Raw genomic sequence first — 54,502 nt, forward strand, 5'->3', positions numbered from 1 at the left:
CTGACTCGGCGTCGGGTAGACGCGGTAGTTGTAACGGAGCTGCACAACCACAGCGTACCATTGGTTTATGGCTGAACTCGAAGGCATCCGCACTGGCAGGCACTGTGTCTTCACCCTGCACGCCCATTTGGTCTTCGTAACAAAGTTCCGGCACAAGGTGTTCACGGACCGGCACCTCGCCCGAATGGAAGAGATCATGCGGGCCGTGTGCGCCGACTTCGAAACAGAGCTGGTCGAGTTCAACGGCGAGAACAACCACGTCCACCTGCTCGTGAACTTCCCACCCAAAGTCGCCCTGTCGAAGCTGGTCAACTCCCTCAAGGGCGTGTCCAGCCGGCGGATGCGGCAGGAATTCCCCGATCTAGTCCACCACTACTACCGGGCCAACCGGCTCTGGTCAGGCTCGTACTTCGCAGGCTCGGTCGGCGGGGCACCGTTGAATGTCATGCGTCAGTACATCGAGCAGCAGAACCGCCCGGCTTAAGGCACTGCTCGGGCCTCGGCGGCCCTCCCAGCGCGGGCCTTCACCCCCGCCCTGAAGGGCGGAGCACTGGCCCGCATCCCGGTAGCGACCGCCCGGGCGGTCCCCCGCACCCGGCCGTGGTGATCGGCGGCCCCGGCCACACCGGCAGCCTGGCCAGCGCCTGGTCCGACGATGCCGCAGCGCTGGTGGAGGCGGTGGAGCACCTGGTCGCCCTCGGGCACCGGCGGATCGCCCGGGTGGGCGGCCTGCCCTCGCTGCTGCACACCGAGAGCAGCACCGCAACCCAGGCCGGCAGCGTGCCCTGAACGGCACGGTCAGCGGAAGGCGGAGGGGAACTCCTCGAAGTACGCCTCCACCCGCTCCGCCGTGGCCGGCCGGGCCAGCGCGAAGCCCTGGCCGTACCGGCAGCCGGCCCGCTGCGCCCGGTCGACGTCCGCGTCGGACTCCAGCTCCCGCACCACCACCGACAGGCCCAGCCGTTCGCCGAGGCTGACCAGCACGTCGATCAGCGGGCGCTGCGGGTCGTCCGCCGGCCCCACCAGCTGCGGCCCGACCTTGAGCAGGTCGATCGGGAGCCGACGCAGCTGGGCCAGCGAGGCGTGCTCGGCGCGGAAGTCGTCCAGCGCGGTGCGCACCCCCAGTGACCGCAGGCCGGCCAGCCGGGCCACCACGGTGGGCAGCTCCCTGCCGATCCGGGGCTCCCCCACCTCGATCACCAGCCGGCGCGCCGGAACGCCGTGCCCGGCCAGCGTGCCGGCCACCCCGGGCAGGAAGTCCGGCGCCAGCAGCTCCCGGGGCGTGACGTTGACCGCCATCCAGAGCTCGCGGCCCCCGGCCGACCAGCTGGCGAGCTGCCGGCAGGCCCGGTCCAGCACCCAGCGCCCCAGCTCGCCGACGAGGTCGAGGTCCTCGGCGACCGGCAGCAGCTCGGCGGGGAGCACGGTGCCCAGCACCGGGCTGCGCCAGCGCAGCAGCGCCTCCGTGCCGACCGGCTGCCGGTCGGCCAGCCCCAGCACCGGCTGGTAGACCAGGTCCAGCTCGCCCCGGGCCGCCGCGCCGGGCAGCTCCCGCTCCAGGTCCAGCCGGCGGACCAGCTGCTCCTCCAGGTACGCGTCGTACCACTCGACCCGGTCCCGGCCGAGCTGGACGGCCCGCCGTCGGGCCAGGTCCGCCTGGCGCAGCGTGTCCTCCGGCCTCGCCCCGGCCAGCTCCGACAGGCCGATGCTCACCCGCAGCCGCACCATCGAGCCGGGTGTCGGACAGGGCTCACCCAGCGCGGCCAGCAGCCGGCCGCCCAGCGCGTACGCCGGCACCGGACCGGCGTCGGTGACCACGGCGAACTCCTCCCCTGCCACCCGGGCGACCAGGTCGTGCGGGCCCACCACGTCGCGCAGCCGGCGGGCGGCCGTGACCAGCACGGTGTCCGCCACCGACGGCCCCGCCCCCTCGATCACCGCGCCCAGACCCTGCAGCCCCACCAGCAGCAGCGCGCCCCGGCGGTCGCCCCGCGCGCCGAGCGCCCGCATCAGGTCGCGCCGGTGGGCCAGGCCGGTGAGCTGGTCGGCGGCCGTGAGCCGGTGCACTTCCCGTTCCAACCGGCGCCGCTCGCCGATGTCCCGCACGTGCAGCACCACGGCGTCGACCTCGGGCACCCCGCGCTGGTCGCTCACGGTCGACTCGGTCTCCCGCCATCCCCCGTCACCGGTGGCCATCCGGGCCGCCAGCAGCAGTGGCTCCTGGTGGCCCGGGGCCGCGGCGAGCTGGTCGAGCGCGGCCGGCGCGTCGTCGGGGTGCAGCAGCTCGGCCAGGGGCTGGCCGCGCACCTCGTCGTCGCGCAGCCCGAACCAACGCGCGCCGGCCGCGGAGAGCCAGCGCACCCGCAGGTCGTCGTCGAGCAGCAGGATCAGGTCGCGGCCACCGGAGACCAACGCCCGGAAATGCGGCTCGCCGGCGGCCAGCCGGCTGGCGCAGTGCCGGTTGTCGGCGGCGGTGATCAACTCCCGCGCGATCAGCGGCGGGATCACCGCGAGCCCGAGCAGCACGGCGGTCGGCGTGAAGGTGCCGACCACCCAGAGGTGGTGACCGGCGGCGAGGGTGGCCACCGCGGCCGGCGCGGTCACCCAGGGCCAGGCCGATGGCGGACCGGTACCCACGGTCGAATCCCCGGCCGACACCCTCGCCATTCCGGCGGCGGTGAGCAGGGCGCCCGCCAGCAGCGGCGCCACCGCGGTCAGCGTCGCCACGTCCGGCGCCGGGTAGGCCAGCAGCACGACCAGGTCGGCCAGGCCGAGCAGGGCGGCCACCGCGCCGGCCCGGCAGAGCGCCGCGCCCGGCCGGCCCCGCCGCTCGGCCAGCGCGCCCACCAGCAGGGCGGCGAACACACCCGCGCCGAGCACCGTGACGGCGCGGGCGAGCGGCGGGACGTCACCCGGCGGGAGCAGCACCCAACCGGCGAAGAGCAGGGCGGCGCTGAGCCCAAGCAGGTCGACGCTCCGGCGCAGCCGGGCCCGGGGCGCCAGCCGGGAGTGACCGGGGAGCATGAGCAGGCCACCGCCGTACGCCAGGGCCGCGGCGGTGAGCCCGGTGGCCGCGACGCCCGCGCGCTGCGCCGGCACGGCCAGCGGCAGGACGGCCACGGTCAGGCCGACCACCAGCACGCCGGCGTCGAGCAGCGCGGCGGCCCGGCGGCGACGCGGCGCCCGGCGGTCCCGGCCACCGGCGGCCGCCTCCCGGGAGAGCCGGACGCCGGCCAGGGCACAGCCGGCCGCGCCGGCCAGCGCCGTGGCGGCCAACGGCGGCAGCACGCCGGCGAGGGCGGCGGCGGCCAGCAGCGCGGCCACCGCCAGCACGGCGACCACCGCGGGCGGCGGGCGGTGGACGAGGTACGCGTGAGGCACTGCGGTCGCCTTCGTGAGGGGGGCACGGGGCGGTACGGCGATGCGGGCGGACGCGGCACGGACGGATATCCGACACCCACCATCCCCGCAAACGACCGAGCAGAGCCCTGGTTATGCTCCTCGGCAGTGACTCAGATCACTCCCGGATGACACCGGTCACCCTCCGCAGCCCGAGGGGAGCGGGACCTCGCCGGGGTGGGATCATCGGAGGGTGAGTAGCACCGACACCATCCGCTTCCGCTACAACCAGGCCATCCTGGTCGCGGCGATCGTCGCCTGCATCGGCGCCCTGCCGCTGGCCACCGCCGGGTGGTACCTGTTGCCGGTGCTGCTCGTCCCGCTGGCCGTCGCGGTCTGGGCGTGGCGGGCGGGCACCGACGTCGACCAGCGCGAGCTGCGGCTGCGGGCCCTGGCCGGCAGCCGGCGGATCACCTGGGACCGGGTCGTCGAGCTGGCCGCCGACCCGCGCGGTCGCGCCGTCGCCCGCCTCGACGACGGGCAGGAGGTCGTGCTGCCCGCGATACGCGGCACCGACCTGCCCCGGCTGGTCTCCGCCACCGGGCAGCACCTGCCCAGCGACCGCTGAGCCGACTCAGTACCCGTCGGTCACCGTGTTGACCAGCGGCTCCCCCGCGGCGAACCGGCGCACCTGCGCACCCACCAGCCGGTAGGCCCGTGGCAGCAGGCCGTGTACCGAGCCGGCCACGTGCGGGGTGAGCAGCACGTTGGGCAGCTCCCACAGCGGATGGTCGGCGGGCAGCGGCTCGGGGTCGGTGACGTCCAGCGCGGCCCGCAGCCGGCCGCTGGACAGCTCCGCCACCAGCGCCTCCGTCCGGGCCACCGGGCCCCGGGCGGCGTTCACCAGCAGCGCGCCGTCGGGCATCGCGGCGAGGAAGTCGGCGTCCACCATGCCCCGCGTCCGCTCGGTCAGCGGGACCAGCAGCACCACCACGTCCGCCTTCGGCAGCAGCCGGGGCAGTTCGTCCACCCCGTGCACCCCCGCCGCCGGGCGGGCGGTGCGGGCGACCAGCGTGACGGTGACGTCGAACGGGGCCAGCCGGGCGTGGACCGCCGCGCCGATCGAGCCGGCGCCGACGATCAGCACCCGCTTGCCGGTCAGCTCGTCGGTCGGGCTGACCTCGGCGTACGCCCACTCCCGGCGGGCCTGCGCCCGGGCCATCGCGGGGAATTCGCGCAGCTGGGACAGGATCGCGGTGAGCACCCACTCGGCCGTGCCGGCGTCGTGCACGCCCCGCGCGTCGCAGAGGGTCACCCCTTCCGGCACCCGGCCGATCCAGGCGTCCGCCCCGGCGGAGAGGAGCTGGACCACCGCCAGGTTCGGCAGCCGCTCCAGCATCGCGCTGGCGTCCCCGGCGGACAGGAACGGCGGCACCCAGAACCGGACGTCGGTCGGGTCCGACGGCGGACGCCCCGGGTCCGTCCACGGCTCGACGGTGACACCTGCGGGCACCTCGCCGAGCAACCCGGCCCCGGCCTCGTGCGGAATCCATACCTTCACGTCCGCCGACGATAGCGACCCGACCCGGGCCGGCCGACCGGCCCCCTAGAGGCGGGCGGGCGGCGCGGGCCGTGGCCGCCCCGGTCGGGTGCCGGGTATGACCGAGGACCGGAGCGCCGTTCGGCGTCCCGTACGTCCGCGGACAGGTGGCCGATGACCGACCGTTCTCCGGGCCGCGGTGGGCCGGCCGGTGCGGATTCGCGGGCTAGGCTGGGCCGGGTGAGCGCCCGTCCCCCGTACCCCCGCACCGGCCGCCGTCGCGCGGCGCTGGCGGCGTCCTGCGCGGCGCTGCTGCTGGCCACCTCCGGGTGCAGCTTCGGCCCGCCGGAGCCGGACCCGGCCGGCGAGCCGCCCAACCTGCCCACCCCGTCCGCCTCGGCGAGTCCCGACGGTGCCGGGCAGGAGGTGGTCGCCACGGTCCTGGCCAAGGGGCTGCGGGTGCCGTGGGGCATCGCGTTCCTGCCCGACGGCGCCGCGCTGGTCACCGAGCGGGACAGCGGGCGGATCCTGAAGGTCGGCCCCGAGTCCGGCCCGGAGGGGTTGCGGGTCACTCCGGTGCAGACCGTGCCGGACGTGGCGGCCGGCGGCGAGGCGGGGTTGCTCGGCATCGCGGTCTCCCCCTCGTACGCCAAGGACGGAACCGTCTTCGTGTACTACACGACGGAGCGGGACAACCGGGTCGCCAAGCTGAAGCTCGGCGACGCGCCGACGCCGATCCTCACCGGCATCCCCAAGGCGGGCAACCACGACGGCGGCGGGCTGGCCTTCGGCCCGGACGGGCAGCTGTACGTGAGCACCGGTGACGCCGGCAACCGGGGGTCCGCCCAGGACCGCCGCAACCTCGGCGGCAAGATCCTACGGATCACCGCGGCCGGCCGGCCGGCGCCCGGCAACCCGTTCCCCGGCTCGCCGGTCTGGTCGCTGGGGCACCGCAACGTGCAGGGCCTGGCCTGGGACGCCGGCAAGCGGATGTACGCCACCGAGTTCGGCCAGAACACCTGGGACGAGATCAACCGGATCGACAAGGGCGCCAACTACGGCTGGCCCACCGTCGAGGGGCGGGCCGGCGACAAGCGGTACGCCGACCCGATCGCGCAGTGGCGCACCTCGGAAGCGTCCTGCTCCGGCCTGGCTGCGGCGGGTCGGCTGATGGTGACCGCCTGCCTGCGCGGCGAGCGGCTCTGGCTGGTCGAGCTGACCGACACCGGCACCGTGCTCGGGCAGCCCCGCGAGCTGCTCACCGGCCGGTACGGGCGGCTGCGCGCGGTGGCCGCCGCCCCGGACGGCTCGCTCTGGGTCTCCACCTCCAACCACGACGGCCGGGGCGAGCCGGCGCCGGAGGACGACCGGCTGCTGCGGCTGGTCTTCGCCGAGGGCGGCGCCGGACGCAGCTGAGCACCACCCGTGCGGCGGCCACGAGCCGCCGGCAGTTGTGACACACCGGGAGTTTCGGCGCGGAACGCGGTGCCGTCTGCCGGGTTTGCCAAGATCCTCCGATGGGCAGGTCAGAATCTCAGCATGGACGGTGGGGAGAACGAGCAGCGCGGGCCCGGGGCCGAGGACACTCCCCCGGCCCGGCGCGAGCGGCGCTGGCGGCCCGGGAGGGGCCGGGCCGACCGGGCGACCGGGTCGGGGCCGGCCCGGCGGGCCGGCGTGGTGCTCGCCGTCCTGGTGGTGGCACTGGCCGGGGCCGTGATCGGGGTGCTGGCCGGCGGCCGGGTCAACACCGACATCGGTCCGTTCCGGGCCAGCCTGACCCTCGCCCCGGCGGTCGAGGGCGGCACCACGGTCGACATCCCGCCGCTGGGCGCGCTCCAGCTCGACAGTCACGACGGGCCGACCCACCTGACCGTCCGGCTGGGCGCGCTGGACCAGCGCAAGACCGAGGCGCTGATCGACGACCCGGCCAGCATCAGCCGGGCCAGCCAGTCCGCCGTGGAGGACGTCCGCGACGGGGTGATGCGGCTCGGGCTGCGTACCGCCGGCTCGGCCGTGCTGGTCACCCTGCTGCTGGCCGCGCTGATCTTCCGGGACGTCCGCCGCACCGCCTGGTCCACCGGGCTCGCGCTGGCGGTCACCGCCGGCAGCCTCGGACTCGCCGCGGGCACCCTGCGCCCGCAGGCGATCGAGGAGCCACGGTACGAGGGACTGCTGGTCAACGCCCCGGCGATCGTCGGTGACGCCCGACGTATCGCCAACGACTACTCCCGCTACGCCGAGCAGCTGCAACGCCTGGTCGGCAACGTCAGCCAGCTCTACACCACGGTCTCGGCCCTACCGGTGTACGAACCGGCGCCCGGCACCACCCGGGTGCTGCACGTCTCGGACATGCACCTCAACCCGACCGGCTGGCAGCTGATCCGCACGGTCGTGGAGCAGTTCGGCATCGACGTGGTGATCGACACCGGGGACATCACCGACTGGGGCAGCGAGCCGGAGGCTTCCTTCGTCGGCTCGATCGGGCTGCTGAAGAAGCCGTACGTCTACATCCGGGGCAACCACGATTCGGCGCGGACCGCTGCGGCCGTGGCCCGGCAGCCCAACGCGATCGTGCTCAACAACTCGACCACCACGGTGGGCGGGCTGACCATCGCGGGGATCGGCGACCCCCGGTTCACCCCGGACAAGGAGACCTCGCCGGCGGGCAGCGGCCTGACCAAGCAGGTCGCCGAACAGGTGATCGGGGCCGGCGAGCAGCTCGCCGCCACCGTGGCTCGGTCACCCCGACCGGTGGACATCGCCATGGTGCACGACCCGGCCTCCGCGGGCCCGCTCTCCGGCACCTGCCCGCTGGTGCTCGCCGGGCACACGCACGCCCGGCAGGTGTCGAAGCTGCCGCAACCGCCCGGCAAGCCGCCGACCCAGTTGATGGTGGAGGGCTCCACCGGCGGGGCCGGACTGCGCGGCCTGGAGGGCGAGAAGCCGACCCCGCTGTCGATGACCGTGCTCTACTTCGACCCGCAGAAACTGCTCCAGGCGTACGACGACATCACGGTCGGCGGCACCGGGCAGGCGCAGGTCAACCTGGAACGCCACGTGCTCAAGGAGCCGGCGCAGGGCGCCCCGGTCCCCGTCACCCCCACCCCGACCCGCTGACCCGCTGACCCGCTGACCGGCCCGGGTTACGCGGCCCGCCGGGCCCGGGACACGCAGCCCGCCGGGCCCGGGACACGCAGCCAGGCGCGAGCCGGACCACGCGGGCAGGCGCCCGCTTCCCCGGCCCGAGGTGCACCCGGCCGGCCTGGGTTGCGGTCCGGTCCCGTGGCCACCCGCCCGGTGGCCGCGGGACCGGACCGGAGCTCAGCGCAGGGACAGCGCGGCCAGGGCGGCGTTGACGATGCTGCCGGGCAGCAGGTCGTGCAGCTCGTACAGCTCGCGGACGTTGCCGGACTGGCCGAACTCGTCCACCCCCAGCGGCACCCCCGGCACGCCGAGCGCCGAGCCGAGCCAGGCCATCGCGTGCGAGGCGGCGTCGTGCACGGTCACCACCGGGGCCCGGTCGCCGAACGCGGCCCGCAGCGCGCCGGGCACGCTCGGCACGGTCGCCGTCCGCACGCCCTGGCGCAGGGTCCGCTGCCAGGCCCGGTAGAGCCGGTCCAGCGAGGTCACGTCCACCACGTGCGCGGCGATGCCCTCCTCGGCCAGTTCGGCGGCCGCCGCGAGCACCTCCGGCAGCACCGCGCCCGAGCCGGCCAGGGTGACCACCGGGGCATCCGCCAGCTGCGGGTACGCCTGGTGCGCGTCGACCAGCCGGTACGCCCCGGCGAGCACGTGCCGGCGCAGCACCGCGTCCCCGATCCGGGCCCGGGCCGCCTCGAACGGCGCCTGGTCGATCGGGCGGGTGCTCAGCCGGAAGTAGTACGCCCCGTCCTCGGCCGGCGCGGCGGTCGCCGCCGGCGTCGACCCGCCGGCGATCTGCCCGAGCGCGTCGCAGAGCAGCCAGTCCAGGCTCGCCGCGTACGCCGGTTCGAGGAAGGTGACGCCGGGCAGCTCCAGGCCGACCGAGGCGGTGATGGTCGACTGGTGGGCGCCGCCCTCCGGAGCCAGGGTGATGCCCGACGGGGTGCCGGCGACCACGAACCGGGAGCCGGAGTAGGTGCCGTAGAGGAACGCGTCCAGGCCGCGCAGCACGAACGGGTCGTAGACCGTGCCGACCGGCAGCAACGGCTGCCCCGACAGGTCCCACGACAGGCCGAGCTGCCCCAGCAGCAGGAACAGGTTCATCTCCGAGATGCCCAGCTCGATGTGCTGGCCGGCGGGGCTCTCCGTCCAGCGCAGCATCCGGTCCTCGGTCCAGGACCGCTGCTCGGTGGGGGCGAAGACGCCGGTCTTGTTGATGAACCCGGCGAGGTTGGTGGAGGTGGCCACGTCCGGCGCGGTGGTGACCAGATAGGGCGCGACGTTCTCGTCCCGGGCCAGGTCGACCAGCACCCGGCCGAAGACCTCCTGGGTGGAGACGGGCTTGTTGGCGCGTACCCGGGTGGTCTCCGGGACGGCGATCCCCAGCGCCCGCTCGCGGGGCGCGCGGGACAGCGCCTCCCGGCGCTCGCCGGCCCTGATGCCGGCCGTGGACGCCGGGTCGAGGCGGTCCCACTCGGTCTCGGGAGTCAGGCCGTTGGCGGCGCGCAGCGCGCCGACCTGCTCGGTGGTGAGCAGCGCCGAGTGGTTGCGCGGGTTGCCGGCGATCGGCAACCCCCACCCCTTGACCGTGTACGCGAAGACCACGCTGGGCCGGTCGGTGACCGCGTCGCACTGCGCGTACGCGTCGAGCAGTGCCGCCAGGTCGTGCCCGCCCAGGTCGGTCACCAGCGGGCCCAACTCCTCGTCGGGAATGTCCGCGACGAAGGTGCCCACCTCGGCCGGCGCGCCGTCGAGGAACTGCTTGCGCAGCGCCGGGCCGGCCAACCCGAACAGCGACTGGTACTGCTCGTTGGGCATCAGGTCGATCCAGTCGCGCAGCGCCTCGCCACCCGGCCGGGCGTACGCCTCGGCGAGCCGGCGGCCGTACTTGACCTCCACGACGTGCCAGCCGGCGGCCTCGAACTGGCCGCGCCACTGGTTGATCCGGATGCCCGGGACGACCCGGTCCAGCGACTGGCGGTTGAAGTCGACCAGCCACATCACGTTGCCCAGCCCGGTGGTGGCCGGGTCGGCGACCGCCTCCCAGATGTTCCCCTCGTCCAGCTCCGCGTCGCCGATCAGCGCCACGAACCGGGAGTGCGGACGCGCCCCGAAGTGGGCGTCCACGTAGCGGCGGGTGACCGCGGCGAACAGCGGGGCCGCCGCGCCGAGCCCGACCGAGCCGGTGGAGAAGTCCACCTCGTCCGGGTCCTTGGTCCGCGACGGGTACGACTGGAGCCCGCCCCGCGCCCGCAGCTTCGGCAGGTACGACCGGTCCAGGTTGCCCAGCAGGTACTGAATGGCGTGGAACACCGGCGAGGCGTGCGGCTTGACCGCGACCCGGTCCTCGGCGTCCAGGTGGGCGAACCAGAGCGCGGTCATCGCGGTGACCAGCGAGGCGCTGGAGGCCTGGTGGCCGCCGACCTTCACCCCGTCGCCGGTGTCACGGTCGTGGTTGGCCGCGTCCACGATCCGGGTGGCGAGCCAGAGCACCCGCCGCTGGATCTCGTCGAGGACGTCGAGGTCGTGCTGATTCACGATGGCTCCATCCGGGCGTCGCCGTTGACGCCCATGCGAGGGGGTGGCGCGGGTCGCGCGCGTACTCGAAGAAGGCGGGAAGGCCACCGCCGGATCGCGACGGCGGCCTCCCCGGGTGGGACTCAGCCCTGGACGCCGAGGCGCTCCAGGATCAGCTCGCGGAGGGTCTTGGCGTCGGCCTGGCCGCGGGTGGTCTTCATGACCGCACCGACCAGCGCGCCGGCCGCGGCGACCTTGCCGCTGCGGATCTTGTCCGCGACGCCCGGGTTGGCGGCGATCGCCTCGTCCACGGCGGCGGTGAGCGCGCCGGTGTCGGAGACGACCTCCAGGCCCCGGTTGGTCATGATCTCGGTCGGCGAGCCCTCGCCGGCCACCACGCCCTCCAGGACGGTACGGGCCAGCTTGTCGTTGAGCTTGCCGGCGTCGACCAGGCCCTGCAGCTCGGCGACCTGCGCGGGGGTGGCCCCGACGTCGGCCAGCTCCACGCTGGTCTCGTTGGCCCGCCGGGACAGCTCGCCCAGCCACCACTTGCGGGCGGCGGCCGGGGTGGCACCGGCGGCGACGGTGGCCTCGATCAGCTCGACCGCGCCGGCGTTGAGTACCGACTGCATGTCCAGGTCGGACAGGCCCCACTGCTCCTGGAGCCGGCGGCGGTGCAGCCGGGGCAGCTCCGGCAGGGCGGCCTTCAGCTCGGCCACCCAGGCGGTGTCCGGGGCGAGCGGCACCAGGTCCGGCTCCGGGAAGTACCGGTAGTCGGTGGCGGTCTCCTTGGACCGGCCCGGCGTGGTGTCGCCGGTGTCCTCGTGGAAGTGCCGGGTCTCCTGGGTGATCTTCCCGCCGGCGTCGAGCACCGACGCCTGGCGCAGCATTTCCGAACGGACCGCCCGCTCCACCGAACGCAGCGAGTTGACGTTCTTCGTCTCGGTGCGGGTGCCCCACTCCTCGCCCGGCCGGTTCAGCGAGGTGTTGACGTCGCAGCGCAGCGAGCCCTCCTCCATCCGCACGTCGGAGACGCCCAGGGAGCGGAGCACGTCGCGCAGCTCGGTCACGTACGCCCGGGCCACCTCCGGCGCCAGCGCGCCGATGCCGGGAACCGGCCTGGTGACGATCTCGACGAGGGGGATGCCGGCCCGGTTGTAGTCGACCAGCGACTCCGTCGCACCGTGGATGCGGCCGGTGGCGCCGCCGACGTGCAGCGTCTTGCCGGTGTCCTCCTCCAGGTGCACCCGCTCGATGCCGATCCGCACCAGCTCACCGCCGACCTCGACGTCCAGGTAGCCGTCGAAGCACAGCGGCTCGTCGTACTGGCTGATCTGGAAGTCCTTCGGCATGTCCGGGTAGAAGTAGTTCTTCCGGGCGAACCGGCACCACTGCGCGATCGAGCAGTTCAGCGCCAGGCCGATCCGGATGGTCGCCTCGATGGCCGCGGAGTTGGCCACCGGCAGCGAGCCGGGCAGGCCCAGGCAGACCGGGCAGACCCGGGTGTTCGGCTCGCCGCCGAAGTCGGTCGGGCAGCCGCAGAACATCTTGGTGTTCGTGCCCAGCTCGACGTGGGTCTCCAGGCCGATCACCGGCTCATAACGCTCGACAACCTCGTCGTACGACGGCAGGACGATCGTGCTCATCGGCACTCCAGCTCTCGACATCCGGACAGACCCGACCAAGCCTAGTGGCTGGTCCAGCCCGGCTTCGCCCGGGTTTCCATGCACCGCCTCCGGCCCGGGTCGACGGGCGCTCGTGCCCGCCCGGGGCACCGGCCCCGGGCGGGCACCAGGGTCAGCGCTCCCTGACGACGCCGAGGTACATCACCCCGGCGTCGATCGGGTTGAAGGCGACGCTGGTGATGCCGTGGTAGTTGTTGTGCTGCAAGGTCAGCCGATCGGTCGATGCGTCGTACCGGTAGAGGTCGGTGCCGTAGCCGGCGAACGACGTACCGAACTCGAAGTACAGCACGTCCGGGTCGACCGGGCTGGGCCACATCGGGTTGCCGTTGGTCAGCGTCGCCCGATTGCCGTCGAGCATCGACACGAAGTTACGACCCCCGTCGGTCGACCGCCAGATGTGCCGCGCGCCGTTACCGCTCTCGCCTTCGTCGTAGCCTTCCAGCCAGACGATCCGCGGGTCCGCCGGCGAGATCACCACGTTGAAGTTGTTCGACCGTCCGATACTGCTGACCCCGGCCGAGGGTGCCCAACTGCGACCGCCGTCGAACGTCACGAAGCTGCCGTCGCTCATGGTGCCAGTGATCACGTGATCGCGGTCGGCCGGGTCGATCGCGGCCTTGTAGAGGAACTGCTCCTTCCCGCTCAGCATCCCCACAGGTGCCCAGGTCGCGCCGCCGTCGGCGGAGTCATAGAGCTGCCCCGCCTTGCTGACCGCCCGCAGCGACCGCGGGTTGGCCGGGTCCACCGCCAGCCCGACCACGCCGTCGTAGCCGACCGGGCCGGAAAGGATGCTGACCTGGTCGCCCTGCACCCGGTAGATCGGCTGGTCGTTGACGCCGTACGCGTATGCCGTGCCATCCGGGCCGGCGGTGAGGTCGTACGCCGCCAGGTCCTGCTCGGTACTGCCGATCTGCTGCCAACTGCAGCCGGCATCGGTGGAGCGCTGGATCGACGTCTTCGAGATGGCGACCAGTGTGTTGGGCGTACTCAGTGCGATGAGCTTCGGGTATGTCACTGGGGCGAGCGCGGTGCTGGTGCCGGCCAGCACGGCACCGTCGTTGCGGGTGAAGGTCGCCGAGCCGTCGCCCGTCACCACGCCGCACTGGGGGTGCTTCCAGCCGGCGGCCGCCGGGGCGGCGGAGGCGGAGGCGGACAGGCTGACGGCACTGGCGGTCGTGACGGCCAGCAGGAGAGCACCAGCCCTGAGTCGAGGTGAGGTCATGCAGCATGTCTAGACGCGGGCCGGCACCGGTCGCCACCCTTTCCAAGTGACCGAACCCGGCCATGACCTGAATCGGACACGTCACCAAGCGTGAAGGGAGCATCGGATGCTCGAGTCGTTGGGCCTCTCCAAGGTGGAGGAGGCGGTCTACCTCGCCCTGCTTCGGACCCCCCGGTCGACCGTGCCGGAACTCGCCGGACAGGTCGGCGAGAGCCTGCGTTCGGTGCGCGCGGCGACCGACCAACTGGAGGACCTGGGCTTCGTAGGCCGGCTGGTCGGCTCGCACACCCGCCTGGTGGCGACCCGCCCGGACGTCGCCGTGAACGCACTGGTGGTACGGCGCACCGAGGAGTTCAGCAAGGTACGCCGAGCCGCGGAACAGCTGGCGGAGGAGTTCCCACAGGAGATGCTGACCCGGCCGGACCAACTACTTGAGATCGTCACCGGTCAGGCGGCCGTGGAGGCTCACTTCGTCCAGCTCATGCACGGCGTGACGAAGGAGATGCTGGTGCTGGACCGCCCGCCGTACGCGCAGGACGCGACGTCGACGAACGTCTCCGAGGCCGACCTGCTGGGCCGCGACGTCAGCGTGCGCGGGATCTACGCGCCGGAGGCCTTCGAGCTACCCGGCGCCTTCCAACAGGCGATGTCGTCCGTGGCCGCGGGAGAGCAGGCCCGGGTGCACCCCGAGGTGCCACTCAAACTGGCGATCGGCGATCGGTCGGTCGCGCTGCTGCCGCTGGCCAGCGAACGGGCCGTGGACGCCGCGCTGGTGGTGCGGGCGCCGATGGTGGTATCGGCGCTGGCGAAGCTGTTCGAGCTGCTGTGGACGCAGGCCACGCCGCTGCCGGTCTGGGACCCCGAGGAGCCCACGCCGGTCGGCCACGACATCGACCGGCGGCTGCTGGGCCTGCTCGCCACCGGGCTCAAGGACGAGGCCATCGCCCGTGAACTCGGGATCAGCGTGCGGACCCTGGGGCGCCGCTCGTCGGCCCTGCTGGCCGCCCTCGGCGCCCGCACCCGCTTCCAGGCCGGCCTGCAGGCCGCCCGCCGCGGCCTGGGCTGATCGCCGGAGAACTCGGTCACCACACCCAGCCGCACGCGGATCGAGTCGGTCGGGCACTCAGGCATCCCGCCGACGCAGCACCAGGTAGCCGCCGACGAGGGCAGCGACAGCCCAGAGCGCGACGATGCCCAGCCCGGTCCAGGGACCGTAGGCGCGGGCCCAGCGCGGGTCATCCGGCGGCCCGGCCAGGTGCATGATCACCCAGCCCGCCTGATCCGGCAGGAACTGCGCGACGGTCTTCACCTTCGGAATGTTGCCGAGCCCCTGCGAGTTCAGCAGGAGCAGCGGGATCAGGATTCCGAGCGACAGCGCCGAACTGCGCAACATCGCCGCCACCCCCATGGCGAACAGGCAGATCAGCATCAGATAGAGCCAGGCCCCGACCATCGCCTGCGGCACCCCGTCCGCGCCGAGTGAGGTCTTGCGTGGACCGAGCGCCGGCTGCGCCACGACGAAGGTGACCACCACGGTGACCAGCGAGACGACGGACACCACCAGCGCCCCGGCGACCAGCTTGCCGCCGTAGAACAGGCCACGGCGGGGTACCGCCGCCAGTGACGCGCGAATCGTGCCGGAGTGGTACTCGCCACTGACCACGAGCACCGCGAACGCCACCAGGGCGAGCTGACCGAGGGTGAGGCTGTAGAACGTGGCGAAGAGCGGGTCGAAGTATCGCTGCGGGTCCGACGGGCCGTTGCGGAAGCTGAGCCCGACCAGCGCGGCAAAACCGACGCAGACCACGAAGCCCGACGTCAGGGTCCAGCCGGTCGACCGGACAGTCCGGATCTTGGTCAGTTCGGCGGCGAGGACCGCGACGGCCCTCATCGCTGTCCCCCCAGGGCCCGGTACTCGACGGTGTCCCCGGTGAGCCGCATGAACGCCTCCTCCAGCGTGGCCGTCTGGGTGCTGACCTCGTGGACGGTCAGGCCGTTCGCGGCGGCCAGCTCGCCGATCTTCGCGGCTTCCGCCCCGGGGCTCTCCAGTGCGCCGTCCGCCGCCTGCTGCACCGGGATGCCGGCCGCCGTCAGCGCGTCGCGCATCCGCTCCGGCTCCGGCGTCCGGATCCGGACGTACGAGCGGGCGTGAGCCTCGATGAAGTCACGGACCGTGGTGTCGGCGAGCAGCCGACCGCGACCGATCACGATGAGATGTTCCGCGGTGAGCGCCATCTCGCTCATCAGGTGACTGGAGACGAAGACGGTCCGCCCCTCGGCGGCCAACCCCTTCATCAGGTTTCGGATCCACCGCACGCCCTCCGGGTCCAACCCGTTGACCGGCTCGTCGAAGAGCAGCACCGGCGGGTCGCCGAGCAGCGCGGCGGCGATGCCGAGCCGCTGGCCCATGCCGAGCGAGTACCCCTTGACCCGTTTCCTCGCCACGCCGGTCAGACCGACCAGCTCCAGGACCTCCCGCACCCGGGCCTTCGGGATCCGGTTGCTCTGCGCCAGCCACAGCAGATGGTGGTACGCGCTGCGACCGGGGTGCACCGCCCCGGCCTCCAACAGGGCGCCGACCCGGCGTAGCGGTTCGGGCAGCCGCCGGTAGTGCGTGTCGCCGATGAGAACCTGGCCGCCCGAGGGCCTTTCAAGGTCCAGCATCATCCGCATCGTGGTGGACTTCCCGGCGCCGTTCGGCCCGAGAAACCCCGTCACCTGGCCCGGCCGTACGGTGAAGGAGATCCCGTCCACCGCGACCGTGCTCCCGTACCGCTTGCTGAGGTTGTGCACGTGAATCACCGGGACCAGGCTAGGGACCGGACGGAACGCGGGCAGTCCTCGAAGGTTGTCGGTCTCCGTCGCCAAAGTTGATCCGGGTCGCGTAATAGCCTGCTGGACGTGGGCACGTATCTTCTCGCCGCGGTCGTGGTCATCGTGGACACTCGACTCCTGATGGCCGCCCACTCCGACGGCCTGCCCCCGGCCGCCGTCGTGGGCTACGCGCTGACTGTCGCGCTGGTGGTCGCCCTGCGGTATTGGAGCCCCCCGGCCTCGTTCGTGGTCGCGCTGGTGCTGGCCACGCTGACCGGCGGCACGTACGTGCTGTTGCTCTGGGCCGCCTACCAGGCCGGGCGGGCGGTCATCTCCGGAACCGGCACCGCCGTGGTCGTCGGCGCGGCAGTCGGCGGTCTCGGCGCGCAGCTCGTGACCCGGGCCGGGCAACCGCGGGCGATCGCGCCCCTCGCCACCGCGTTCATCGTGTTCGTCGCGCTGCCCCTGGTGGTCGGCAGGTATCTCGCACAGCACGAGCGGCTGGTGTCGGCGCTCGGCCAGAACAACCGGCAGCTCCGCCGGGAACAGGAGATCATCGCCGAACGGGAACGGCTCGACGAACGGCTGCGGATCGCCCGGGACATGCACGATTCGCTCGGCCACCGGCTCAGCCTGGTGTCGGTCCAGGCAGCCGCACTCGAGGTGTCGGAGCTGCCATCGCGACAACAGCAGGCGGTCCGGCAACTGGCGACCGCGACGCGCGGGGCGATGAACGAGCTGTACGAGCTGGTGGGGGCGCTGCGCGAACGGGACGAGGCACTCCCCGGGGCACCGGGTGTGCCGGCGATCGGCCGGCTGGTGGCGGAGTTCCAGGCAGCCGGGGTGTCGGTGACGCTGCGCGAACGCGGCGAACCGCTCCCGCTGTCGACAGCGGCCGGGCAGGCGGCGTACCGGGTGGTCGAGGAAGGGCTGACCAATGCCGTCAAGCATGCCCCGGGTCAGCCGGTCACGGTGAACGTCGGGTGGGAGGATGGCGCGCTGCTGCTCACCATCGCCAATCCGCTGGCCGACCCGCCGACCTCACGGAACACCGTCGGGGCGGGCCACGGTCTGACCGGGTTGAGCGAGCGGGTCCTCCCGGCCGGTGGGTTCCTGGATCACCGGCTGGCCGGGGGGTCGTTCCGGCTCTGCGCGATGCTGCCCTGCGTACCGCCCGGCGTCGCGGAACAGCCGGCCGACGACAGCCATCCGACGACGATCGGCCGCTTCCGCGCGGTCGCTGTCGGGTTCGCCGCCGCGACGCTGATGTTCGTGGTCCTGCCCGCGACCATCCTGGCGGGGGTGGGCTGAGTGATAAGAGTGCTGGTCGCCGACGACGAACCACTGATCCGGGCCGGCATCCGCACCGTATTGGAATCAGCGCCGGACATCACGGTCGTCGCCGAGGCGGAGAACGGCCGGACAGCCGTGGCGGAGGCGGTCCGACACCACGTCGACGTCGCGCTGATCGACCTCAAGATGCCGGTGCTGGACGGACTGGGCGCGATCGAGGAGCTACGTCGACAGGTGCCCGGGCTGCGGGTGGTGGTGCTGACGTCCTTCGGCGCGGAACCGAACGTGCTGCACGCCCTCCAGCACAGCGCGGCGGGATTCGTGCTCAAGAACTGCACCCCCGACGAGCTGGTCCGCGCGGTCCAGGCGGCGTACGTCGGCGACGCCTGGCTCTCCCCCGCCGTGACCCGCCTGGTGCTGGGCATGGTCACGCCGGTGACCGCCCGACGCCGGCAGGATGCCGGCGAACGGCTGCGCGCGTTGACGTCCCGCGAGAGGGAGGTCGTGGGGCTGGTGGCCGAGGGCCTGTCCAATGCCGAGATCGGCCGGCGGCTGCACATGAGCGAGACGACCATCAAGACCTACGTGAGCCGGATCCTCACCAAACTGGACTGTGCGAACCGCGTCCAGGCGGCCCTGCTGGTCCGCGACACCGAGGGCCGTTAGCAGGCTGGCGCTGCGGGCCGCCGCCGGCCCTACAGTGCCGGCCCGGACCCACGGTTCAGGGTCGGGCCGGCACCGTCGGAACGTCGTCGCGGGCTACAGAGCCGGTGGGGTGAACGTGCCGACCGTGGACTCCAGCGCGGCCGCGACCCGGTACATCCGGTCGTCGGCCATCGTCGGGGCCATGATCTGCAGGCCGACCGGGAGCCCGTCGGAGAGCCCGCACGGCACCGAGATGGCCGGTCCGCCGTACAGGTTGGCCGGGATGGTGAACAGGTCGGCCAGGTACATCTGGTACGGGTCCGACGTGCGCGCCCCGATCGGGAAGGCCACGAACGGGGTGGTCGGCGAGATCAGCGCGTCCACCCGCTCGAACGCCGAGGTGAAGTCCCGGGTGATGAGGGTGCGGACCTTCTGCGCCTGCCCGTAGTAGGCGTCGTAGTAGCCCGAGGAGAGGGCGTACGTACCGATCATGATGCGCCGCTTGACCTCGGGGCCGAAGCCGGCCTCCCGGGTCAGCGACATGACCTCCTCCAGCGACCGGTTCCCGTCGTCGCCGACCCGCAGGCCGAACCGGACGCCGTCGAAGCGGGCCAGGTTGGAGGAGCACTCGCTCGGTGCGATCAGGTAGTACGCCGGCAGCGCGTACTTGAAGTGCGGGCAGGAGATCTCGACGATCTCGGCGCCCAGCTTCGCCAGCGCGTCCACCGACTCGCGGAACGCGGCCATCACGCCCGGCTCGGCGCCCTCGCCGGTGAACTCGGTGACCACACCGAGCTTCACCCCGGTCAGGTCGCCGGTCGCGCCGAGCTTCGCCGCGCCCACCACGTCCGGCACCGGCTGTGGAATGGAGGTCGAGTCGCGCGGGTCGTGGCCGCCGATCACCTGGTGCAGCAGCGCGGCGTCCAGAACGGTCCGCGCGCACGGGCCGGGGGTGTCCAGCGACGAGGAGAACGCCACCAGGCCGTACCGGGAGGTACCGCCGTAGGTGGGCTTCGCGCCGACGGTGCCGGTGACCGCGCCGGGCTGGCGGATCGAGCCGCCGGTGTCCGAGCCGATCGACAGCGGCGCCTCGTACGCGGCCAGCGCGGCGGCGCTGCCGCCACCGGAGCCGCCCGGGATCCGGTCGGTGTCCCATGGGTTGCGGGTCGGGCCGTACGCCGAGTATTCGGTGGAGGAGCCCATCGCGAACTCGTCCATGTTGGTCTTGCCGAGCATCACCGTGCCGGCGTCGCGCAGCCGCTGCACGATGGTCGAGTCGTACGGCGGGCGCCAGCCCTCCAGGATCTTCGACCCGACGGTGGTCGGCACGCCCTTGGTGGTGAGCACGTCCTTGACCGCGACCGGCACGCCGGCCAGCGGGCCCAGCTCCTCGCCGGCGGCCCGGCGCTCGTCAACGGTGCGGGCGGCGCTCAGCGCGCCCTCGGTGTCGACGTGCAGGAAGGCGTGCACCCGGTCGTCCACGGCGGCGATCCGGTCCAGGTGGGCCTGGGTGACCTCGACGGCGGAGGTCTCGCCGCTGGCGACCAGCCCGGCGATCTCCGTCGCGGTCATTCTCGTCAGGTCACTCATGAAGCCACATCCTCGTCCAGGATCCGCGGTACGCGGAACCGCTGCTGGTCGACGTCGGGCGCGCCCGACAGCGCCTCCTCCGGGGTCAGACACGGCGTCACCACGTCCTCGCGGAGCACGTTGGTCAGCGGCACCGAGTGGGAGGTCGGCGGGATGTCCGCCGCGGCGACCTCGCCGACCTGGGCCACCGACTGGAGGATCACGTCGAGCTGGCCGGCGAAGACGTCCAACTCCTCCTCGGTGACGGCGAGCCGCGACAGTCGCGCCAGGTGCGCGACCTCCTCGCGGGAGATGGCGGCCATCGGTGCCCCCTTCGTGGCTGTCCTGCTGCGTCTGCGGTCTGCCGGCCGCGCGGTCTCCGGTGAGAGGACGCGCGGTGACCGGAGCGAGTCTATTGTCCTGCGGTCGCGCCGACGCCTCCGACTCCCCCTCCGCCCCGGGCGGACCGGTCGACGCGGCCTCAGCGGGTGGGCCGGTGCGGCACCTCGGCGTCCTGGCCGCCGGCCGGGCGCACCGGCCGGTACCGGGTCAGCCAGGTCGCCAACTCCTCGGCCGGCATCGGCCGGGCGTGGAACCAGCCCTGCGCCACGTCGCAGCCGGCCGCGTGCAGCATCCGCCAGGTCCGCTCGTCCTCCACGCCCTCGGCGACCACCCGCAGGCCGAGCGCGCCGGCCAGCTCGATCATCGACCGGACGATCGCCGCGTCGTCGGCGTCGTCGGCCATCCCGAGGACGAACGACCGGTCCACCTTCACCTCGGCCAGCGGCAGTCGGCGCAGGTGCTGCATCGACGAGTACCCGGTGCCGAAGTCGTCCAGGGAGATGGCCACCCCGATCCGGTGCAGCCGGGAGATGGTGGTGAGCACCCGCCGGGGGTCGGCCATCAGCGCCCCCTCGGTGATCTCCAGTTGCAGGCGCTCGGGGGGCACCCCGAAAGCGGCCAGCCGGTCGGCGATCCGGTCGGCGATCTCGCCGGTGTGCAGGTCGCGGACGCTGACGTTGAGCGCCGCCCGCAGGTGGATGCCGGCCGCCGACCACTTGGCCAGCTGCTCCACCACGTCGTCGACCACCCGCTGGGTGAGCAGCCGCATCACCGCGCTCTGCTCGGCCACCCGGATCAACTCCTCCGGGTCCACCATGCCCCGGCGCGGATGCCGCCAGCGCAGCAGCGCCTCCACCCCGACGACCTCGCCGGTGGCGATGGCGATCTGCGGTTGGTAGTACATCGTGATGGCGCCGACGTCGGCCGCCGCGTCCTCGGCCCGTTCCACCGGGGCGGGGGCGGCCGGCACCTTGGGCCGCTCCGGCCCGGTGGCGGGCTGCCCGGCGCGGCGACGGGTCGGGTCGGCGCCGGTCAGGATCCGGTTCAGCAGCTCGTCGGCGCCGTCCACCGCCACCCGCGCCCGCCTGCGCCGCGGCCACCGCCGCGTCGACCCGCCGGCGCCGTCCGCCCCGGCGGCGAGCCGGGAGGGCAGCGCGGCGCCGTCCCCGCCCCGCACGGTCCGCCCGGCGGGCGGCCCCGCCTCGAGTACGCGGCGCAGGTCGGCCAGGAGCCCCAGACGCTCGGCGGAGTTGTGGTCGGACTCGGCGGCGTAGACGGCGGCGGTGTCGTTGCGCTGCTTGGCGTCGTACATCGCCACGTCGGCGTGGCGCATCAGGGTGGCGAAGTCCTCGCCGTGCTCGGGGAAGAGGGCGATGCCGATCGAGGCGCCCACGTCCAGCGGCAGCCCGTCCAGCGACACCGGTTCGGTGAGCGCCGCGACCACCCGGTCGGCCAGCTCGCGGGCCTCGTCGACGCCGGCGAGCCGGCCGGCGACGATGGCGAACTCGTCCCCGCCGAGCCGGGCCAGCATGTCCCGCCCGCCGACGACGTCGACCAGCCGGGCGCTCACCTCGACCAGCAGCCGGTCCCCGACGGCGTGGCCGAGCGCGTCGTTGACGTTCTTGAACCGGTCCAGGTCGATCAGAAGCAGGGCGAGGTGGGCTTCCGGGTCGCCCTTGGCGACCCGCTCGGCGTGCAGGTGCACCTGCTCGGCCACCTCGGCGAGCAGGGCCTTGCGGTTGGGCAGGCCGGTGAGCGGGTCGAGGGCGGCGAGGTGCTCCTGCTCGGCGGCGAGCCGGGACATCCGGTAGACGGCGAAGAGCGGCACCAGCACCAGCGGGATCAGCGCGGCGCTGGCCCGGGCGGCGGTGACCAGCACCGGGGCGAGCAGCAGCAGCGAACCGGTGGAGAGCAGCTCGTACGGCAGCGCCTGGCGTACGCTCGGCCACCACAGGCCGCCGAAGCGCAGCCGCAGCGCGCTGCTGACCAGGCCGTAGTTGACGGCGAACCAGGTGACCGTCGCGCCGCCGACCGCGGCCACGCCCGTCCAGCCCAGCCGGCCACCGTCGAACAGCCCGCCCGGCCCGAGCCGGAACACCAGGTACGCGGCGCCGAGCGCGCAGGCGTACTGGGCGGCGTTGAAGGTGGTCCGCCAGAGGGCGTGGCGCAGCCGCCAGCCGGAGACGGCGACCGCGACGGCCTGCACCGCCACCGCCGGGCCCAGCCCCCAACCGAGCAGGATCGCGAAGGTGAAGCAGGTGGACGGAAAGACCGCCGAGGTGTGCCGCCGGCCGGGCGGGACGAAGGGGCGCGCGTCGCAGGCGACGGCGAGCGCCGCCATGGTCCAGAACGCCACCGGCAGCCGGGGCAGCCGGTCGGGAAGCCCGGTCAGCGGCAGGGCGGCGACCAGCAGCGCCAGGCCCACCACCGCCGCGACGAAGCCGGCGAACCGCGCCTCCCGTCCGGGTGGGACGGAATTGCGGGGGTCGGCGGTCTCCATCGCACCTCCCGGGCATGCGGGCCGCGGTGCGCGCCGGCCGCACACCGTGCCCCAATGAAACGCCCTGAGCGGCCGGACCCCGACACGACAGTCACGAATCGGTCGTAGTCGTAATTAAGTTGGTATACGACCCCAAGATCCCCCGCCGCCCACCCGGGTCATCCCTCGACGCGGGCGAGCTCCCGGGCCGCGTCCGGGCCCCGATCGAGCAGCACCCGGAAACCGTCCTCGTCGAGGACCGGCACCTTGAGGGCGGCCGCCTTGTCGGCCTTGGAACCGGGGTTGTCGCCGACCACCACGAAGCCGGTCTTCTTGGAGACCGCGCCGCTGACCTTGCCGCCCCGGCTCTGGATCGCCTCGGACGCCTGGTCCCGGCTGAACCCGGCGAGGGTGCCGGTCACCACCACGGCGACCCCCTCCAGCGGGCGCGGCCCCTCGTCGACCGCCTCCTCGGCCATCCGTACGCCCGCCCTGGCCCACTTCTCCACGATCTCGCGGTGCCAGTCGACGGCGAACCACTCCTTGATGCTGGCGGCGATGGTCGGGCCGACACCGTCCACCGAGGAGAGTTCCTCCTCGGTGGCCGCGTCGATGGCCTCGATCGACCGGAAGTGCCGGGCGAGGGCCCGCGCCGCGGTGGGGCCGACGTGCCGGATGGAGAGCGCGGCCAGCACCCGCCACAGGTCGCGTTCCTTGGCGACGGCGAGGTTGTCCAGCAGCTTGGCGGCGTTGCTGCCGAGGCTGCCGTCCTTGTTGACGAAGAACGGCGAGCGGGCGAGCTGCTCGGCGTCGAGGGAGAACAGGTCGCCCTCGTTCGTGATGATCTGCGCGTCCACCAGCGCGGCGGCGGCCTTCTCGCCGAGCGCCTCGATGTCGAGCACCTTGCGGCTCGCCAGGTGGTAGACCCGCTCGCGGATCTGCCCCGGACAGGTACGCGCGTTGGGGCAGCGGATGTCGACGTCGCCCTCCTTGGCCGGCGCCAGCGGGGTGCCACAGGCCGGGCAGGTGGTCGGCATGACGAACGGGCGGGCGTCGGCGGGCCGCAGGTCGACCACCGGGCCGAGCACCTCGGGGATCACGTCGCCGGCCTTGCGCAGCACCACCGTGTCGCCGATCAGCACCCCCTTGCGCTCCACCTCCCGCGCGTTGTGCAGGGTCGCCAGGGCGACCGTGGAGCCGGCCACCCGCACCGGCTCCAGCACGGCGAAGGGGGTGACCCGGCCGGTACGCCCGACCCCGACCTCGATGTCGAGCAGCTTGGTGGTCACCTCCTCGGGCGGGTACTTGAAGGCGATCGCCCAGCGCGGTGCCCGGCTGGTCGAGCCGAGCCGGCCCTGGATGGAGACCGGGTCGACCTTGACCACCACACCGTCGATCTCGTGCTCGACATCGTGCCGGTGCTGGGCGTAGTGGGCGATGTAATCCGCGACGCCGGCCAGGTCGGGCACCACCCGCCAGCGGTCGCTGGTCGGCAGGCCCCACGCCTTCAGCGCCGCGTACGACTCGGACTGGGCGGTCGGCCGGAAGCCGCGCCGGGCGCCGATGCCGTGCACCACCAGGCGCAGCGGCCGGGACGCGGTGATCCGCGGGTCCTTCTGGCGGAGGCTGCCGGCGGCGGCGTTGCGCGGGTTGGCGAAGGGCGCCCGGCCCTGCTCGACCAGGCCGGCGTTGAGGTCGGCGAAGGCGGCCACCGGGAAGTAGATCTCGCCGCGCACCTCCAGCAGCTCGGGCAGCTCGCCGAACTCGGCCGACGGGGTCAGCCGGGCCGGCACGTCCCGGATGCTGCGGACGTTCGCCGTCACGTCCTCGCCGGTGCGCCCGTCGCCGCGGGTGGCCGCGCGGACCAGCCGCCCCCGCTCGTAGGTGAGGTTGATCGCCAGGCCGTCGACCTTGAGCTCGCAGAGGTAGGGCACCGGTCCGCCGGCGTCCCGCTCGACCCGCTCCGCCCAGGCGGCCAACTCCTCGTCGGCGAAGGCGTTGTCGAGGGAGAGCATCCGCTCGGCATGGGTGACCGGGGCGAAGTCGGTGGAGAAGGCACCGCCGACCCGCTGGGTGGGCGAGTCGGGGGTGCGCAGCGCGGGGAACTCCGCCTCCAGCGCCTCCAGCTCGCGCAACCGCTGGTCGAACTCGGCGTCGGAGATGGTGGGCGCGTCGAGGACGTAGTAGCGGTACTGGTGGTCGGTGAGCTCCTGGCTCAGCGTGGCGTGCCGCTCCCGCGCCTCGGGGGTCGGCTCGCCGCCGGCCGCCGCCTCCTGCGCGGGGCTGACCTGCTGAGGGATCGCTTCTTCGGACACCCTGCCGCCTCCGGACACCAGTGGGATCTCCCCGTGATCACGCTACCTCCGCACCGTATCGGGCCGGTCGGACAATCCCCCGCCTCCCCCGCCGCGCCCGATGGGCGGCCAGGCCCGGACCGTGCGAGGATCGCCGCACGTCGGGCGGCCGGGCGACCGCCGGGAGAGGCAGGGGTACGGATGCCCGAGTGGGTGTGGTGGGCGGTACTGGTCGTGCTGGCCGTGGCCGCCGGTTGGGCCTGGAACGAGTGGCGGCGGCGCGGCGGCCGCCCGTCCGGCGGGGGCACCCGCACCCGGCCCGAGCGGGGCACGCCGCTCCGGGACCGGGCCCGCCCGACCGCGCCGCCCCGCCCGCGCACCCCCACGGGTACGCCCCGGCCGGGCGAGATCTGGTGGGCGGACGTCCCGTACCACGACGGCACCGGCTCGAAGGTGCGCCCCTGCCTGGTGCTGCGCGCCGACGACCGGGGCGCCGCGGTACTCAAGATCACCAGTCAGGACAAGAGCAGCCGCGACGACCACGTGCGCATCCCGACCCGCGACTGGGACCCCGACGCCGACCACGACAGCTGGCTCGACCTGGCCGAACCGGTCCACGTCCCGACGAGCGCCTTCACCAACCGCGCCGGCACCTGCGACCCGTCCCTCTGGCAGCGTCTCAGGTCCCTCCCCCACCTCCCCACCTGACCGCGCCCCACCCACCCCGTCCCCTGCGTCGGTCACGAAGTTGACGGCACTGGTCGATCGTCGAACTGTCACCGACTCCATGATCCGGCGGGGGGTCCGACGGGTCCGGGGTCAGTCCCAGGGGGTGGCGAGGGTGGTGAGGTGGTCGGCGTACTCGATGCGGATCCGCCAGGTGTGGGGCCAGGCGGCCATGCCGTGGGCGGCGCCGACGAAGGCCCCGGCCAGCGCGGCGATGGAGTCGGAGTCGCCGGCGGTGGTCGCGCCCCGGGCGATCGCGCCGACCGGGTCGTCGGGGTGGCGCAGCGCGCAGAGCAGGGCGGTGGCCAGCGCCTCCTCCGCGATCCACCCCTCGCCGGTGTCCCGGCACGGGTCGCCGCCGTCGTCCGGTCGGCCCAGCGCGGCGGCGAGCCGCTCCAGCACGCGCCGGCACTCGTCCCACCCGCGGGCGATGAACTCCTCCGGGGACGCCGCGCCGGGCCGCTGCCAGAGGTCGCCGAGCCAGTCGGCGTGGTAGACCCGCCGCTGCTCCCGGGCCCGCGCGGCGAGCAGGTCGGGCAGCTCGGCCAGACCCGCGCCGTCGCGCAGCAGCCGCACCGCGTACGCGGTCAGCTCGCTGGCCGCCAGACCGGTCGGGTGGCCGTGGGTGAGCCCGGCCTGGAGCTGGGCCAGCCCGGCGAGGGTGTCCAGGTCGACGTCGAGCAGCCCGACCGGGGTGACCCGCATGTTCGCGCCGCACCCCTTGGAGTCGGCCACGGTCGCCTCCTGCCAGCGCACCCCCCGGCTGAGCTCCGCGCAGGCCCGCAGGCAGGTCATCCCCGGGGCGCGGTTGTTGTCCGGGCTGACCGCCCAGTCGAGGAAGCGCTGCCGCAGCAGCGGCTCGACCACCTCCGGGGTGTACGCGGACGCGTCGTGCAGCGCCCACGCCACGGCCAGGGCCATCTGCGTGTCGTCGGTGACCAGCGCCGGATCCCCGACCAGCTCACGCGGGCCGCCCGGGCCGTAGCGGCGGGTGATCTCGGCGACGGTCAGGAACTCGGTCGGCTTGCCGAGGGCGTCCCCGTAGGCGAGACCGAAGAGCGAACCGGAGGCACGGCGGGGCGAGGAGTCGATCACGCCCGTGATCATGCCGCCCGGCCGCAACCGTTGCTGATCCCATCGTCGGGTCTCAGCAATCCGTGCGTTTCCGCATGGAAGGTCCGTAACGGTGTCACCGCAATGTGGGGGTCGTGGTGTCCTGATGACGGTCTCTCGCTTCCGTCTGCCGCTGTCGCGACAGGGTTGTGCCACCTGCCCGTCCCGCCCCGGCCATACGGCTGGGGTGGGTGACGCGGGTCTTCTGGTCGGCTCCACGAGGCTTCGGCGCTTTCGCGCCCCGGTCTCCGGCCACTCCGGTACCGGTGGTGCTGGCCGCCGCAAGGGCGGCGAGGTTGCGGGCGGCGTTAGCGTCCCGGTCCATCACCAGGCCGCATACATCGCAGCAGAACGTGCGCGTGTGCAGCGGCAGTTTGGCTTTCACCGCGCCGCACCCGCAGCAGGTCTTCGAGGAAGGGAACCAGCGATCGGCGACGTGGACCTGTCCGCCGTTCCAGCTGGTCTTGTAGGTCAGTTGTCGCCGGGCGCCTGCCCGGTGCGCCGGTCCGGCCCTTGGCGGCGGGAAACCCGCCGCGACAGGCGTGTGAGGGCCTTCAGGGCGGTGTCGTAGTGCGCCGGGTTGGGCACGTGGCGGATCTCGCCTTGACTGTCGGCGAGGACGGCGAGGCATTTCACGCCCAGGTCCACCCCGACCGCGACGTCCGGGCGGGCCGGGGTGCGTTCGGCGCGTTCGACCTCGACTTGGAAGGAGACGAACCAGCGCCCGCGTTCGAACCTCACAGTGGCGCAGAGGCTGCGGGCGCTGCCGCCCGCGATACGGCGCTCAAGCTTGCGGGTGGATTCGTGGGTGCGGATCGTGCCCAGTCTGGGCAGGGTGACATGACGGCGGTCCGGCTCCACACGGATCGTGCCGGTGGTGAATCGGCAAGCCAAGCGCGCCTTGTGTTTCAACTTCCGGCGGGGCACACCCATCCGCCCACCCTTACGCTGCCCACGCTTGGACCTGGCGTAGTTGTCAAACGCCGCGGCGGCGTTGGCGAGGCCGGTGTTGTAGGCCTCCTTGGAGTTCTCCTCCCACCAGCCGGCAAACCGCGGATCGGTGCGCTTGACCTGATTGAACGCCTTACGCAGGGCCGGCAGCGACCACGGCCGCCACTCGGTCAACTCCGGCCCAGCGAGCCCGTAGGACTCTTCGGCGCGGCGCTGCCACCACGACGCCGACACCCAGCCCACCGCCAAGCAGTCTGATAGTGCACACCGTTGCGTGCCGCCCACTCGCCCAACCTCACACGACAATCCTATAAAGAAATTGATAGAAGTTGAAACAACGCGCAACAGCTAGCAACCCCCGCCGGGCGCGACGGGATCAGTCCCAGCAGAGGCAGAACGGGTGGCCGGACGGGTCGGCGTAGACCCGGAAGCCGTCACCCTCGCCCGGCAGTCGGCGCGCGCCGAGGGCGAGCGCCGCCTTGTCCGCCACCTCGATGTCGTCGACCGTGACGTCGAGGTGGAACTGCTGGGGCCGCTCCGGGTCCGGCCAGGCCGGGGCCCGCAGGTCGGGCGCCTGCTGGAAGGCGATCCGGGGCTGGTGCCCCGGCGGGCCACCGAGCACCACCCAGTCGTCGCCGTCGGAGTTGTCCTCAACCAGCGGCAGGCCGAGCAGCTCCGCGTAGAAGCCGGCCAGGGCCCGCGGGTCGGGGCAGTCGATCACCACTGAACGCAGCTGTCCAATCATGACGGCCATCCTGCCCGCCGGGTACGACAGCAAACCTCAGTCCTCGTGCAGGCGCCGGCCGGCGTCCCGGCAGGCGGCCAGCACGGCCCGGGCGTACTCCGGGGTGGCGTTGGCGAGACCGCAGGCGGGGGTGACCACCACCTGCTCGGCGAGCTGCCGGCGCGGGAAGCCGAGACGGTCCCAGAGCGCGCGTACCCGGTCGGCGACCTGGGCCGAGGTCGGCGCGCGACCGGCGGACGGCGGCAGCGTGGGCGCGGCGCCGGCGAACAGCCCGAGCCCGGCGTCGATCGCCTCGCCGAGCGGGTCCAGGTCGGTGACCAGGGCGAGGTCCAGCGCCACGGCGACCGCCCCGGCCGACCGGATCAGCTCAAGCGGCACGTCCGGCGCGCAGCAGTGCACGACGGTCGGCGCCCCCGCCGCCTCGATGACGCCGCGCAGCAGCGCGCGGGCCACCTCGGACTCGACCGGGCGGTGGGTGCCGAAGCCGCTCTCGGTGGGCACCCGCCCGGCGAGCACCGCCGGCAGGGACGGCTCGTCGAGCTGGAGCAGCACCGACGCCCCGGGCAGCCGGCGGGCCACCGCCTCGACGTGCAGCCGCAGCCCTTCGGCGAGGGACCCGGTCAGGTCGCGCACCGCGCCCGGGTCGCGCAGCAGCCGCCCGCCGATCGGCAGCTCCAGCGACGCGGCCAGCGTGAACGGGCCACCCGCCTGGATCTTCACCGGCCCGGCGTACCCCTCGGCCTGTTCGGCGAGCTGGTCCAGGTCGCGCTCCATCAGGTCCCGGGCCCGGCGCAGGTCCCGGCCGGGTCGCGGCGCGATCCGCCAGCGGGCCGCGTAGAGCTCGACCGGCAGCTCCACCAGCAACCCGCCGGTACGCCCGACCAGGTCGGCGCCCGGCCCACGCGCGGGCAGTTCGGGCAGGTGGGGCAGGGCGGGCAGCTCGCCGAGGACGACCCGCTGCGCTTCGGCGATGTCGGTGCCGGGCAGCGAACCGATGCCGGTCGCCGCCCCCACGGGCCAGGGCCAGGGCTGATCAGTCACGGCCGAAGGGTATCCGCTTCGACGCGGACGGCACCCCCGGTCAGCCGGTGATGGTGGCCGAGCCGAGCACCACGTCCCCGACCGGGTCCGGCCGGTACGCGACGATCGCCTGTCCGGCGGCCACCCCGCGCACCGGACGGCGCAGCTCGGCGTGGAGCGTGTCGTCGGCCAGGTCGACGGTGGCGGGAACCACGTCACCGTGGGCCCGCAACTGCACCTCGCACTCGACCGGCGCGGTCGGCCGTTCGCCACCGGTCCAGACGGGACGGGTGGCCCGTACCCGCGAGACGTCCAGCGCCTCGGCCGGGCCGACGGTCACCGTGTTGGTCTTCGGGGTGATGGAGAGCACGTAGCGGGGGCGGCCGTCCGGGGCGGGACGGTCCAGGTGCAGGCCGCGCCGCTGCCCGACCGTGTACGCGTACGCGCCGCTGTGGCTGCCCACCACCGTGCCGGTGAGCGCGTCGACCACGTCGCCGGGCGCCTCGCCCAGCCGGCCGGCCAGGAAGCCGCGGGTGTCGCCGTCGGCGATGAAGCAGATGTCGTGCGAGTCCGGCTTGTCGGCCACCGCCAGCCCGCGCCGGGCCGCCTCCTCCCGGACCTGCGTCTTGGTGGAGTCGCCGAGCGGGAAGAGGGACCGGTCCAGCTGCTCGCGGGTCAGCACGGCGAGGACGTACGACTGGTCCTTGGCGAGGTCGACGCTGCGGCGCAGCAGGCCGTCCGCGCCGAGCCGGGCGTGGTGGCCGGTGACCACCGCGTCGAAACCCAGGGCCACCGCCCGGTCCAGCACCGCCGCGAACTTGATCTTCTCGTTGCAGCGCAGGCAGGGGTTCGGGGTACGGCCGGCCGCGTACTCGGCGACGAAGTCGTCCACCACGTCGGCGTGGAACCGCTCGGCCATGTCCCAGACGTAGAACGGGATGCCGATCACGTCGGCGGCCCGCCGGGCGTCCCGGGAGTCTTCCAGCGTGCAGCAGCCGCGCGCCCCGGTGCGGTAGGTCTGCGGGTTGCGGGCCAGCGCCAGGTGCACCCCGGTCACGTCGTGCCCTGCCTCCACGGCGCGCGCCGCCGCGACGGCGGAGTCCACCCCGCCCGACATCGCCGCCAGAATCCTCACCGTGCCACCTCGCTCACCCCACGACCCTATCCGCCGTTGCACCACCGACCCCACCCCCGGCCACCGCCCCCGGGCCCCGTCACCCCCATCCGCGCCAACGGGCACCGACGGTGGGGACGAACCGGACGAGCCGTCCCGGTCGGCCCGCCGGACGGGCCGGTCGCGGGCGGGAGAGGTCAGCGGGGGGTGCGGAGGGCGGCGGCGCGGCGGGCGCGGTCGACGGCCGCCGGGAGGGCCGCGATCAGGGCGTCCACGTCTGCGGGGGTGCTGGTGTGTCCGAGGGTGAAGCGCAGCGAGGAGCGCGCCCGGTCGTGGTCGGCGCCCATCGCGATCAGCACGTGGGAGGGCTGGGCCACCCCGGCCGAGCAGGCGGAGCCGGTGGAGCAGGCGATGCCCTGGGCGTCGAGCAGGAGCAGCAGCGCGTCCCCCTCGCAGCCGGGGAAGGAGAAGTGCGCGTTGCCCGGCAGCCGGTCGGTCGGGTCGCCGTTGAAGACCACCTCGGGCACCGCCTCGCGGACCCGCCGGACCAGGTCGTCGCGGAGCTCGGCGACCCGTACGGCGTACTCCTGCTGGCCCTTCACCGCGGCCTCGACGGCGACCGCGAAGGCCACGATGCCGGCGGCGTCGAGCGTGCCGGAGCGGACGTCGCGCTCCTGGCCGCCGCCGTGCAGCAGCGGGGTGGCCGCCACGTCGCGGGCCAGCAGCAGGGCGCCGACCCCGGTCGGGCCGCCGAGCTTGTGCCCGGTGACGGTGAGCGCCGAGATGCCGCTGGCGGCGAAGTCCACCGGCACCTGCCCGACCGCCTGGATGGCGTCGGTGTGGAACGGCACCCCGTGCGCGGCCGCCACCGCGGCCAGCTCGGCCACCGGCTGGACGGTGCCCACCTCGTTGTTGGCCCACATCGCGGTCACCACGGCGACCCGGTCGGCGTGCGCGGCGAGGTCGGCGCGCAGCCATTCCGGGTCCAGCCGGCCGGCCGCGTCCACCGGCAGCCAGCCCACCTCGGCGCCCTCGTGGGCGGTCAGCCAGTCCACCGCGTCGAGCACCGCGTGGTGCTCGACGGCGCTGGAGACCACCCGGGCCCGGGCCAGGTCGGCGGCGCGGCGGGCCCAGAAGATGCCCTTGACCGCGAGGTTGTCGCTCTCCGTGCCGCCGCCGGTGAAGACGACCTCGGAGGGGCGGGCGCCCAGCGCGGCGGCGACCCGTTCCCGCGACTCCTCCACCCGCCGCCGGGCACGCCGGCCCGCCGCGTGCAGCGACGACGCGTTGCCGACCTCGCGGGCGGTGGCGACGTACGCCTCCAACGCCTCGTCGAGCATCGGGGTCGTCGCCGCGTGATCCAGGTATGCCATCACGTTCAGCCTAACGGCCGAGGGCCGGCCCGCCGGACGCCGGACCACCGGACCCGGGGCCCCTCGTCGGGGCGGGAAGGGCGCCGGAGGGCGCCGCGCGACCCGTCCGGGGGACGCGCTGCTCCCGCTGCCACCAGGTATCGACCTTCGGGCATACTCGGTGGTCGGCGCCTTCGCCGAGGAGCCGACAAGCCCGCCCACTCCGGCGACAGCCTGCCGAGGGGCACCCTGACGGGCTGATCGGCGGGCCGGCTCAGCTCCCCGGCCCGCCGATCAGCTCCCTTCTTCCCCGCCCGCACCTAGAGGCAAGGGGCGCGGGTCCCGCGGGTTCTGCGGGGCGCGCGGGGTGGGTCACTTGCGCTTGCGGATCTCCTCGGCGGCCTGGGGGACGACCTTGAACAGGTCGCCGACCACGCCGAAGTCGGCCAGCTCGAAGATCGGGGCCTCGCCGTCCTTGTTCACGGCGACGATCGTCTTCGAGGTCTGCATGCCGGCCCGGTGCTGGATGGCGCCGGAGATGCCCAGCGCGACGTAGAGCTGCGGGGAGACGGTCTTGCCGGTCTGGCCCACCTGGAACTGGTGCGGGTAGAAGCCGGAGTCGACCGCCGCGCGGGACGCGCCGACGGCGCCGCCGAGCAGGTCGGCCAGCTCCTCGACCAGCTTGAAGTTGTCGGCGTTGCCGATGCCACGACCACCGGAGACCACGATGCCGGCCTCGGTGAGCTCGGGCCGGGAGCCCTTCTGCTCGGCGACCCGGTTGACGACCTTGGCCAGCTTGTCGGCGTCGGTGACGGCGACGGTGAGCTGCTCGATCGCCGGGGTGGCCGGGGCCGTGGTCGGGTTGACCGAGTTCGGCCGGACGGTGACCAGCGGCAGGCCCTTGGTGACCTTGGACTTGACGATGGTGGAGCCGGCGAAGGCGACCTGGGTCGCGGTGCCGTCGGCGGCCAGGCCGACCACGTCGGTCAGGATGCCGTTGTCCAGCTTCACGGCCAGCCGGGCGGCGATCTCCTTGCCCTCCTGCGCGGAGGCGAGCAGCACGGCGGCCGGCTGCACCCGCTTGACCAGCTCGGCCAGCACGGTGGCCTTCGGGGCCACCAGGTAGCCGTCGATCTCCTCGCTCTCAGCGGCGTAGATCTTCTCCGCGCCGTACTCGCCCAGCTTGGCGCTCAGCGCCTCGGCGGCGCCGGCGCCACCGAGCACCACCGCGCTCGGGGTGCCCAGCTCGCGGGCGAGGGTGAGCATCTCCAGGGTGACCTTCTTGACGCCGAATTCCCGGGTGGCTTCGACGACGACGAGAACCTCAGACATGTCCAGACCTCTCACACGAACTTCTCGGTGGCGAGGAACTCGACCAGCTTCACGCCGCCCTCGCCCTCATCGGTGATCTTCGCGCCGCCGGAGCGCGGCGGGCGCTTGGTGTGCTCCAGCACGGTGCTGGTCGCACCGTCGAAGCCCACCTCGGACGGGGCGACGCCGAGGTCACCCAGGGAGAGCGTCTGCACCGGCTTCTTCTTCGCGGCCATGATGCCCTTGAAGGACGGGTAGCGCGGCTCGTTGATGGTGTCCCAGACGGAGACCACGGCCGGGGTCGAGGCGGTGACCACCTCGTAGCCCTCCTCGGTCTGCCGCTCGACGGTCAGCGTGGCGCCGTCGACGGTGAGCTTGCGGGCGCCGGTCAGCGCCGCGACGCCCAGCCGCTCGGCGATCATGTGCGGCATGACCTGGACCCGGCCGTCGGTGGACTCGGCACCGCAGATCACCAGGTCCGCGCCGAGCTGACCGAGGGCGGCGGCGAGGACCTTCGAGGTGGTCACGGCGCAGGAGCCGTGCAGAGCGTCGTCCACCACGTGCACGGCCTTGTCCGGGCCCATGGACAGCGCCTTGCGGATCGACTCGGTCGCCCGGTCCGGACCCATGGTCAGGATCGTGACCTCGCCACCGTGCGCCTCCTTGATCTTCAACGCCTCCTCGATGGCGTACTCGTCCATCTCGTTGATGACGTTGCTCGCCGAACCGCGGTCGACGGTGTTGTCGTCAGGACGCAGGTTGCGGTCCGCGCCCGAATCGGGCACCTGCTTGACGAGTACGACGATGTTCATCGCGTTTCGACGACCCTCCTGTTGGTGTGGCGATCGCTCGCCCGGTCACGGCGCAGCCTCGCGCGTCCGTTGACGCCTGGTCAACCGCGGGCGCTGTGCAGTTGCCCACGACGCAATGTTACCTGTCAGTAGCATTTGCTTCCCGGCCACTCAGAGTGACACAGCTCACCGGAGCCGCGCGCCCGGCTAAACTCATGAACCGGAGGTGTCGTGACATGTCGGGGCAGAATGCGGGCCGTCCGGACGGGGCGGCTCTCGGCGACGACGGCGCACCGGAGCCCTGCGGGCGGCCGGCGGCGCCCGAGGCGTACCGGTGTGCCTGCGGCCGGGTCCGGGACGTCTGCGTCCGCGACACCGTGCACACCGTCTGGGCCGCGCCCGGGAATGACCCGGCCGGCGGGCCGTCCCCCGTCCGTGCGTAGCGGTCACGCCGGCTCGGCGAGCGCTTCCCTGATCCGGTCGATCACGGCCGCCTCGGCCGCTCCGACCCCCCGGTGCGCCCGGGCCACCCGGTCGGCGGCGGCCAGCACCACGTCCCGGTACCCGGCCAGGTCCTCCGGCGCCTTCTGCCGCAGGATGTCGACCGCCCGACCGAGCGCGGGCAGCACCACGGACTCGATCTCCAGCGCCGAGTCCCGGGGCAGCCGGGGCAGCGGGCCGGTGGTGAGCGCCTCCTTCACCACCCCGCTGGCGCCGTTGAGCGCCCCGGACGCGGCGATGCTCTCCCGGATCATGGCGAACATGCCCGGATCGGCGTTCGACACCAGAAAGATCGCGCCGAAGGCGCCGGTCTTGAGGGTGAGCCGCTCGTCGTCCGTCAGCCGCTGCTCCATCATCACGGAGTGTAGACGTACGGGGTGGTCGTGGTGACCGGTACGAAGCCGAGCCGCTCCAGGATCGGCCGGCTGTCCTCCGAGGCGTCCACCTGGAGCAGTGCCTTGCCCCGCTGGTCGGCCAGGCGCGCCCGGTACGCCACCAGCGCCCGGTAGATGCCCCGGTGCCGCCACTGCTCCAACGTCGAGCCGCCCCACAGGCTGGCGAAACCGGTGTTCGCCAGGTATCGGACCCAGCCGGCGCTGACCACCGTGTCGCCGGCCTCGGCCACCACCACGGTGATCGACTGAGGGTCGGCGGCGATCTCCTTCTCCAGCCCGGTCACCAGGTGGCTCCGGTCGGACTGCCACACCTCCTCCTCCATCGCGGCGATCCGCTCCAGGTCCTCCCGGGAGGTGACCTCGCGCAGGCGTACCCCCTCGGACAGGACCGGGACGGCGGCGGCCAGCGGCGCGACCGGCCCGATCAGGACGGTCTCCCGGTCCTCCGGCACGAACCCGGCGGCCCGCAGCCGGTCGGGCAGGTCGGCGGGCTCGTCGTGGGCGTTCAGCTTCCACTCCACCGACTCGCCCCGCTGCCGGAACAGCTCGACCTGCCGGGCGATCAGCGCGTCCAACTCCGCGCCGGCCAACCCGTCCAGCGTCCGGTACGTGAGGAAGCCGCCGTGGTCGAAGCCGAGGATCCGGACCAGCGGGCCGTCCCGTTCGATGGTCACCCCGGTCGGCACCGGGTCGGGAATCTCCGGGCGGATCTGGCTGTCGTACGCGGCGCGCAGCGCGCCAGGCTCAAGATCGGTCATCCGTCCAGGCTATGCCGGGCACAAAGCGGATAATCGATCCCGTGTGGCAGGCGATCAGACGGTGGTTCGACCCGTCAGAGCTCAGGTCGGTCGGTACCACCCCCGACTACCGCTTCTCCCTGGCCAACGAACGCACCTTCCTGGCCTGGCTGCGGACCGCGCTGGCGCTGGTCGCCGGCGGGCTGGGCGCCGCCCAGTTCCTGCCGCCGCTGCCGCTGCGGCACCTGCGGGAGGCGATCGCGGTCGGGCTGCTGCTGCTCGGCGGCGCGGTGGCCGTGCGGGCGGTGGACCACTGGGCGCGTACCGAGCGAGCCATCCGGCTCGGCGAGGAGCTGCCGGCCTCCCGGTTCCCCGCCGTGCTCGCCCTGATCGTCGGGCTGGGCGCGCTGCTGCTGGTGGCCGCGGTGCTGACCAGGGGGGTCGGCGGCCGATGACCGGCGACCCCGGGCTGCAACCGGAGCGCACCCGGCTGGCCTGGCGGCGCACCGCCCTGGCGCTCACCGTGGTGACCGTGCTCGCGATCCGGCTCGCCCTCACCGGGGACGCGGCCGGCGCGCTGCTCGCGGCGGCCGTGGTGCTGGTCTGGGCCGGGGCGCTGACCGTCTGCTGGCGCCGGGCCGCGGGCACCGGGCCGATCCGGGTCGGCTCGCGGGCCCTGCCCTCGGTCGCCCTGGCCACCGCCGCGCTGGCGCTGCTGGCCGTGCCGCTCGTGCTACGCGGGATGTGATGACGGGCGGCGGTGCGTCATCATGAAGGCATGGCCCGGTTGTCCCTTCTGCTCTTCGCGGTCCAGATCGTCCTCGCCGTCTGCGCGCTGATCAGCTGCCTCTCCGCCGACGAGGGGGACATCCGGGCGCTGCCGCGCATCGCGTGGGTGCTGATCATCCTGTTCTTCCCGCTGGTCGGCTCGATCGCCTGGTTCCTCGCCGGCCGCACGGCGACCCCGACCCGGCCCGGCCCGGCCGGCCCCGCCCCCGCCGGACGGGACCGGCCCCGACCCGTCGCCCCCGACGACGACCCGGAGTTCCTCAAATCCATCGCCGAACGCTCCCGACGCGACGACGAGGAGCTGTTCCGTCGCTGGGAGGAGGACCTGCGCCGCCGGGAGGACGACCTGCGCCACCGCGAGGGCGACCCGCCGCGCGAGGAGGACCGCCCGGAGGTGTAGGTGCGGACACGCGCGGCGGCCCGGATGGGAGACCGCCGCGCGAGCCCGTCCGGGTCACACCCGACGCTTGAGCGCCCGCACCGCCAGCGGAGCGAAGAGCACCGCGATGCCGGCGCCCCACAGCAGGGTCCGCAGCGTCGGGCCGGCGACCGGACCGCTGACCAGCAGCCCCCGCAGCGCGTCGGCGACGACGGTGACCGGGTTGACCTCGACCCAGTTCTGCAACCAGCCGGGCATCCGGTCGGTCGGCACGAAGATGTTGCTGGTGAAGGTGAGCGGGAAGATCACCATGAAACCGAAGATCTGCACCTTCTCCGGCTCGCTGACCAGCACCCCGACCAGCACCGAGATCCACGACGCGGCCAGGGTGAACGCCAGCAGCAGGGCGAACGCGGCCAGCACGCCGAGCACGCCGGTGCCGACCCGGAAGCCGAGGATCAACCCGACGCCGAGCAGCAGCGCGATCGACCAGGCCTGCTTGACCGTGTCGGCGAGGATCCGGCCGGCCAGCGGCGCCCAGCGGGCGATCGGCAGCGCCCGGAGCCGGTCGAAGACCCCCTTGGTCAGGTCGTTGTTCAACCCGAACCCGGTGGTCATGGTGGCGAAGAGCGCGTTCTGCACCATGATGCCGGGCAGCATGAAGGTCAGGTACTCGCCGGAGGAGCCGGCGATGGCCGTGCCGAAGACGTACGTGAAGAGCAGCACGAACATCACTGGCTGGATGCTCAGGTCGAGCAGTTCCATCGGGTTGTGCTTGATCTGCACCAGGCTGCGCCAGGCCAGGGTGAGGGTGTGCCGCAGGCCGGCGCCGACGCCGAGCCGGCGGGCCGGGGCGAGCGGGGTAGCGGTCGCGGTGGCGGTGGCGGCGGTCATGCCGGGGTCCCTTCGAGTAGGTCGGCGGGCGCGTCCTGCTCGGCCCGGTGGCCGGTGAGGGAGAGGAAGACCTCGTCCAGGCTGGAACCGCGCAGGGCCAGCTCGGCCACCTGGACCTCGGCGGCGTCGAGGCGGCGGACCACCGCGGGCAGCACGCCCGGGTCGTTCACCGGCACGGTGACGGTGGTCTGGGCGACCTCCGGGGTCGCTCCGGCCACCTCGCCGGCGATGGCCCGCACGGTCGGCAGGTCGGCCGGGTCGACCGGCCGCACAGCGAGCACCTGCCCGCCGGTCTTCGTCTTCAGCTCCTCGGGGGTGCCCTGGGCGATCACCCGCCCGTGGTCGACCACCGCGATCTGGCCGGCGAGCAGGTCGGCCTCCTCCAGGTACTGCGTGGTGAGCAGCACGGTCACCCCGTCGGCGACCAGGGTGCGCACGATGTCCCACAGCTCGTTGCGGCTGCGCGGGTCCAGCCCGGTGGTCGGTTCGTCGAGGAAGAGCAGCTGCGGCCGCCCGACCAGGCTGGCCGCCAGATCCAGGCGGCGGCGCATGCCACCGGAGTAGGTCTTGGCCGGCCGGCCGGCGGCGTCGGTGAGCTGGAAGTCGGCGAGCAGCTCGGCGGCGCGGGCCCGCGCCGCGGCCCGGCTGAGCCCGAGCAGCCGGCCGATGAGCAGCAGGTTCTCGGTGCCGGTGAGGGTCTCGTCGACCGAGGCGTACTGGCCGGTGAGACCGATCAGCTGGCGCACCCGGTGGGCGTCGCGGCGGACGTCGTACCCGCCGACGGTGGCGTGCCCCTCGTCGGCGGCGAGCAGGGTGGCGAGCACCCGTACCGCAGTGGTCTTTCCGGCGCCGTTGGGGCCGAGCAACCCGAAGACCGTCCCCGTGGGAACCTCCAGGTCGACCCCGGCGAGGGCGGTGGTGGCACCAAAGCGGCGCACCAGCCCCTCGGCGCGGATCGCGTATGTCATCAGGCTCTCCGATCGTTATCGCTGGTCACCCAACGATGAGCGAGGGGTCTGACGTTACGGTGACGGCCACCGACATTCCGCTGATTTTGCTGTTGACAGAACGCGACCGCCGCCGCCGGTCAGCCGGCGGCGGCGGTCGCGGCGTCGTGGTCAGGCCAGGTTCGACGAGCGGGGGTACGCGTCGGCCGGGTCGGTGAGCACGTTGACCAGGTACGGCACCCCGGCATCGAAGGCGCGGGCCAGGGCCGGCCCGAGGTCGGCCGCCTTGGCCACCGTCTCGCCGGCCCCGCCGAGCGCCTCGACCACCTTGTCGTAGCGCAGCTCCGGCTGGAGATCGGCGGCGACGTCGTAGCCGTACATGGCCCGCATCGGGTGCTTCTCCAGCCCCCAGATGCCGTTGTTACCGACCACGATGACCACCGGGAGCTTCTGCCGGACCAGGGACTCCACGTCCATCAACGAGAAACCGGCGGCACCGTCGCCCATCAGCACGCAGATCTGCCGGTCCGGGTGGCTGACCCGAGCCCCCATCGCGTAGCCCATGCCGGTGCCGAGGCACCCGTACGGGCCGGGGTCGAGCCAGGTGCCGGGCTGCGCCGGCTCCAGGTAACGGCCGGCGTACGAGACGAAGTCGCCGCCGTCGCCGATGGTGATCGCGTCGGCGGCGAGCACCCGGCGCAGCTCGCCGTAGACCCGGGCGGGCCGGATCGGGTCGGTGTCGGCGGCCATCTCCTCGGCGTCGCGGGCCTTCGCGGCGTCCTCGGCGGCGCGCAGGCCGGCGATCCAGTCGGCGTGGTCGACCCGGTCGCCGGTCTGCCCGGCCACTGCGGAGAGGATCAGCCGCAGGTCGCCGGCGGGGCTGGCGGCGGGCTGGACGTGGGTGGCCCGCTGGCTGGGGGCGTCGACGATGTGCACGACCGCCGCGTCGCCGAAGTCGCCGAAGCTGAGCCGGAAGTCCAGCGGGGTGCCGATGACGACGACCACGTCGGCGCCCTTCAGGGCGACCCGCCGGGCCTTGGCGAAGGCGAGCGGGTGCTCCGGCGGCAGCGCGCCGCGCCCCATGCCGTTGGTGAAGACCGGCACCCCGAGCGCCTCGGCGGCCTCGCGCAGAGCGGCGACGGCGTCCCCGGCGTACACGTCGGAGCCGGCGATGATGACCGGGCGCTGCGCGCCCAGGATCAGGCGACCGGCGGCGGCGACCTCGTCCGGGTCCGGTTCGACCGGCGCGACGGCGGCCGGCGCGGGCAGGTCGGCGTCGCCGACGGAGAAGACCGCCTCCAGCGGGAAGTCGAGGAAGACCGGGCCCCGGTGCGGGGTGAGCGCCGCGGTGAGCGCGGCGGTGACGGCGCGCGGGATGTCGTCGGCGCTGAACACCGTCTCGGCGTGCTTGGTGACCGGGGCGACCAACGGCAGGTGGTCCATCTCCTGGAGGCTGCCCGAGCCCCAGCGGAACTGGGGCGCCCGCCCGCCGAGCACCAGCACCGGGGAGGCATTGAACCACGCGCTGGTCAGCCCGGAGACGCCGTTGGTGACGCCGGGGCCGGCGGTGAGCACGGCCAGGCCGGGGCGGCGCTGGAGCTTGGCCACCGCCTCGGCGGCGAAGACGGCCGACTGCTCGTGCCGGACGTCGTAGATCGGGAACCCGTGCTTGTGCGCGGCGTCGTAGAGCGGGAAGACGTGCCCGCCGGAGAGGGTGAACATCTCCCGTACGCCGTTGGCGCGCAGCGCCGCCAGCGCCAGCTCCCCGCCGTGACCCTCGACCCGTTCCGTCATCGCCGCTCCCCTCGTCTGCTGACCGGGGTCACACGTTACTGGCCGGTACGGAGGATGTGAACACTTCTCGGTTCGGGGCCGGACGACCGGGCGGGTCGCCGGCCCCGACCGGGGCTCAGCGGCCGGTGAAGTCCGGCTTGCGCTTCGCCACGAACGCCGCCATGCCCTCGCGCCGGTCGTCGGTGGCGAAGAGCGCCGCGAAGAGCTGGCTCTCCCAGGCCAGACCGGAGTTCAGGTCCATGTCGAGGCCGCCGTCGACGGCGAGCTTCGCCGCGCGCAACGCCTGCACCGGGCCCGTCAGGTACGGGGTCACCAGCTCGACGGCCGTGTCGTAGACCTGCGCGGCCGGGGCGACCCGGTCGGCCAGGCCGATCCGCAGCGCCTCCTGGGCGTCCACCATCCGGCCGGACATGATCAGGTCCTTGGCGCGGGCCGGGCCGACCAGGCGGGCCAGTCGCTGGGTGCCGCCGGCGCCGGGGATGATGCCAAGCTTGATCTCCGGCTGGCCGAGCTTGGCATCCTCGGCCACCACCCGCCAGTCGCAGGCCAGGGCCAGCTCGCAGCCGCCGCCGAGGGCGTACCCAGTGATCGCGGCGACCACCGGCTTGGGGATCCGGGCGATCGCGCCGAGCGCGCTGGACAGGTCCGCGGCCCGCTCCGCCATGTCCACGTAGGACATGTCGGCCATCTCCTTGATGTCCGCGCCGGCGGCGAAGACCTTCTCCCCGCCGTACACGATGACGGCGCGGACGCTCGCGTCGGCGGTGGCCGCCGCGGCGGCGGCGCGCAACTCCTCCTGCACCTGGGTGTTGAGCGCGTTCATCGGCGGCCGCTCCAGCCGGATGGTGCCGATGCCGTCCCTGGTCTCCAGCCGCACGAACTCGCTCACGCTGCCCTCACTTCCTCGTCGAAGTCGCGTGCCAACCTTACGGCCCGGTCGTTGGGGTACGTAGGCTGGTGTCAGCCCCGCCGCCGGGAGTGCCACGATGATCACGTACTACGACGACAGGTCGGTGCAGGTCACCTCCGCCGCGATCCGGGTGGACGGACGGACCTTCCCGCTCGCCGAAATCGGCATGGTCTGGCACCACCGGGGCAGCCGCTCGTGGCGGGCGCTGGCCGGGCGCGGCGCCCTCGGCGCGGCCCTGGCCGGCCCGCTGGTCGCCGCCGTGCTGGGCGTGGCGCTGGCCGTCTGGCTGCACCACTCGCTGACCGTCACCATCGCCATCGTGGGTGTATCGGTGCTGGTCGGGCTCGCCGTCGGCCCGCTCGCCGACTTCCTCTTCGAGCACCTCGACCGGTCCTACGCCCGGGGCAGCCGGCAGTGGGAGATGTGGGCCCGCTGGCGGGGCCGGCCGGTGCTGCTGCTGCGCACCGGCGACGCGCTGCGCTTCCGGCAGGTCTACCGGGCGGTGCAGCGGGCGATGGAGGCCACCCGGCCCGCGCCCGGCCCTCAGAGGGCATCCCGTTCAGGTACGTGATGGTGTGTCTGTTTCGGGTTGATGGTCGCGTCAGGATGGCGCCCGTCTACGACTGGAACGTTGGCAGCTGAGCTAGTCGACACGCCGGGGCGACTACAGCTGGGCCGCCAACGATCACGGGCTGAATGGGAAGCGATTGCGGCACGGGCGGCGCTGCGGGCGACCAGCAGGGCACCAACCAGCGTGTATCAGACCAGACCTGGATGAGATGCCCTCTCAGAACTCGATCGGCGCGTCGGGCAACATCTCCAACCCGCGAAGCAGGCCGTAGAGATCCTGCTCGCCCCAGAACTCGACGATCCGACCGCCGGCCAGCCGGTACATCTTGCAGACGCTCTGCACGGCCGTCGCGCCGGTGGCGTCCCGCCGGTAGGTCTGCGCCAGCGCGACGACCACCCGGTCCCCGGCCGCGAAGAGTTCCTGAATCCCTTGGTCGAGCACCGTCAACCCCGGCGAGGCGACCGCCGCCTCGACGAAGTGCCGGCCCCGCACGACCGCGCCGGAGCCGTAGATCTGCACGTCCTCGTCGACCACCTCGCGCAGCTCGGCCAGGTCTTTGGTGACGAAGGTGCGCAGGTAGCGGCGGACGGTCTCGACGTTGCGCTCGGTGTCCCCCATGCGGCCGCACGGTACGCCGCCCGGCGGTCCCCCGCCGTCCCGCCGGGTCCCCGATCCGGTGACCGCGCCAGGTTCCCGGCCGCGCGGTGCGGACCCCTCTGCCGGCGCCTTTGGAGCTGATGTCGCAAACGACTCAGCCGCAGCGGACCCCACTCCGGCAACTCGCCGCATCGAACCGCCCAGGGGCCGGGCCGGGAACCGCGCAGAGGGCGCGTCGGGCATTGCGCGGAGGACGCCAGGCCGGGCGCCGCGCAAAAGCCGCGCGGAGAGCGCCGCGCGGAGAGCGCCGCGCGGAGAGCGCCGCGCCGGACAGCACACGGAAGCCGGGGCGAGTCGTTGACGTCATCAGCTCCATAGCATCCGGGGACCGCACCCGCCAGCGGCCGGGAGCGCCGGCCGGAGGGACCGGCACGGCGGGGCGCAGGCTACCGACGGATGGTTAGGGTTAGTGATGACCCTCTATTACCGGGACGACACGGTCCAGGTGACCTCGGAGTCGATCCGGGCCGGTGGGCACGCGATCCGGATCGCCGACGTGACGTACGTCTGGCACGCGCGGGGGGCGACGACGATGGCCGTCCGGGGCCGGGTGCTGGGCCGGGGTGTGCTGGTGTTGCTGCTCTCCCTGCCGCCGCTGGTGGCGCTGGTCTGCGTGGTCTCGCTGGTCTGGTCGGCACAGGACCGGGGCAACTGGAAGCTGGCGCTGGTCATCCTGGCCGGCTGCACGGTCGGCGCGCTGGCCCTGACCCCGTTCCTGGAGCTGCCGCTGGGCTGGCTGGACCGCTCCTACGAGCGTGGCAACCGGGTGCACGAGCTGTGGGTGCAGCACCACGGGCAGGAGGTGATGCTGGTGCGCACCCCGGACGCGTTGCGGTTCGGGCAGATCTACCGGGCCGTGCAGCGCGCCGTCGAGCAGCAGGGAGAGCACCGATGACCGCTCGTCGCGCACGGGTGGCCGAGCCGTCGCCGAGGCGGACGCCGTCGCCGGCATCCCGGGCCTCGGCATGCCGCGCCGCCGGGTCAGGCGGGCAGCGGAGCGTACAGCGCGTCGATCTCGTCCCGGCGGGGCAGCGCCACCGAGGCACCGAGCCGGCGTACGCAGGCCGCGCCGGCCGCCGCCGCCCAACAGACGGCGTCCAGCACCTCCCGGCCCTCGCCCCAGGCCACGGCGAGCGCGGCGGTGAAGGCGTCGCCGGCGGCGGTGGTGTCGACCACGTCCACCTCGACCGCCGGCACGTACCCGGCCGTGCCGTCCCGGTCGCCGTACCAGGCGCCCTCGCCACCCAGGGTCAGCACCGCGCGGGGCACCAGCTCCAGCAGCGCCCGCGGCTCCTCCCGGCCGCGGCCGGTGAGCGCCTGCGCCTCCGGCTCGTTGACCACCAGCAGATCCACCGCGGCCAGCAGCTCGGCCGGCACCCGCCGGGCCGGCGCCGCGTTGAGGATGACCCGGGTGCCGGCCTCGCGGGCCGCCACCGCCGCCGCGGTCACCGTCTCGACCGGGATCTCCAGCTGCGCGACCAGCACGTCCGCCTCGCGTACGACGTCCAGCTCGCCGCCGGTGAGGCCGGCGAAGGCGGCGTTGGCGCCGGGAGTCACCAGGATGGCGTTGTCCCCGGCCGCGTTGACCATGACCAGCGCCACCCCGGACGCGCCGTAGACCACCCGCAGCTGGCCGGTGTCCACCCCCGCGGCGGTGATCCGGGCGCGCAGGGTGACGCCGAACGCGTCCGAGCCGATCGCGCCGAGGAAGGCGCAGGACGCGCCGGCGCGGACCGCGGCGATCGCCTGGTTGGCGCCCTTGCCGCCGGGCACCGTCACGAAGTCGCTGCCGAGCACGGTCTCCCCCGGCCGGGGCAGCGCCGGGCCGATGCCGACGAGGTCCATGTTCGCGCTGCCCACCACGACGACCCGGGTCTGCCGCACCACGACCTCCTGTCGACCTGCACGATGCGGCGAGTCTAGGACCAGCCGCCCCCAGGGGCCGGCAGGGGCGGAGCGCCGGCTCAGGCGGCCCGGGCGGTGTACCGCCCGCCGCGCCGCTCGACCACCAGCGGCAGGCCGAAGGTCTTGGAGAGGTTGTCACCAGTGAGCGTCTCGGCGAGCAGCCCCTGCGCGACCACCCCGCCCTCGCGCAGCAGCAGCGCGTGGGTGAAGCCCGGCGGGATCTCCTCGACGTGGTGGGTGACCAGGACGAGGGCGGGGGCGTCCGGGTCGTACGCCAGCTCGGCCAGCCGGGCCACCAGGTCCTCACGCCCACCCAGGTCGAGCCCGGCGGCCGGCTCGTCGAGCAGCAGCAGCTCGGGGTCGGTCATCAGGGCGCGGGCGATCTGGACCCGCTTGCGCTCGCCCTCGGAGAGGGTCCCGTACGCCCGGTCGGCGAGGTGGCCGACGCCCAGCTGCCCGAGCAGGGCGCGGGCCCGCGACTCGTCGGTGCGGTCGTAGCTCTCCCGCCACCGGCCGACCACCGACCAGGCGGCGGTGACCACCACGTCGCTGACCCGCTCCTCGGCGGGGACCCGCTCGGCCAGGGCGGCGGTGGAGAGCCCGATCCGCATCCGCAGCTCGTTGACGTCGGTGCGGCCGATCCGCTCGCCGAGCACGTGCGCCGTCCCGCTGGTCGGGTGCAGCCGGCCGGCGGCGAGGTTGAGCAGGGTGGTCTTGCCCGCGCCGTTGGGGCCGAGGACGACCCAGCGCTCGTCGAGCTCGACCCGCCAGTCCACGTCGTGCAGCAGCGCGGTGCCGGAGCGCTTGACGCCGACGCCGTCGAGACTGACCACCAGATCCGCGTCCACGGGTGCGGGGGCGGCGGGGGCGCCGGCGGCGGCGGGGATCGGGTCACCAGTCACCGCTCCATCCAACCACGCAGCCCGCGGGGTGCCCCCCACGGCCGACGCCGCAGCCATAGGGTGGGGCGCTGTGTCGTTGGTCACCACATCCGGAGGACGTGTCATGCCCGATCGAGGTCAGGAGCGCCGCGGATGAGCGCGGTCATCGAGATCGAGGGGCTGCGCAAGACGTTCCACACCCTCAGGCAGGGGCGTCGGGTCGCGGTGGACGGTTTCGACATGCTGGTCGAGGCCGGGCAGGTGCACGGCTTCCTCGGCCCGAACGGCTCCGGCAAGACCACCACCCTGCGCGCGCTGCTCGGTCTGGTGAGCGCCGACAGCGGCCGGATGAGTGTGCTCGGCGCCCCCGCGCCGCAGCAGCTGGCCCGGGTGACCGGGCGGGTCGGCGCGATCGTGGAGAGCCCACAGTTCTTCGGCAACTTCACCGGTCACCGCACGCTGCGGCTGCTCGCGCGGGCCGGCGGGGTACCGACCGCCCGGGTCGACGAGGTGCTGGAGCAGGTCGGGCTGCACGACCGGGGCCACGACCGGGTCAAGGGCTACTCGCTGGGCATGAAGCAGCGCCTGGCCGTCGCCTCCGCCCTGCTCAAGGATCCGGAGCTGCTGATCCTGGACGAGCCGGCGAACGGGCTGGACCCGGCGGGCATCCGGGAGATGCGGGACCTGATGCGGTCGCTGGCCGAGGCGGGAGTGACGGTGCTGGTCTCCAGCCACATCCTGGCCGAGATCCAGCTGATCTGCGACCACGTGACGATCATCTCCCAGGGTCGCCAGGTGGCGGCGGGCCCGGTGGCGGAGGTGCTGGCCGGGTACGACCAGCACGAGTGGCAGGTACGGGTGGCCGAACCGGACCGGGCCGCCGAGCTGCTGGGGGCGGCGGGCCTGGCGGTCAGCGGCCACGAGGGGCTGCTGGTGGTCGCCGGCACGGACGACCCCGAGCTGATCGCCCGCACGCTGGGCGAGCAGGGGCTCTGGGTGCGCGAGCTGACCCCGATCCGCCCCGACCTGGAGAGCGTCTTCCTGGAACTGACCGGCACCGCACCGCATCCGACACTGCCGCGGCAGGTGGGCGAGGCCGCCCTGCCCGGGGAGGGACCCGCCGAACCGATGATCGACCTCGACGCCACCGCCGGCCGGGGGGTGGACGCGTGAACCTCGTCCGCGCCGAACTGGAGCGGCTCGCCGCCCGCCGTTTCGTCCAGCTGATGGTGGTGCTGCTGGCACTGGCCTTCGCCATCACCGCGGCGACCACCCTGGTCGACTCGCACCAGCCGTCGGCGAGGGAGGTGGCCGAGGCCCAGGCCCAGGTCTCCGCGGCGATCCGCAGCATGGAGGCCGACCACCAGCGCTGCCTGAAGGTCAAGGCGGGCGAGCTGCCGGTCGACGGGACCACCTACCTCCCGGCCGACTGCAGCGAGCTGGACCCGGCCCTGCAGGAGCGCCTGCCGGTGGTCGCCGACTACCTCAGCAACGTCTTCGTCTTCGGCCAGCAGGCGGAACCGCTGCTGTACTTCCTGATCGCCTTCCTGTTGCTCTTCGGTTTCCTGGTCGGGGCCTCCTACATCGGCGCCGACCTGAACTCCGGCGGGGTGGTCAACCTGCTGCTGTGGCGGCCGCGCCGGCTCACCGTGCTCGGCGCGAAGCTGGGCACGCTGCTCGGGGTGGTGGCGCTGCTGTCGGTGGTGGCCACGATGGTCTACCTGGGCACGTTCTGGACGATCGCGCAGACCGCCGGGCTACCGGGCCATCTGGACGCGGCGTTCTGGCAGGACCTGGGCGGCATCTACGGGCGGGGGCTGGTGCTGGTGCTGCTCGCCTCCGCGCTCGGCTTCGGCATCGCCACGCTGGGCCGGCACACTGCGGCGGCGCTCGGTGCCGTTGCCGCGTACGCGGTGGTCTGGGAGCTGGGCGCGCGGCTGGTGTTCCAGATCCTCGACGTGGCCCGCCCGGACCAGCTGATGCTCATGACCTACGTGGGTGCCTGGCTGACCGGCCGGCTCGAGCTCTACGACAACCGGGCCTGCCAGAACTGGTCCGGTTTCGGCTACTGCGACAGCATGTACACGATCACCTGGGCTCCGGCGCTGCTGGTGCTGCTGGCTCTCGCCGGCACGGTGACGGCGGCGGCGTTCGCGGTGTTCCGCCGGCGTGACCTGATCTGACCGGCGCCGTGCCGGGGCGTTCGATGGCCGCGGCACGGCGCACCCACCACCGGCCCGACCTCGGCAGGATCTTGCCGGGGCAGGGCCGGTGGTGAAGAATTCCTTCAATGACGGGTGGCGTACGGCGAGGGACGTCAGCCGACGGTCGACCCGAAGACCTCGTCCCGGACGGCGTCCAGCGCCGTGCGCAGCGCGCCCCGCAGGATCGGCTCCTCGGTCAGCCCGGTCGGCAGCACCCGGGGCCGGACCAGCGTGATCGCGGCGACCTCGTGCTGCACCCGATCCGCCAGCGCCGCCCCGCCGGCCTGGCCGACCTCGCCGGCGAGCACCACCAGCGGCGGGTCCAGCACCACGCAGGTGCTGGCCACGCCGAGGGCCAGGCGCCGGGCCAGCTCGTCGAGCATCGGACCGCCGGCCGTGCCGGCGGCGATGGCGGCGCGTACCGCGTCGGCCGCGTCGCCGGAGTCGAAGCCGTGCTCGCGGGCCACCGCCCGGACCGCGTCCGCCCCGGCGAGCTGCTGGAACGCCGGCTTGGCCCGGCGGGAGACGTCCCGCGGGATCGGCACCCCGGGCACCGGCAGGTAGCCGATCTCGCCGGCGGCGCCGCTGCTGCCGTGGTGCAGCCGCCCGCCGAGCATTATCGCCAGGCCGACGCCGGCACCCACCCAGACCAGCACGAAGTCCGCCAGCCCGTGGGCCGCGCCGGACTGCGCCTCGGCGACGGCCGCGAGGTTGACGTCGTTCTCGAAGACCACCGGCGTGTGCAGGTCCTCGCGGAGCGCGGCGAGCAGGCCGCGGTGCCAGCGCGGCAGGTTGAAGGCGAAGGTGATGTCGCCGGTGCCCGGGTCCACCAGGCCGGGGGTGCCCAGCACCACCCGCCGTACGCTGGACAGCTCCGCGCCAGCGCTGCTCGCCGCCCGCACCACCGCGTTGTGCACCACGCCGACCGGGTCATCGGTGTCCCGGGTGGACTGCTCGACCCGGCCGATGACCGCCCCGGTGATGTCGGCGCAGGCCGCCACCACCCGTTCCGCTCCGACATCGACGCCGACCACGTGCGCGCTGCCCGGGCGCACCGCGTAGAGCTGGGCGTTCGGGCCCCGCCCGCCGGCCTGCTCACCGACCCGGGTGACCAGCCCGCGCTCCTCCAGCCGCTCCACCAGCTGCGAGGCGGTGACCTTGGACAGGCCGGTCAGCTCGCCGAGCCGGGCCCGGGTCAGCGGGCCGCGTTCGAGCAGTAGTTCCAGTGCCGCACGATCGTTGAGCGCCCGTAACAGGCGGGGGGTGCCGGGCAGCCGGGTCGCACTCATGCCACGTCCTCTGATTTCCGTAAAACTTTGCCGACCCAATCGACCTGCAGACGGGTGCCCGTAGCGTATCGGCCACCCCGCACCGGAGGCTCGGACGACCGACCGCTCCCGGTGCGACACTCGTGCCGTCCGGCACCGAAGGGGGAGTCACGTGGGGCTGGATCCAGGACTGCGCCGGCTCGCGCTGGGCACGCTGCTCGCCGCGTACCCGGGGCCGGTGCCGCCGGACTGGGCCGTCGACCTGGTCGCCGAGGGGCTGGCCGGGCACACCCTCTTCGGCACCAACATCCATGGCCCGGCGCAGGTGGCCGCGAGCACCGCGGCGCTGCGCGCCGGCCGGCCGGACGTGCTGATCGCCATCGACGAGGAGGGCGGCGACGTCACCCGGCTGGCGCACGCCACCGGTAGCCCGTACCCGGGCAACGCCGCGCTCGGCGCCGTCGACGACACCGCGCTCACCCGCCGGGTCTACGCGGCCATCGGCACCGAACTGGCCGCCCTCGGCGTCACCGTCAACCTGGCCCCCACCGTCGACGTCAACACCGCCGACGAGAACCCGGTGATCGGCACCCGCTCGTTCGGCGCCGACCCGGCCCGGGTCGCCGCGCATTCCGCCGCCGCCGTCGAGGGCCTCCAGTCGGTCGGCGTCGCCGCCTGCGCCAAGCACTTCCCCGGCCACGGCGCCACCGTCGCCGACTCGCACCACGAACTGCCCACCGTCGACGTGTCCCCGGCCCTGCTGCGCGAGCGCGACCTGCCGCCCTTCGCGGCGGTCGTCGAGGCGGGCACCCGGGCGGTCATGACCGCGCACATCCGGGTGCCGGCGCTCACCGGGGACGGGCCGGCCACGTTCAGCCGGGCCGTCCTGGTCGACCTGCTCCGCGGCGAGTACGGCTTCACCGGCACGGTGATCACCGACGCGCTGGAGATGCAGGGCGCCGCGCTGGCCGCCGGCGGGGTCGGGCGGGCCGCCGTGCGTGCGCTGGCCGCCGGCGCGGACCTGCTCTGCATCGGCGCGAAGGTCGACGCCGCGCTGGTCGAGCACGTGGCCGGCGAGATCGTCGCGGCGATCGGCGACGGCCGGCTGGACCGCGCCCGGGTCGACGAGGCGGCCGGCCGTGCCGCCGCGCTCGCCGCCTGGACCCGGGCCGCCGGCGCCCCGTCGGCCACGTCCGCCGACCTCGGGTACGCCGCCGCGCGCCGGGCGGTCCGCGTCGAGGGCGACGTCGCCGGGCTGGACCGCCCGCTGGTGGTGCAGCTGCACGCCGCCTCCACCATCGCCGAGGGCCGGGTGCCGTGGGGCCTGGGCCCGCACCTGGCCGGCCTGCAGGAGGTACGTGTCGTCGCCAACGAGACCGATGCCGCCACGCTGGGGCGGCTCGCCGACGGCCGGCCGATCGTGCTGGTCGGGCGGCACCTGCACCGGCTGCCCGGCGCCGCCGAGCTGGTCGACGCGCTGGCCGCCGCGTACCCGGTGACCGTGGTCGAGATGGGCTGGCCGGGGCGCTGGCGGCCGGCCGGCGCACGCGCCTTCGTCACCACCTACGGGGCCAGCCACGCCAACGGCCGGGCGGCGGCGGAGGCGCTCGGCCTGGCCGGCTGAGACCGGGCGCGGCCGGGCGCCGGCCAACGGTCAGCGGGGATAGACGCCGTACGACCGCCAGCCCCGGTCCGGGAAGCCGGCCGCCTCGGCGACCCGGGCCGAGGCGACGTTGGCCGGGTCGTGCCGGTAGGTCGGGACGGCACCCTCGTCGAGCACCCGGCGGGCGGCCCGGGCGACCAGCCGGCGGGCCAGCCCCCGGCCGCGCGCGGCCGGCGCCGTCTCCACCGCCAGCTCGTGCCCGTACGCGTCGTGCCGCTTGATCCCCACTCCGGCCAGGTAGCCGCCGTCGGCGTCCCGGACCACCAGCACCTCCCGGTCGAACAGGCGCAGCCAGGAGGGGAACGCCGGGTCGGTCGGCGCGACCCACTCCCCCACCTCCGGCAGCGGGGCCGGTGCGAGGCACCACCGGAAGGCGTCGTCGGCCAGCACCCAGTCCGGCTGGCCGACCGCGGCGGGCAGCGCCGCGAACAGCTCGGCCTCCGGCCCGCGGGCCAGCGCGCGGATCGCCTCGACCCGCTCCGGCGGCACCGAGAGCACGGTGCCGCCGGCGGCCTGCACGGCGACGGCCGGGCGCAGCCGCCCGTCCCAGGCCGGCCGCCCGCGCCTGCGGGAGCCGACGACGTTCAGGCCGGGGCCGGCCGGCCACTGGCCCAGCCAGGTGACCAGGTGCAGGTAGAGCCGGCGGTCGAGCACCGGACACCTCCCTCGCCCGCTCGGGTACGACCACCTCGTCGTGATCACCGTACGCCGCGCCGGCCGGCGCGGCGTCCCGTTCGGCCGTGGCCGGGCCGGTTGAAGATCCGGTCGTCCGGGTACACATAGGGAAGAACACCGATGCACGGGAACCTTGCACATCGATCGGGCGTCATATTCGTTTCCATACATGTACAACTTTCTTTGGGACGGTAATGGTCATGCCGAATCAGCCGAATGACCGGCACCAGCAGGAGACCGCGAGGATCTGGCGGGCGGCCGAGGCCGCCGGGCAGTTTCCGGCCCAACCGCCGTACCGGGAGGCGCGGACCGGGCGCGGGGTGAATGCCCCGCTCTCCTGGGGTGACCTCAACAGGCTGCCCGCCGGGGTCTCCTCCCGGCGCGGCCTCACCGCCCGCTGACGCACCAAGATCACGTCCGCCATGGTGGGTTGATGTTGGCGGCCCTGATGTATCGTCGGACGCATGACGCGCATCACGGTTGACGTGAACGACGATTGGCTCGATGCCGCCCGCGAGGCGCTCGGGACGGACACCAAGGTCGCCACCATCAACGCCGCCTTGCACGCCTTCGCCGTACGCAGGCAGGCGCGCGACATCGTCGCCGCCTTCGACCAGGTGGAAATGGACTTCAGCGGGTCCGGCGAAGCCTGGCGCCATCACGGCGGCCGCGACCTGAGCCGACTCGCGGAGGACGCTCGCGACGCCGAGGCCGCGTGATGGCCGGAACGATCTACCTGGCCGACACCTCGGTCTACGTGTTGCAGGGCCGCCATCCGGCGGTCCGGCGCCGGTTCGAGGGCCTGCTCACGGAGGGACGCCTGGCCGCCTGCCAGCTGACCACCCTGGAATACCTCAACAACGCGCCACATCCCAAGGGATACGAGATCCTCTGGCAGGCGCTGCACGGCCACCGGTGGATGGATGTCACCACCGCGGCCATGGACCGCGCGTCGGCCGTCCACCGCATGCTCGCCGCCGACAGCCAGCACCGGAACTTCGCGCTACCCGACCTGATCATCGCGGCCACCGCCGAGGACCACGGAGCCACCGTCCTGCACTACGACGCCGACTACGACCGGATCGCCGCACTCACCGGCCAGCCGATGGAATGGGTGGCGCCCAAGGGCAGCCTCTGACCGGTAGGCGGGGAAGCGGCGACACACCCGGGGCGTCCAGCCGGGGCTTTCGCACAGGTGTCGGGTAGCGTCTTCTGGTCCGAAACTTGGCCTACGACAGGAGAAGCTCCGCGCATGGGCAAGAAGACGATCCACGTCTCCGACTTCAGTGGCACGGTGCTGCGGCCCGACGACGAGGTGGTCAAGGTCGTCGTGTTGGAGCACCCTGACCTGGTCGCCGGGCCCGTGCAGCTGGACGCCACGCCGGTCGAGGTGGAGAGCATCGACGACGCGGCACTGGACGTGGCGGTGGTGGAGATCCACGACCGGCACGGCGGCGGCGAGCCGCGCCGGGTGGTACTGACCGCCAGCGAGTTCGACGCGATGGCCACCGACGTGCCGATGGCCCAGTTGCTGCGCACCGCCGAGCGGGTACGCCCGCCGAAGGCGCGCAAGAGCGCGGAGAAGGTCGACTACGGCACCATCGAGTACGCCGGCCGGCCGCACCGCGGCCGGGTGACCGAGGAGGAGGCCCGGCTGGTCCGCGAGCAGCTGGACGAGGTGAACAAGCGCCTCGCCGACGCCGGCATCCGGCAGGTCGACCCGGCCGACCCGGAGCACGCCACCCGCTACGGCTTCCCGGCCGACACCTCCTGAGGCGTACCCGTCGGTGGCCGGGGCGTCCCCCCGTGCCGCGCCCCGGCCACCGACGGACCGTCACCGCCCGGCGGGCCGGGCGTCCGTGCCGGCTGCGTACGAACGTGGGACGGTCCACCTGGAACTCTGCCGGCATCCGGCGGCCGGGAACTCCCCGGTGCGGGGGACCTCGGTCCCCCGCGAGGGTCACGCCCGCTGCGCCAGGGCGGTGGTGATCCACTCCTCGACACCCTCCCTGTCCAGGCCCAGCCCGGAGAGCACGCCGGAGCCGTCCTCCAGCTCCAGCAGGGCGAGCAGGATGTGCCCGGTGCCGACGTGGTTGTGCCCGAGGCGCAGCGCCTCCCGGAAGGTCAGTTCGAGGGCCTTCTTGCCCTGCGCGTCGTACGGGATCAGGTCGGGCACCCGGTCGGCCGGCGGCGGGAGGGCCACCGACGTCTCTCGGCAGAATATAGGAACGATTGTTCTTGACTGTTCGTTCCTAAACCCGCTACCATGACTGACATGGGGAGACCGCGCGGGTTCGACGAGGATCAGGTTGTTCAGGCGGCGGCAGAGGTGTTCGCCGACCGGGGGTACGACGGCACGTCCGTCGATGACCTGGTGGCCGCCCTCGGCGTCCATCGCAACAGCCTGTACAAGACCTTCGGCAGCAAGCGTGGGCTCTACATGGCGGCGCTGCACTGGCACGTAGAGCACCAGGTACGACCACTCGTCATGGCCGTCTCGGCGGCTGGCGACATCACCGAGGCACTGCATCGCGCACTTGCCACCGACGCGGCGAAACCCGGCATCGACCTGCTCCTGAGGGCCGCGGTTGAACGCGCGCCGATCGATCCTGAGGTCGCCGAAGTGGTCACCTGGTGCCTGCAGGAGCTCGATGAGGCCCTCGGTCGCGTCCTGATCGCCGGACATCCGGGCGCTGACGAAACCGCTCGGGTCGCCGCACTGACCACCGCGCTGACCGCCACCGTGCTGGGTCTGCGCCTGCGGGCCAGGGCCGGCGCGTCCGATACGCAAACCATCGAAGCCAGCGGGGCCGTGGCCGACCGGCTCAGCCGCCACGAGATCTGAGGAGAGAAACATGGCACGTGTGTACGTCGACGGCGAGGCCCTCGTCGTGGAGATCGAGGGCCTGGACAAGCTCTGGGCACTGAAGAGCCGACTCACGATCCCGCTGGTCAACGTCAGGGGCGCGACCGCCGATCCGGGGATCGTCAAGGAGCCGAAGGGGTTGCGAGCGCCGGGAGCCCACCTTCCCGGGGTCATCGTCGCGGGCACCTTCCACCTCGACGGCGAGCGGGTGTTCTGGGACGTCCGCGACCCGGCCCAGGCCGTCGTCATCGAACTGACCGACGAACGCTACAACCGCCTCGTCATCCAGGTCAGCGACCCCCGCGCCACGGTCCGGCTCATCGAAGAGGCCACCCGGAAGCCCTGACCGGTCCGTCCGTCGCTTCCCCGGCCGGTGGCCACTCCGGCAGCCACCGGCCCGTTTCTCACCCCACCACGAACGGCGATGCCTCATGTCCACAATCCGAAAGCCGGTCCCCGGTGA

Annotated in this window: 55 protein-coding genes and 2 pseudogenes (1 of these 57 cut by a window edge); 25 read left to right on the forward strand and 32 right to left on the reverse strand. The window is 73.6% G+C overall.

Annotated elements, in window-relative coordinates; all coding sequences use genetic code 11:
• The first annotated feature begins 67 nt into the window (after nucleotides 1-67).
• Nucleotides 68-484: an IS200/IS605 family transposase gene (gene tnpA, locus ABZ807_RS18690; RefSeq protein WP_357159094.1), complete on the forward strand. Its 417-nt coding sequence runs from the start codon at nucleotides 68-70 to the stop codon at nucleotides 482-484.
• Nucleotides 485-594: 110 nt separating this feature from the next.
• Nucleotides 595-753 (forward strand): annotated as a pseudogene (locus ABZ807_RS18695) (LacI family transcriptional regulator); the annotation flags it as partial.
• A gap of 45 nt (nucleotides 754-798) precedes the next feature.
• Here the strand turns inward: ABZ807_RS18695 and ABZ807_RS18700 are convergent.
• A complete protein-coding gene (locus ABZ807_RS18700) occupies nucleotides 799-3,381 on the reverse strand; it encodes an EAL domain-containing protein (protein WP_357159097.1) in 2,583 nt (860 codons plus the stop codon).
• Between the two features lie 211 nt (nucleotides 3,382-3,592).
• On the opposite strand from ABZ807_RS18700, the gene ABZ807_RS18705 reads away from it, so the two are divergent.
• Nucleotides 3,593-3,967, forward strand: a complete 375-nt coding sequence (locus ABZ807_RS18705) for a PH domain-containing protein (RefSeq protein WP_357159100.1) — start codon at nucleotides 3,593-3,595, stop codon at nucleotides 3,965-3,967.
• Nucleotides 3,968-3,973: 6 nt separating this feature from the next.
• Here ABZ807_RS18705 and ABZ807_RS18710 read toward each other — a convergent pair whose 3' ends face one another.
• A complete protein-coding gene (locus tag ABZ807_RS18710; RefSeq protein WP_357159102.1) occupies nucleotides 3,974-4,900 on the reverse strand; it encodes a 2-hydroxyacid dehydrogenase in 927 nt (308 codons plus the stop codon).
• A gap of 219 nt (nucleotides 4,901-5,119) precedes the next feature.
• On the opposite strand from ABZ807_RS18710, the gene ABZ807_RS18715 reads away from it, so the two are divergent.
• Complete coding sequence (locus ABZ807_RS18715) at nucleotides 5,120-6,295, forward strand: PQQ-dependent sugar dehydrogenase (protein WP_357159105.1); 1,176 nt, start codon at nucleotides 5,120-5,122, stop codon at nucleotides 6,293-6,295.
• A gap of 123 nt (nucleotides 6,296-6,418) precedes the next feature.
• Nucleotides 6,419-7,996 carry a metallophosphoesterase gene (locus ABZ807_RS18720; protein WP_357159108.1) on the forward strand — a complete coding sequence of 526 codons (1,578 nt, stop codon included), beginning with the start codon at nucleotides 6,419-6,421 and terminating at the stop codon, nucleotides 7,994-7,996.
• A gap of 204 nt (nucleotides 7,997-8,200) precedes the next feature.
• Here the strand turns inward: ABZ807_RS18720 and ABZ807_RS18725 are convergent, their stop codons facing one another.
• From ABZ807_RS18725 to ABZ807_RS18735, 3 genes are all read right to left on the reverse strand, one after another.
• Nucleotides 8,201-10,558: a transketolase C-terminal domain-containing protein gene (locus ABZ807_RS18725; protein WP_357159111.1), complete on the reverse strand. Its 2,358-nt coding sequence runs from the start codon at nucleotides 10,556-10,558 to the stop codon at nucleotides 8,201-8,203.
• Between the two features lie 122 nt (nucleotides 10,559-10,680).
• A complete protein-coding gene (gatB, locus tag ABZ807_RS18730) occupies nucleotides 10,681-12,183 on the reverse strand; it encodes an Asp-tRNA(Asn)/Glu-tRNA(Gln) amidotransferase subunit GatB (RefSeq protein ID WP_357159114.1) in 1,503 nt (500 codons plus the stop codon).
• 151 nt (nucleotides 12,184-12,334) lie between these two features.
• Complete coding sequence (locus tag ABZ807_RS18735) at nucleotides 12,335-13,444, reverse strand: hypothetical protein (RefSeq protein ID WP_357159117.1); 1,110 nt, start codon at nucleotides 13,442-13,444, stop codon at nucleotides 12,335-12,337.
• 106 nt (nucleotides 13,445-13,550) lie between these two features.
• Here ABZ807_RS18735 and ABZ807_RS18740 point away from each other — a divergent pair, with 106 nt between their 5' ends.
• The gene (locus ABZ807_RS18740; protein WP_357159120.1) at nucleotides 13,551-14,510 is read left to right on the forward strand and encodes a helix-turn-helix domain-containing protein; all 960 of its coding nucleotides are present in this window, start codon (nucleotides 13,551-13,553) and stop codon (nucleotides 14,508-14,510) included.
• Nucleotides 14,511-14,567: 57 nt separating this feature from the next.
• Here the strand turns inward: ABZ807_RS18740 and ABZ807_RS18745 are convergent, their stop codons facing one another.
• Nucleotides 14,568-15,335 carry an ABC transporter permease subunit gene (locus ABZ807_RS18745; protein ID WP_357159123.1) on the reverse strand — a complete coding sequence of 256 codons (768 nt, stop codon included), beginning with the start codon at nucleotides 15,333-15,335 and terminating at the stop codon, nucleotides 14,568-14,570.
• The gene (locus ABZ807_RS18750) at nucleotides 15,332-16,246 is read right to left on the reverse strand and encodes an ATP-binding cassette domain-containing protein (protein ID WP_357159126.1); all 915 of its coding nucleotides are present in this window, start codon (nucleotides 16,244-16,246) and stop codon (nucleotides 15,332-15,334) included. Before ABZ807_RS18750 ends, ABZ807_RS18745 begins: the two co-directional genes overlap by 4 nt.
• A 99-nt stretch (nucleotides 16,247-16,345) precedes the next feature.
• Here ABZ807_RS18750 and ABZ807_RS18755 point away from each other — a divergent pair, with 99 nt between their 5' ends.
• A complete protein-coding gene (locus ABZ807_RS18755) occupies nucleotides 16,346-17,569 on the forward strand; it encodes a histidine kinase (protein ID WP_357159129.1) in 1,224 nt (407 codons plus the stop codon).
• A complete protein-coding gene (locus ABZ807_RS18760) occupies nucleotides 17,570-18,217 on the forward strand; it encodes a response regulator transcription factor (RefSeq protein ID WP_357159132.1) in 648 nt (215 codons plus the stop codon).
• A gap of 93 nt (nucleotides 18,218-18,310) precedes the next feature.
• Here ABZ807_RS18760 and gatA read toward each other — a convergent pair whose 3' ends face one another.
• From gatA to ligA, 4 genes are all read right to left on the reverse strand, one after another.
• Nucleotides 18,311-19,786 carry an Asp-tRNA(Asn)/Glu-tRNA(Gln) amidotransferase subunit GatA gene (gene gatA / locus ABZ807_RS18765; protein ID WP_357159135.1) on the reverse strand — a complete coding sequence of 492 codons (1,476 nt, stop codon included), beginning with the start codon at nucleotides 19,784-19,786 and terminating at the stop codon, nucleotides 18,311-18,313.
• Nucleotides 19,783-20,088: an Asp-tRNA(Asn)/Glu-tRNA(Gln) amidotransferase subunit GatC gene (gene gatC / locus ABZ807_RS18770; RefSeq protein ID WP_210777086.1), complete on the reverse strand. Its 306-nt coding sequence runs from the start codon at nucleotides 20,086-20,088 to the stop codon at nucleotides 19,783-19,785. Before gatC ends, gatA begins: the two co-directional genes overlap by 4 nt.
• 158 nt (nucleotides 20,089-20,246) lie before the next feature.
• Entirely contained in the window at nucleotides 20,247-22,607 is a 2,361-nt protein-coding gene (locus tag ABZ807_RS18775) for an EAL domain-containing protein (protein ID WP_357159139.1), read from the reverse strand.
• A 158-nt stretch (nucleotides 22,608-22,765) separates the two neighbouring features.
• Nucleotides 22,766-24,901 carry an NAD-dependent DNA ligase LigA gene (gene ligA / locus ABZ807_RS18780; RefSeq protein ID WP_357159142.1) on the reverse strand — a complete coding sequence of 712 codons (2,136 nt, stop codon included), beginning with the start codon at nucleotides 24,899-24,901 and terminating at the stop codon, nucleotides 22,766-22,768.
• Between the two features lie 180 nt (nucleotides 24,902-25,081).
• On the opposite strand from ligA, the gene ABZ807_RS18785 reads away from it, so the two are divergent.
• Nucleotides 25,082-25,588 carry a type II toxin-antitoxin system PemK/MazF family toxin gene (locus tag ABZ807_RS18785; RefSeq protein ID WP_357159145.1) on the forward strand — a complete coding sequence of 169 codons (507 nt, stop codon included), beginning with the start codon at nucleotides 25,082-25,084 and terminating at the stop codon, nucleotides 25,586-25,588.
• Between the two features lie 111 nt (nucleotides 25,589-25,699).
• Here ABZ807_RS18785 and ABZ807_RS18790 read toward each other — a convergent pair whose 3' ends face one another.
• The 9 genes from ABZ807_RS18790 to ABZ807_RS18830 all read right to left on the reverse strand — a co-directional run bounded on the left by ABZ807_RS18790 (nucleotide 25,700) and on the right by ABZ807_RS18830 (nucleotide 34,024).
• Nucleotides 25,700-26,713, reverse strand: a complete 1,014-nt coding sequence (locus ABZ807_RS18790; RefSeq protein ID WP_357159148.1) for an ADP-ribosylglycohydrolase family protein — start codon at nucleotides 26,711-26,713, stop codon at nucleotides 25,700-25,702.
• Nucleotides 26,714-26,795: 82 nt separating this feature from the next.
• The gene (locus ABZ807_RS18795) at nucleotides 26,796-27,194 is read right to left on the reverse strand and encodes a zinc ribbon domain-containing protein (RefSeq protein ID WP_357159428.1); all 399 of its coding nucleotides are present in this window, start codon (nucleotides 27,192-27,194) and stop codon (nucleotides 26,796-26,798) included.
• Nucleotides 27,191-27,913 (reverse strand): transposase, encoded by a 723-nt coding sequence (locus tag ABZ807_RS18800; RefSeq protein ID WP_357159151.1) that lies wholly within the window; start codon nucleotides 27,911-27,913, stop codon nucleotides 27,191-27,193. Before ABZ807_RS18800 ends, ABZ807_RS18795 begins: the two co-directional genes overlap by 4 nt.
• Before the next feature lie 133 nt (nucleotides 27,914-28,046).
• On the reverse strand, nucleotides 28,047-28,415 hold the full coding sequence (locus tag ABZ807_RS18805) for a VOC family protein (protein WP_357159154.1): 369 nt from the start codon (nucleotides 28,413-28,415) through the stop codon (nucleotides 28,047-28,049).
• Between the two features lie 36 nt (nucleotides 28,416-28,451).
• Nucleotides 28,452-29,456, reverse strand: coding sequence for a methionine synthase (locus ABZ807_RS18810; protein ID WP_357159157.1), 1,005 nt, complete (start codon nucleotides 29,454-29,456; stop codon nucleotides 28,452-28,454).
• 40 nt (nucleotides 29,457-29,496) lie between these two features.
• On the reverse strand, nucleotides 29,497-30,570 hold the full coding sequence (mnmA, locus tag ABZ807_RS18815; RefSeq protein ID WP_357159160.1) for a tRNA 2-thiouridine(34) synthase MnmA: 1,074 nt from the start codon (nucleotides 30,568-30,570) through the stop codon (nucleotides 29,497-29,499).
• A gap of 176 nt (nucleotides 30,571-30,746) precedes the next feature.
• Entirely contained in the window at nucleotides 30,747-31,922 is a 1,176-nt protein-coding gene (locus tag ABZ807_RS18820; RefSeq protein WP_357159164.1) for a cysteine desulfurase family protein, read from the reverse strand.
• Nucleotides 31,923-32,273: 351 nt separating this feature from the next.
• Nucleotides 32,274-33,233 (reverse strand): electron transfer flavoprotein subunit alpha/FixB family protein, encoded by a 960-nt coding sequence (locus ABZ807_RS18825; protein WP_357159167.1) that lies wholly within the window; start codon nucleotides 33,231-33,233, stop codon nucleotides 32,274-32,276.
• 11 nt (nucleotides 33,234-33,244) lie between these two features.
• A complete protein-coding gene (locus tag ABZ807_RS18830) occupies nucleotides 33,245-34,024 on the reverse strand; it encodes an electron transfer flavoprotein subunit beta/FixA family protein (protein ID WP_357159170.1) in 780 nt (259 codons plus the stop codon).
• A 215-nt stretch (nucleotides 34,025-34,239) separates the two neighbouring features.
• Between ABZ807_RS18830 and ABZ807_RS18835 the strand changes: the two genes are divergently transcribed.
• The gene (locus tag ABZ807_RS18835; RefSeq protein WP_357159173.1) at nucleotides 34,240-34,446 is read left to right on the forward strand and encodes a hypothetical protein; all 207 of its coding nucleotides are present in this window, start codon (nucleotides 34,240-34,242) and stop codon (nucleotides 34,444-34,446) included.
• 3 nt (nucleotides 34,447-34,449) lie between these two features.
• Here ABZ807_RS18835 and ABZ807_RS18840 read toward each other — a convergent pair whose 3' ends face one another.
• Complete coding sequence (locus ABZ807_RS18840) at nucleotides 34,450-34,857, reverse strand: hypothetical protein (protein ID WP_357159176.1); 408 nt, start codon at nucleotides 34,855-34,857, stop codon at nucleotides 34,450-34,452.
• A gap of 2 nt (nucleotides 34,858-34,859) precedes the next feature.
• Nucleotides 34,860-35,657: a GNAT family N-acetyltransferase gene (locus ABZ807_RS18845; RefSeq protein WP_357159179.1), complete on the reverse strand. Its 798-nt coding sequence runs from the start codon at nucleotides 35,655-35,657 to the stop codon at nucleotides 34,860-34,862.
• Between the two features lie 41 nt (nucleotides 35,658-35,698).
• On the opposite strand from ABZ807_RS18845, the gene ABZ807_RS18850 reads away from it, so the two are divergent.
• The 3 genes from ABZ807_RS18850 to ABZ807_RS18860 are packed head-to-tail and all read left to right on the forward strand — an operon-like array spanning nucleotide 35,699 to nucleotide 36,825.
• The gene (locus ABZ807_RS18850; RefSeq protein WP_357159182.1) at nucleotides 35,699-36,091 is read left to right on the forward strand and encodes a DUF202 domain-containing protein; all 393 of its coding nucleotides are present in this window, start codon (nucleotides 35,699-35,701) and stop codon (nucleotides 36,089-36,091) included.
• Nucleotides 36,088-36,384, forward strand: coding sequence for a DUF202 domain-containing protein (locus ABZ807_RS18855; RefSeq protein WP_357159185.1), 297 nt, complete (start codon nucleotides 36,088-36,090; stop codon nucleotides 36,382-36,384). The genes ABZ807_RS18850 and ABZ807_RS18855 overlap by 4 nt, the downstream gene beginning before the upstream one ends.
• A 30-nt stretch (nucleotides 36,385-36,414) precedes the next feature.
• Entirely contained in the window at nucleotides 36,415-36,825 is a 411-nt protein-coding gene (locus ABZ807_RS18860; RefSeq protein WP_357159188.1) for a PLDc N-terminal domain-containing protein, read from the forward strand.
• A gap of 54 nt (nucleotides 36,826-36,879) precedes the next feature.
• On the opposite strand, the gene ABZ807_RS18865 is transcribed toward ABZ807_RS18860, so the two are convergent.
• The 4 genes from ABZ807_RS18865 to ABZ807_RS18880 all read right to left on the reverse strand — a co-directional run bounded on the left by ABZ807_RS18865 (nucleotide 36,880) and on the right by ABZ807_RS18880 (nucleotide 41,328).
• Nucleotides 36,880-37,698: an ABC transporter permease gene (locus ABZ807_RS18865; RefSeq protein ID WP_357159191.1), complete on the reverse strand. Its 819-nt coding sequence runs from the start codon at nucleotides 37,696-37,698 to the stop codon at nucleotides 36,880-36,882.
• Nucleotides 37,695-38,666: an ATP-binding cassette domain-containing protein gene (locus ABZ807_RS18870; RefSeq protein WP_357159194.1), complete on the reverse strand. Its 972-nt coding sequence runs from the start codon at nucleotides 38,664-38,666 to the stop codon at nucleotides 37,695-37,697. The genes ABZ807_RS18865 and ABZ807_RS18870 overlap by 4 nt, the downstream gene beginning before the upstream one ends.
• Before the next feature lie 150 nt (nucleotides 38,667-38,816).
• Nucleotides 38,817-40,439, reverse strand: a complete 1,623-nt coding sequence (locus tag ABZ807_RS18875; protein ID WP_357159197.1) for an acetolactate synthase — start codon at nucleotides 40,437-40,439, stop codon at nucleotides 38,817-38,819.
• Between the two features lie 115 nt (nucleotides 40,440-40,554).
• Entirely contained in the window at nucleotides 40,555-41,328 is a 774-nt protein-coding gene (locus ABZ807_RS18880) for an enoyl-CoA hydratase-related protein (RefSeq protein ID WP_357159200.1), read from the reverse strand.
• A 97-nt stretch (nucleotides 41,329-41,425) separates the two neighbouring features.
• Between ABZ807_RS18880 and ABZ807_RS18885 the strand changes: the two genes are divergently transcribed.
• Nucleotides 41,426-41,920 (forward strand): DUF6232 family protein, encoded by a 495-nt coding sequence (locus tag ABZ807_RS18885; RefSeq protein ID WP_357159203.1) that lies wholly within the window; start codon nucleotides 41,426-41,428, stop codon nucleotides 41,918-41,920.
• Between the two features lie 216 nt (nucleotides 41,921-42,136).
• Here the strand turns inward: ABZ807_RS18885 and ABZ807_RS18890 are convergent, their stop codons facing one another.
• The gene (locus tag ABZ807_RS18890) at nucleotides 42,137-42,538 is read right to left on the reverse strand and encodes a nuclear transport factor 2 family protein (protein WP_357159206.1); all 402 of its coding nucleotides are present in this window, start codon (nucleotides 42,536-42,538) and stop codon (nucleotides 42,137-42,139) included.
• A gap of 451 nt (nucleotides 42,539-42,989) precedes the next feature.
• On the opposite strand from ABZ807_RS18890, the gene ABZ807_RS18895 reads away from it, so the two are divergent.
• Nucleotides 42,990-43,472: a DUF6232 family protein gene (locus ABZ807_RS18895; protein WP_357159209.1), complete on the forward strand. Its 483-nt coding sequence runs from the start codon at nucleotides 42,990-42,992 to the stop codon at nucleotides 43,470-43,472.
• 86 nt (nucleotides 43,473-43,558) lie between these two features.
• Here the strand turns inward: ABZ807_RS18895 and ABZ807_RS18900 are convergent, their stop codons facing one another.
• On the reverse strand, nucleotides 43,559-44,461 hold the full coding sequence (locus ABZ807_RS18900; protein WP_357159212.1) for a ribokinase: 903 nt from the start codon (nucleotides 44,459-44,461) through the stop codon (nucleotides 43,559-43,561).
• A gap of 80 nt (nucleotides 44,462-44,541) precedes the next feature.
• A complete protein-coding gene (locus tag ABZ807_RS18905; RefSeq protein ID WP_357159215.1) occupies nucleotides 44,542-45,441 on the reverse strand; it encodes an ABC transporter ATP-binding protein in 900 nt (299 codons plus the stop codon).
• A gap of 75 nt (nucleotides 45,442-45,516) precedes the next feature.
• On the opposite strand from ABZ807_RS18905, the gene ABZ807_RS18910 reads away from it, so the two are divergent.
• Both ABZ807_RS18910 and ABZ807_RS18915 read left to right on the forward strand, forming a co-directional pair.
• On the forward strand, nucleotides 45,517-46,536 hold the full coding sequence (locus ABZ807_RS18910) for an ABC transporter ATP-binding protein (RefSeq protein WP_357159218.1): 1,020 nt from the start codon (nucleotides 45,517-45,519) through the stop codon (nucleotides 46,534-46,536).
• Nucleotides 46,533-47,546 carry an ABC transporter permease subunit gene (locus tag ABZ807_RS18915; RefSeq protein WP_357159221.1) on the forward strand — a complete coding sequence of 338 codons (1,014 nt, stop codon included), beginning with the start codon at nucleotides 46,533-46,535 and terminating at the stop codon, nucleotides 47,544-47,546. The genes ABZ807_RS18910 and ABZ807_RS18915 overlap by 4 nt, the downstream gene beginning before the upstream one ends.
• 134 nt (nucleotides 47,547-47,680) lie before the next feature.
• On the opposite strand, the gene ABZ807_RS18920 is transcribed toward ABZ807_RS18915, so the two are convergent.
• The gene (locus ABZ807_RS18920; protein WP_357159224.1) at nucleotides 47,681-48,856 is read right to left on the reverse strand and encodes an ROK family transcriptional regulator; all 1,176 of its coding nucleotides are present in this window, start codon (nucleotides 48,854-48,856) and stop codon (nucleotides 47,681-47,683) included.
• A 151-nt stretch (nucleotides 48,857-49,007) separates the two neighbouring features.
• On the opposite strand from ABZ807_RS18920, the gene ABZ807_RS18925 reads away from it, so the two are divergent.
• A complete protein-coding gene (locus tag ABZ807_RS18925; RefSeq protein WP_357159227.1) occupies nucleotides 49,008-50,459 on the forward strand; it encodes a glycoside hydrolase family 3 N-terminal domain-containing protein in 1,452 nt (483 codons plus the stop codon).
• 30 nt (nucleotides 50,460-50,489) lie between these two features.
• Here ABZ807_RS18925 and ABZ807_RS18930 read toward each other — a convergent pair whose 3' ends face one another.
• Complete coding sequence (locus ABZ807_RS18930; protein WP_357159230.1) at nucleotides 50,490-51,152, reverse strand: GNAT family N-acetyltransferase; 663 nt, start codon at nucleotides 51,150-51,152, stop codon at nucleotides 50,490-50,492.
• A 221-nt stretch (nucleotides 51,153-51,373) separates the two neighbouring features.
• Between ABZ807_RS18930 and ABZ807_RS18935 the strand changes: the two genes are divergently transcribed.
• From ABZ807_RS18935 to ABZ807_RS18950, 4 genes are all read left to right on the forward strand, one after another.
• Entirely contained in the window at nucleotides 51,374-51,574 is a 201-nt protein-coding gene (locus tag ABZ807_RS18935) for a DNA repair protein (RefSeq protein WP_357159233.1), read from the forward strand.
• Between the two features lie 63 nt (nucleotides 51,575-51,637).
• Nucleotides 51,638-51,892 (forward strand): type II toxin-antitoxin system VapB family antitoxin, encoded by a 255-nt coding sequence (locus ABZ807_RS18940; protein WP_357159236.1) that lies wholly within the window; start codon nucleotides 51,638-51,640, stop codon nucleotides 51,890-51,892.
• On the forward strand, nucleotides 51,892-52,311 hold the full coding sequence (locus ABZ807_RS18945) for a PIN domain nuclease (RefSeq protein WP_357159239.1): 420 nt from the start codon (nucleotides 51,892-51,894) through the stop codon (nucleotides 52,309-52,311). Before ABZ807_RS18940 ends, ABZ807_RS18945 begins: the two co-directional genes overlap by 1 nt.
• Before the next feature lie 114 nt (nucleotides 52,312-52,425).
• Entirely contained in the window at nucleotides 52,426-52,947 is a 522-nt protein-coding gene (locus ABZ807_RS18950; protein ID WP_357159242.1) for a hypothetical protein, read from the forward strand.
• 186 nt (nucleotides 52,948-53,133) lie between these two features.
• On the opposite strand, the pseudogene ABZ807_RS18955 reads toward ABZ807_RS18950, so the two are convergent.
• Nucleotides 53,134-53,370, reverse strand: a pseudogene (locus ABZ807_RS18955) (Clp protease N-terminal domain-containing protein); the annotation flags it as partial.
• Between the two features lie 78 nt (nucleotides 53,371-53,448).
• On the opposite strand from ABZ807_RS18955, the gene ABZ807_RS18960 reads away from it, so the two are divergent.
• The 3 genes from ABZ807_RS18960 to ABZ807_RS18970 all read left to right on the forward strand — a co-directional run.
• Entirely contained in the window at nucleotides 53,449-54,018 is a 570-nt protein-coding gene (locus ABZ807_RS18960; RefSeq protein WP_357159245.1) for a helix-turn-helix domain-containing protein, read from the forward strand.
• Nucleotides 54,019-54,028: 10 nt separating this feature from the next.
• Nucleotides 54,029-54,385, forward strand: a complete 357-nt coding sequence (locus ABZ807_RS18965) for a hypothetical protein (RefSeq protein ID WP_357159248.1) — start codon at nucleotides 54,029-54,031, stop codon at nucleotides 54,383-54,385.
• Between the two features lie 85 nt (nucleotides 54,386-54,470).
• On the forward strand, nucleotides 54,471-54,502 hold the 5' portion of the coding sequence (locus tag ABZ807_RS18970) for an ATP-binding cassette domain-containing protein (RefSeq protein WP_357159251.1). The gene runs 958 nt beyond the window's last position; only the first 32 of its 990 coding nucleotides appear in the window; the start codon lies at nucleotides 54,471-54,473; its stop codon lies off the right edge, out of view.

The organism is Micromonospora sp. NPDC047548, assembly GCF_040642975.1.
Classification (GTDB): domain Bacteria; phylum Actinomycetota; class Actinomycetes; order Mycobacteriales; family Micromonosporaceae; genus Micromonospora.

What these genes read in the sequence shown, in the direction of transcription:
- ABZ807_RS18835 (WP_357159173.1), top strand. Translation starts at nt 34,240, where the DNA reads ATGTCGGGGCAGAATGCGGGCCGTCCGGACGGGGCGGCTCTCGGCGAC.
- gatB (WP_357159114.1), bottom strand. Translation starts at nt 12,183, where the DNA reads ATGAGCACGATCGTCCTGCCGTCGTACGACGAGGTTGTCGAGCGTTAT.
- ABZ807_RS18960 (WP_357159245.1), top strand. Translation starts at nt 53,449, where the DNA reads ATGGGGAGACCGCGCGGGTTCGACGAGGATCAGGTTGTTCAGGCGGCG.
- ABZ807_RS18830 (WP_357159170.1), bottom strand. Translation starts at nt 34,024, where the DNA reads ATGAACATCGTCGTACTCGTCAAGCAGGTGCCCGATTCGGGCGCGGAC.
- ABZ807_RS18905 (WP_357159215.1), bottom strand. Translation starts at nt 45,441, where the DNA reads ATGGCTGCGGCGTCGGCCGTGGGGGGCACCCCGCGGGCTGCGTGGTTG.
- ABZ807_RS18805 (WP_357159154.1), bottom strand. Translation starts at nt 28,415, where the DNA reads ATGATTGGACAGCTGCGTTCAGTGGTGATCGACTGCCCCGACCCGCGG.
- ABZ807_RS18735 (WP_357159117.1), bottom strand. Translation starts at nt 13,444, where the DNA reads ATGACCTCACCTCGACTCAGGGCTGGTGCTCTCCTGCTGGCCGTCACG.
- ABZ807_RS18720 (WP_357159108.1), top strand. Translation starts at nt 6,419, where the DNA reads ATGGACGGTGGGGAGAACGAGCAGCGCGGGCCCGGGGCCGAGGACACT.
- ABZ807_RS18940 (WP_357159236.1), top strand. Translation starts at nt 51,638, where the DNA reads ATGACGCGCATCACGGTTGACGTGAACGACGATTGGCTCGATGCCGCC.
- tnpA (WP_357159094.1), top strand. Translation starts at nt 68, where the DNA reads ATGGCTGAACTCGAAGGCATCCGCACTGGCAGGCACTGTGTCTTCACC.
- gatA (WP_357159135.1), bottom strand. Translation starts at nt 19,786, where the DNA reads ATGAGTGACCTGACGAGAATGACCGCGACGGAGATCGCCGGGCTGGTC.
- ABZ807_RS18895 (WP_357159209.1), top strand. Translation starts at nt 42,990, where the DNA reads ATGACCCTCTATTACCGGGACGACACGGTCCAGGTGACCTCGGAGTCG.
- ABZ807_RS18820 (WP_357159164.1), bottom strand. Translation starts at nt 31,922, where the DNA reads ATGGCATACCTGGATCACGCGGCGACGACCCCGATGCTCGACGAGGCG.
- ABZ807_RS18775 (WP_357159139.1), bottom strand. Translation starts at nt 22,607, where the DNA reads ATGGAGACCGCCGACCCCCGCAATTCCGTCCCACCCGGACGGGAGGCG.
- ABZ807_RS18845 (WP_357159179.1), bottom strand. Translation starts at nt 35,657, where the DNA reads ATGACCGATCTTGAGCCTGGCGCGCTGCGCGCCGCGTACGACAGCCAG.
- ABZ807_RS18965 (WP_357159248.1), top strand. Translation starts at nt 54,029, where the DNA reads ATGGCACGTGTGTACGTCGACGGCGAGGCCCTCGTCGTGGAGATCGAG.
- ABZ807_RS18950 (WP_357159242.1), top strand. Translation starts at nt 52,426, where the DNA reads ATGGGCAAGAAGACGATCCACGTCTCCGACTTCAGTGGCACGGTGCTG.
- ABZ807_RS18945 (WP_357159239.1), top strand. Translation starts at nt 51,892, where the DNA reads ATGGCCGGAACGATCTACCTGGCCGACACCTCGGTCTACGTGTTGCAG.
- ABZ807_RS18745 (WP_357159123.1), bottom strand. Translation starts at nt 15,335, where the DNA reads ATGAGGGCCGTCGCGGTCCTCGCCGCCGAACTGACCAAGATCCGGACT.
- ABZ807_RS18870 (WP_357159194.1), bottom strand. Translation starts at nt 38,666, where the DNA reads ATGACATACGCGATCCGCGCCGAGGGGCTGGTGCGCCGCTTTGGTGCC.
- ABZ807_RS18855 (WP_357159185.1), top strand. Translation starts at nt 36,088, where the DNA reads ATGACCGGCGACCCCGGGCTGCAACCGGAGCGCACCCGGCTGGCCTGG.
- ABZ807_RS18885 (WP_357159203.1), top strand. Translation starts at nt 41,426, where the DNA reads ATGATCACGTACTACGACGACAGGTCGGTGCAGGTCACCTCCGCCGCG.
- ABZ807_RS18875 (WP_357159197.1), bottom strand. Translation starts at nt 40,439, where the DNA reads ATGACGGAACGGGTCGAGGGTCACGGCGGGGAGCTGGCGCTGGCGGCG.
- ABZ807_RS18825 (WP_357159167.1), bottom strand. Translation starts at nt 33,233, where the DNA reads ATGTCTGAGGTTCTCGTCGTCGTCGAAGCCACCCGGGAATTCGGCGTC.
- ABZ807_RS18740 (WP_357159120.1), top strand. Translation starts at nt 13,551, where the DNA reads ATGCTCGAGTCGTTGGGCCTCTCCAAGGTGGAGGAGGCGGTCTACCTC.
- ABZ807_RS18935 (WP_357159233.1), top strand. Translation starts at nt 51,374, where the DNA reads ATGCCGAATCAGCCGAATGACCGGCACCAGCAGGAGACCGCGAGGATC.
- ABZ807_RS18860 (WP_357159188.1), top strand. Translation starts at nt 36,415, where the DNA reads ATGGCCCGGTTGTCCCTTCTGCTCTTCGCGGTCCAGATCGTCCTCGCC.
- ABZ807_RS18910 (WP_357159218.1), top strand. Translation starts at nt 45,517, where the DNA reads ATGAGCGCGGTCATCGAGATCGAGGGGCTGCGCAAGACGTTCCACACC.
- ABZ807_RS18840 (WP_357159176.1), bottom strand. Translation starts at nt 34,857, where the DNA reads ATGGAGCAGCGGCTGACGGACGACGAGCGGCTCACCCTCAAGACCGGC.
- ABZ807_RS18865 (WP_357159191.1), bottom strand. Translation starts at nt 37,698, where the DNA reads ATGACCGCCGCCACCGCCACCGCGACCGCTACCCCGCTCGCCCCGGCC.
- ABZ807_RS18890 (WP_357159206.1), bottom strand. Translation starts at nt 42,538, where the DNA reads ATGGGGGACACCGAGCGCAACGTCGAGACCGTCCGCCGCTACCTGCGC.
- ABZ807_RS18920 (WP_357159224.1), bottom strand. Translation starts at nt 48,856, where the DNA reads ATGAGTGCGACCCGGCTGCCCGGCACCCCCCGCCTGTTACGGGCGCTC.
- ABZ807_RS18785 (WP_357159145.1), top strand. Translation starts at nt 25,082, where the DNA reads ATGCCCGAGTGGGTGTGGTGGGCGGTACTGGTCGTGCTGGCCGTGGCC.
- ABZ807_RS18790 (WP_357159148.1), bottom strand. Translation starts at nt 26,713, where the DNA reads ATGATCACGGGCGTGATCGACTCCTCGCCCCGCCGTGCCTCCGGTTCG.
- gatC (WP_210777086.1), bottom strand. Translation starts at nt 20,088, where the DNA reads ATGGCCGCCATCTCCCGCGAGGAGGTCGCGCACCTGGCGCGACTGTCG.